The organism is Lysobacter enzymogenes (assembly GCF_017355525.1).
GTDB lineage: Bacteria > Pseudomonadota > Gammaproteobacteria > Xanthomonadales > Xanthomonadaceae > Lysobacter > Lysobacter enzymogenes_C.
Map to the genome: position 1 here is coordinate 1,027,704 of NZ_CP067395.1, position 57,671 is coordinate 1,085,374.

The 57,671-nt window shown below is 69.8% G+C and carries 46 protein-coding genes (2 of these 46 cut by a window edge); 19 read left to right on the forward strand and 27 right to left on the reverse strand.

The annotated features are described in order from the left end of the window. From JHW38_RS04150 to JHW38_RS04160, 3 genes are all read right to left on the reverse strand, one after another. Window positions 1-406, reverse strand: partial view of a hypothetical protein gene (locus JHW38_RS04150; protein WP_207524764.1) — the 5' end (the start) only. Its footprint begins 1,595 nt before the window's first position; 406 of the gene's 2,001 nt are visible here — the first part of the coding sequence; its start codon is at window positions 404-406; its stop codon lies off the left edge, out of view. Beyond that, window positions 403-7,269 carry a hypothetical protein gene (locus JHW38_RS04155; RefSeq protein ID WP_207524765.1) on the reverse strand — a complete coding sequence of 2,289 codons (6,867 nt, stop codon included), beginning with the start codon at window positions 7,267-7,269 and terminating at the stop codon, window positions 403-405. Before JHW38_RS04155 ends, JHW38_RS04150 begins: the two co-directional genes overlap by 4 nt. A gap of 571 nt (window positions 7,270-7,840) precedes the next feature. After that, window positions 7,841-9,634 (reverse strand): DUF885 domain-containing protein, encoded by a 1,794-nt coding sequence (locus JHW38_RS04160; RefSeq protein ID WP_207524766.1) that lies wholly within the window; start codon window positions 9,632-9,634, stop codon window positions 7,841-7,843. A gap of 165 nt (window positions 9,635-9,799) precedes the next feature. Here JHW38_RS04160 and JHW38_RS04165 point away from each other — a divergent pair, with 165 nt between their 5' ends. Further along, complete coding sequence (locus tag JHW38_RS04165; protein ID WP_207524767.1) at window positions 9,800-11,503, forward strand: glycosyltransferase family 39 protein; 1,704 nt, start codon at window positions 9,800-9,802, stop codon at window positions 11,501-11,503. A 118-nt stretch (window positions 11,504-11,621) separates the two neighbouring features. On the opposite strand, the gene JHW38_RS04170 is transcribed toward JHW38_RS04165, so the two are convergent. The 3 genes from JHW38_RS04170 to JHW38_RS04180 all read right to left on the reverse strand — a co-directional run bounded on the left by JHW38_RS04170 (window position 11,622) and on the right by JHW38_RS04180 (window position 13,601). Beyond that, on the reverse strand, window positions 11,622-11,960 hold the full coding sequence (locus tag JHW38_RS04170; RefSeq protein ID WP_207524768.1) for a HesB/IscA family protein: 339 nt from the start codon (window positions 11,958-11,960) through the stop codon (window positions 11,622-11,624). 206 nt (window positions 11,961-12,166) lie between these two features. Then, complete coding sequence (locus tag JHW38_RS04175; RefSeq protein ID WP_207524769.1) at window positions 12,167-13,216, reverse strand: DUF2891 domain-containing protein; 1,050 nt, start codon at window positions 13,214-13,216, stop codon at window positions 12,167-12,169. A 7-nt stretch (window positions 13,217-13,223) separates the two neighbouring features. Continuing rightward, window positions 13,224-13,601 (reverse strand): hypothetical protein, encoded by a 378-nt coding sequence (locus JHW38_RS04180; RefSeq protein WP_207524770.1) that lies wholly within the window; start codon window positions 13,599-13,601, stop codon window positions 13,224-13,226. Between the two features lie 48 nt (window positions 13,602-13,649). Here JHW38_RS04180 and asnS point away from each other — a divergent pair, with 48 nt between their 5' ends. From asnS to JHW38_RS04205, 5 genes are all read left to right on the forward strand, one after another. Next, a complete protein-coding gene (gene asnS, locus JHW38_RS04185; RefSeq protein WP_207524771.1) occupies window positions 13,650-15,050 on the forward strand; it encodes an asparagine--tRNA ligase in 1,401 nt (466 codons plus the stop codon). 175 nt (window positions 15,051-15,225) lie between these two features. Beyond that, window positions 15,226-15,531: a hypothetical protein gene (locus JHW38_RS04190; protein ID WP_207524772.1), complete on the forward strand. Its 306-nt coding sequence runs from the start codon at window positions 15,226-15,228 to the stop codon at window positions 15,529-15,531. Further along, window positions 15,531-15,842: a hypothetical protein gene (locus JHW38_RS04195; RefSeq protein WP_207524773.1), complete on the forward strand. Its 312-nt coding sequence runs from the start codon at window positions 15,531-15,533 to the stop codon at window positions 15,840-15,842. Before JHW38_RS04190 ends, JHW38_RS04195 begins: the two co-directional genes overlap by 1 nt. Before the next feature lie 10 nt (window positions 15,843-15,852). Then, window positions 15,853-16,488 (forward strand): FMN-binding negative transcriptional regulator, encoded by a 636-nt coding sequence (locus JHW38_RS04200; RefSeq protein ID WP_207524774.1) that lies wholly within the window; start codon window positions 15,853-15,855, stop codon window positions 16,486-16,488. 43 nt (window positions 16,489-16,531) lie between these two features. After that, the gene (locus tag JHW38_RS04205; RefSeq protein WP_207524775.1) at window positions 16,532-17,317 is read left to right on the forward strand and encodes an SDR family NAD(P)-dependent oxidoreductase; all 786 of its coding nucleotides are present in this window, start codon (window positions 16,532-16,534) and stop codon (window positions 17,315-17,317) included. Between the two features lie 16 nt (window positions 17,318-17,333). Here JHW38_RS04205 and JHW38_RS04210 read toward each other — a convergent pair whose 3' ends face one another. The 9 genes from JHW38_RS04210 to JHW38_RS04250 form a co-directional block, all read right to left on the reverse strand. Then, on the reverse strand, window positions 17,334-19,184 hold the full coding sequence (locus JHW38_RS04210; RefSeq protein WP_207524776.1) for a carboxypeptidase regulatory-like domain-containing protein: 1,851 nt from the start codon (window positions 19,182-19,184) through the stop codon (window positions 17,334-17,336). Further along, window positions 19,181-21,364 (reverse strand): hypothetical protein, encoded by a 2,184-nt coding sequence (locus JHW38_RS04215; RefSeq protein ID WP_207524777.1) that lies wholly within the window; start codon window positions 21,362-21,364, stop codon window positions 19,181-19,183. Before JHW38_RS04215 ends, JHW38_RS04210 begins: the two co-directional genes overlap by 4 nt. Further along, a complete protein-coding gene (locus tag JHW38_RS04220; RefSeq protein ID WP_207524778.1) occupies window positions 21,361-22,521 on the reverse strand; it encodes a BatA domain-containing protein in 1,161 nt (386 codons plus the stop codon). Before JHW38_RS04220 ends, JHW38_RS04215 begins: the two co-directional genes overlap by 4 nt. Then, window positions 22,518-23,426, reverse strand: coding sequence for a DUF58 domain-containing protein (locus JHW38_RS04225; RefSeq protein WP_207524779.1), 909 nt, complete (start codon window positions 23,424-23,426; stop codon window positions 22,518-22,520). Before JHW38_RS04225 ends, JHW38_RS04220 begins: the two co-directional genes overlap by 4 nt. Before the next feature lie 46 nt (window positions 23,427-23,472). Next, window positions 23,473-24,474 carry an AAA family ATPase gene (locus JHW38_RS04230; RefSeq protein WP_207524780.1) on the reverse strand — a complete coding sequence of 334 codons (1,002 nt, stop codon included), beginning with the start codon at window positions 24,472-24,474 and terminating at the stop codon, window positions 23,473-23,475. A gap of 52 nt (window positions 24,475-24,526) precedes the next feature. Continuing rightward, complete coding sequence (locus JHW38_RS04235) at window positions 24,527-25,201, reverse strand: DUF4159 domain-containing protein (protein WP_207526244.1); 675 nt, start codon at window positions 25,199-25,201, stop codon at window positions 24,527-24,529. 62 nt (window positions 25,202-25,263) lie between these two features. Then, a complete protein-coding gene (locus tag JHW38_RS04240) occupies window positions 25,264-26,889 on the reverse strand; it encodes a TldD/PmbA family protein (protein WP_207524781.1) in 1,626 nt (541 codons plus the stop codon). An 88-nt stretch (window positions 26,890-26,977) separates the two neighbouring features. After that, window positions 26,978-28,312 (reverse strand): TldD/PmbA family protein, encoded by a 1,335-nt coding sequence (locus JHW38_RS04245; protein WP_207524782.1) that lies wholly within the window; start codon window positions 28,310-28,312, stop codon window positions 26,978-26,980. Window positions 28,313-28,330: 18 nt separating this feature from the next. Beyond that, window positions 28,331-29,959: a TldD/PmbA family protein gene (locus tag JHW38_RS04250; protein ID WP_207524783.1), complete on the reverse strand. Its 1,629-nt coding sequence runs from the start codon at window positions 29,957-29,959 to the stop codon at window positions 28,331-28,333. A gap of 461 nt (window positions 29,960-30,420) precedes the next feature. Here JHW38_RS04250 and JHW38_RS04255 point away from each other — a divergent pair, with 461 nt between their 5' ends. From JHW38_RS04255 to JHW38_RS04315, 13 genes are all read left to right on the forward strand, one after another. Further along, a complete protein-coding gene (locus JHW38_RS04255; RefSeq protein ID WP_207524784.1) occupies window positions 30,421-31,848 on the forward strand; it encodes an aldehyde dehydrogenase in 1,428 nt (475 codons plus the stop codon). A gap of 61 nt (window positions 31,849-31,909) precedes the next feature. After that, a complete protein-coding gene (gene can / locus JHW38_RS04260) occupies window positions 31,910-32,575 on the forward strand; it encodes a carbonate dehydratase (RefSeq protein WP_207524785.1) in 666 nt (221 codons plus the stop codon). Beyond that, on the forward strand, window positions 32,572-33,009 hold the full coding sequence (locus tag JHW38_RS04265; RefSeq protein WP_207524786.1) for a RidA family protein: 438 nt from the start codon (window positions 32,572-32,574) through the stop codon (window positions 33,007-33,009). Before can ends, JHW38_RS04265 begins: the two co-directional genes overlap by 4 nt. Window positions 33,010-33,013: 4 nt before the next feature. After that, complete coding sequence (locus JHW38_RS04270; protein WP_207524787.1) at window positions 33,014-33,544, forward strand: 3-hydroxyanthranilate 3,4-dioxygenase; 531 nt, start codon at window positions 33,014-33,016, stop codon at window positions 33,542-33,544. A gap of 7 nt (window positions 33,545-33,551) precedes the next feature. Then, the gene (locus tag JHW38_RS04275; protein WP_207524788.1) at window positions 33,552-34,562 is read left to right on the forward strand and encodes an amidohydrolase family protein; all 1,011 of its coding nucleotides are present in this window, start codon (window positions 33,552-33,554) and stop codon (window positions 34,560-34,562) included. Next, on the forward strand, window positions 34,559-34,990 hold the full coding sequence (locus JHW38_RS04280) for a hypothetical protein (RefSeq protein WP_207524789.1): 432 nt from the start codon (window positions 34,559-34,561) through the stop codon (window positions 34,988-34,990). Before JHW38_RS04275 ends, JHW38_RS04280 begins: the two co-directional genes overlap by 4 nt. A gap of 61 nt (window positions 34,991-35,051) precedes the next feature. Further along, window positions 35,052-36,338: a kynureninase gene (gene kynU, locus JHW38_RS04285; protein ID WP_207524790.1), complete on the forward strand. Its 1,287-nt coding sequence runs from the start codon at window positions 35,052-35,054 to the stop codon at window positions 36,336-36,338. Window positions 36,339-36,419: 81 nt separating this feature from the next. Beyond that, a complete protein-coding gene (locus JHW38_RS04290; RefSeq protein WP_207524791.1) occupies window positions 36,420-36,716 on the forward strand; it encodes a GIY-YIG nuclease family protein in 297 nt (98 codons plus the stop codon). An 88-nt stretch (window positions 36,717-36,804) separates the two neighbouring features. Beyond that, window positions 36,805-38,172 carry an FAD-dependent oxidoreductase gene (locus JHW38_RS04295; RefSeq protein ID WP_207524792.1) on the forward strand — a complete coding sequence of 456 codons (1,368 nt, stop codon included), beginning with the start codon at window positions 36,805-36,807 and terminating at the stop codon, window positions 38,170-38,172. 2 nt (window positions 38,173-38,174) lie between these two features. Then, complete coding sequence (gene sbcB / locus JHW38_RS04300; RefSeq protein WP_207524793.1) at window positions 38,175-39,620, forward strand: exodeoxyribonuclease I; 1,446 nt, start codon at window positions 38,175-38,177, stop codon at window positions 39,618-39,620. A 252-nt stretch (window positions 39,621-39,872) separates the two neighbouring features. Then, window positions 39,873-40,322, forward strand: a complete 450-nt coding sequence (locus tag JHW38_RS04305) for a thioredoxin family protein (RefSeq protein ID WP_207524794.1) — start codon at window positions 39,873-39,875, stop codon at window positions 40,320-40,322. Further along, the gene (locus JHW38_RS04310; protein ID WP_207524795.1) at window positions 40,322-41,050 is read left to right on the forward strand and encodes a cytochrome c biogenesis CcdA family protein; all 729 of its coding nucleotides are present in this window, start codon (window positions 40,322-40,324) and stop codon (window positions 41,048-41,050) included. Before JHW38_RS04305 ends, JHW38_RS04310 begins: the two co-directional genes overlap by 1 nt. A gap of 417 nt (window positions 41,051-41,467) precedes the next feature. Further along, window positions 41,468-42,154 carry a DUF2461 domain-containing protein gene (locus JHW38_RS04315; RefSeq protein ID WP_207524796.1) on the forward strand — a complete coding sequence of 229 codons (687 nt, stop codon included), beginning with the start codon at window positions 41,468-41,470 and terminating at the stop codon, window positions 42,152-42,154. A 51-nt stretch (window positions 42,155-42,205) separates the two neighbouring features. Here JHW38_RS04315 and JHW38_RS04320 read toward each other — a convergent pair whose 3' ends face one another. The 12 genes from JHW38_RS04320 to JHW38_RS04375 form a co-directional block, all read right to left on the reverse strand. Further along, window positions 42,206-42,427, reverse strand: a complete 222-nt coding sequence (locus tag JHW38_RS04320; RefSeq protein ID WP_207524797.1) for a hypothetical protein — start codon at window positions 42,425-42,427, stop codon at window positions 42,206-42,208. Window positions 42,428-42,601: 174 nt separating this feature from the next. Further along, window positions 42,602-43,318, reverse strand: coding sequence for a 4'-phosphopantetheinyl transferase family protein (locus JHW38_RS04325; RefSeq protein WP_207524798.1), 717 nt, complete (start codon window positions 43,316-43,318; stop codon window positions 42,602-42,604). Window positions 43,319-43,337: 19 nt separating this feature from the next. After that, window positions 43,338-44,600, reverse strand: a complete 1,263-nt coding sequence (locus JHW38_RS04330; protein ID WP_207524799.1) for an efflux RND transporter periplasmic adaptor subunit — start codon at window positions 44,598-44,600, stop codon at window positions 43,338-43,340. Between the two features lie 52 nt (window positions 44,601-44,652). Continuing rightward, window positions 44,653-45,606 (reverse strand): ABC transporter six-transmembrane domain-containing protein, encoded by a 954-nt coding sequence (locus tag JHW38_RS04335; RefSeq protein ID WP_207524800.1) that lies wholly within the window; start codon window positions 45,604-45,606, stop codon window positions 44,653-44,655. 19 nt (window positions 45,607-45,625) lie between these two features. Continuing rightward, a complete protein-coding gene (locus JHW38_RS04340; RefSeq protein WP_207524801.1) occupies window positions 45,626-46,651 on the reverse strand; it encodes a TauD/TfdA family dioxygenase in 1,026 nt (341 codons plus the stop codon). An 18-nt stretch (window positions 46,652-46,669) separates the two neighbouring features. Then, the gene (locus JHW38_RS04345; protein ID WP_207524802.1) at window positions 46,670-47,689 is read right to left on the reverse strand and encodes a TauD/TfdA family dioxygenase; all 1,020 of its coding nucleotides are present in this window, start codon (window positions 47,687-47,689) and stop codon (window positions 46,670-46,672) included. Window positions 47,690-47,711: 22 nt separating this feature from the next. After that, a complete protein-coding gene (locus JHW38_RS04350) occupies window positions 47,712-50,126 on the reverse strand; it encodes an ABC transporter permease (protein WP_207524803.1) in 2,415 nt (804 codons plus the stop codon). Then, window positions 50,123-50,836, reverse strand: coding sequence for an ABC transporter ATP-binding protein (locus JHW38_RS04355; RefSeq protein WP_242691193.1), 714 nt, complete (start codon window positions 50,834-50,836; stop codon window positions 50,123-50,125). Before JHW38_RS04355 ends, JHW38_RS04350 begins: the two co-directional genes overlap by 4 nt. A gap of 20 nt (window positions 50,837-50,856) precedes the next feature. Further along, entirely contained in the window at window positions 50,857-51,168 is a 312-nt protein-coding gene (locus tag JHW38_RS04360) for a hypothetical protein (RefSeq protein ID WP_207524804.1), read from the reverse strand. Further along, window positions 51,165-51,698, reverse strand: a complete 534-nt coding sequence (locus JHW38_RS04365) for an RNA polymerase sigma factor (protein WP_207524805.1) — start codon at window positions 51,696-51,698, stop codon at window positions 51,165-51,167. The genes JHW38_RS04360 and JHW38_RS04365 overlap by 4 nt, the downstream gene beginning before the upstream one ends. 88 nt (window positions 51,699-51,786) lie before the next feature. Then, window positions 51,787-52,143 carry a DUF6249 domain-containing protein gene (locus tag JHW38_RS04370; RefSeq protein WP_207524806.1) on the reverse strand — a complete coding sequence of 119 codons (357 nt, stop codon included), beginning with the start codon at window positions 52,141-52,143 and terminating at the stop codon, window positions 51,787-51,789. A 104-nt stretch (window positions 52,144-52,247) separates the two neighbouring features. Next, window positions 52,248-57,671: the final stretch of a non-ribosomal peptide synthetase gene (locus JHW38_RS04375; RefSeq protein ID WP_207524807.1), read on the reverse strand. Its footprint extends 6,129 nt past the window's final position; 5,424 of the gene's 11,553 nt are visible here — the last part of the coding sequence; its start codon lies beyond the right edge, outside the window — the gene reads right to left on this strand; its stop codon occupies window positions 52,248-52,250.

Here is a 57,671-nt window from a genome sequence, read left to right on the forward strand (position 1 = left end):
GCGGCCGCTGCATCAAACCCGCGCCGAGGATCGACGCGACCCGTTGGCCGCAGGCCGGCACCGCGCCGGAGGCGACCGATACCTCGTGATCGAGCCAGGCGCCGACCGGCAGGTTCGACAGCGGCTGGCCGTCGGCGAGCCGGCGCAGTTCCAGCTCCAGCCGCACCGGATCGCCGGCGCGCGGCGTCGCCGCGGCCTGCGCCGAGGCCGGCTCGATGCGCAGGCGCACGCCGATGCCTTCGCGTTCGAAACTGCGTTCCAGATACGCCGGCGCGGCGGCGCGTTCGGCGCCGGCGGCAGGCGAGCCCTGCGCCGCGAACGCGAGCGGCGAAGCGGCGAACGCCAGCGCCGCCGCCCAGCCCAACGCGCAGGCCCTGCCCGCCGCGGCCTGCCGGCGCGACTTCATTGCAGGCACCACGAACGCAGCCCGACCGACTTGACCGACTGCGCGCTGCCGGTCACCCGCACGATGCCCCACAACCCGTTGCTGATGCCGAAACCGCCCATGTCGCGCCACAGGTAATCGCCGGCGACGCCGTGACGGCCGGCCGCCGGCAGCACCACGTCGTAGTGCGCCATCGCCGTCACGCTCTCCTGCCCGCCCAAGGTCATCTGCTGCGGATTGCCGCCGATGCAGCGCGACGCGATGCCCCAGTCGCCCGGCCCGCTGCCCTTGGGGTAACCCAGATCGTCGACCCGCTCGGCCAGATACGGATCGCGCGCCCACGCATGCCCGTGCAGGCTGAAGATGGTGCCGCGGCCGATGCCGGTCGGCATCAGCACGCGCAGGCGCGTCTCCAGGCCGATGCTGGTGGTCATGATCGGCACGTACGGCTCGCCGACCGTCGCGGTGGCGGTGGCGACCGAGCCGGCGTTGCCGCAGCACTGGTTGGAGAACGCCTGCCAGGCTTCGGTCGCGCCGCCGAAACCGTCGCGGCCGAACGGCGCGTCGGGGGCCAGGCCGTAGCGGAACCACAGCGGTTCGCTGCCGTAGTTGATCGCCATGTGGCCGGCGTCCTGGGCGTCCTCGGGCGCGGTCTGGGCCGGGCTCATGCGCGCGTCCTCGCGCTCGGCGGCGAGGTTGGCCGCGGCCGAGCCGTCGGCGTAGCGGAAGTTCAACCCTTTCTGGTGGACGATGGCGAAATCGCGCATCGAGCGTTGGGTCACCCGGCTGCCGGCCGCGTTGGCGACGTTGACCGGATAGCTCACCGTCGCGGTGGCGCGGGTCGCGCGCTGGTTCTGCTGGGTCGCGCCCGGCTTCTGCCGGTCGATGGCGCGGTCGTCGTGGTACTCGCTCCAGGCGGCGCGCTGCGGCTCGACGATCAGCGCGCCGACCGCGGCCTTCTGGCCCTGCTTGATTCGATCCGGCGGGGTCAGATTGCCGCCGCCGAACTCGACCGGCACGAAGCGGCAACTGGCGGCGAGCCGGATCAGCTGGGTGCTGTCGCTGTCCCGCGGCGTCAGCGACGCGGCCAGTTCGGGATAGCGGGCCTCGCGCCAGTCCAGCGCGACGCGCGGTTTGCGGCCGTCCGGCGCGGGCGAAGCGGTGACGCCGTCGTCGAGGCCGTCGAGCTCGAACAGGAAGCTGGCCGACAGCGCATCGGCAAAACGCTGCGCCTGACGTTCGTCCAGCCCGTTGCCGGCAATCGCCGCGACGAAGTCGGCATTGCGCTTGCCGTCGGTAGCGCAGCCTTGACGGCGGACGAACTCGGCCTCGCGGTCGAACACGCCGTCCACCGCCTCGTCCTCGCCGACCGGCGCGGCGTCGGCGACCGACTCGTCGTCGACCGGCCAGCCCTTGTCGGGTTCGGCGACGCTGGCCGGCACCTGCACGCAACTGCCGGCGGCGCGGTTCAATTCGCCATCGCTCTCCGAATTGATCGCCGCCGGCGCCGCCTTGCCGGTGCGGTCGTTGCCGAAGAACTGGGCGTACACCGTACTCTTGACCTCGTCGAACAAGGCTTGGTCGTAGAGCTGCGCGAGCGGCCGCAGAGTGGGGTTGAGCGGGAAGCGGTTGAGCACCGCCAGGCTGTCGTCGAGCTCGCGCTGCGAGGACAACGGACACGCGGCGCTGCCGGTCATCGTTTCCCATACGAATTGCTGGCTGCCGCTGTCGAGCACGCCGGCGTACCACTGATAGACGTAGCTGCGGCCCGGCGGCACCAACGAGTTCTTGTTGACGCCGACCACGCTGCCGTCGCCGCTGTGCACGTCGTAATGGACCATCTGCGGATGCAGGCCGATGTGGTTGGAGGCGCGGATCTGGTTGTTGTTGAACGAGGTCTGCGACGGCAGCGCGTTGGCGTAGCCATGGCGGACGATGCCCGACAGCGAGGTGTAACCGTCCAGGTCGGGCATGTCCTTGGCATTCGCGGGCAGACGGTTGTGCAGCACCACCTGGGCGCACTCGCCCGCGGCCACGCGCAGCACCAGCGGTTCCAGCGGACGGCCCTCGCGTAGCTTGTAGACGATACGCCGTCCGATCTGCACGGCCTGCACGTCGTCTTCGCGCAGCAACAGCACCGCGGTCGGATCGTGCAGCGGGCCGAAACCGTAGCGTTTGCGTTCGCCGGTCGGGTTGCCCTTGTCGTCGACCACCTGCAGGGTGAGCTCGGTCCGGCGCGGGTTGTAGACCAGGGTGCCGCCCGTGGGATCGAGCGCGGCCCCGGACGGATTGGGGATCTTCACGTCCAGCGAGTTGGTCAGCGCCTGGTTCGCCAGCACCGCGACCACGTGGTAGCTGCGCACCGGCGCGCCGCGCGGGCAGTCGTTGAGCGCGACCTTGCCCTGATGCGTCGCCAGCAAGGTCGGCCGCGGATTGCTCGGCAACGTCTGCAGACCGAGTTTGCCCAAGGGATGAAGGCGATTGCTGCTGCGCAGTACGCCCCACACCCCGCTCCACAGCCCGTCCTGGCCGCTGTCGACGGTGTACAGGCGGTCGGTCTGGTTGTTGGCGGTGGCGTAATCGACGATCCGCGCGGCGAAGGTGAACTGCTCCGACAGCCCGGTGTTCTGCGCGTTGCGCCAGCCCGAATGCGGCGCCTGCCCGTAGCCCGAGCCGCCCTGCAGCCAGGTCAGGCCGTTGATCGCGCCGTTGTGCTCGTGCTCGTGCGAGCCGGCCTGCACCTTGACCCGGATCAGGTCGCCCGAGTACGCGCGCAGGATCGGCGTGAACGGATCGCCGCGCAGCACGCCGCCGGTCAGCGGCGAATACGGCGAATCGCCGGCGACTTCGTTGAGCTGATCGATCGCGCGGTCGGTGCGGGTCTGGAAGGCGTACGCCAGATCGCCGCCGAAACCGCCGTGCTGCACGCCCTTGATGTCGTTGTAGACGCGCGCGGCCACGGGTTCGTTGCGGTAATTGACCACCATCATGCCGATGTCGTCGGCCGAGATCGCTTCCGGGCACGGCCGCGGCGGCTTCTCCCCCGCGGCATAGACCGCGCCGTGCAGCTTGTTGGCCTGCGGACCGCCGGGGCAGTGGCTGTCGTACTTGAAGATGTCCTTGGGCACGACGCCGGCGGCCGCATCGGCCGGCTTGCGCACCGACGGATGGATCGCATAACGGTAACTATCGGGCCCGGCCTTGGCCTCCGGCGCGTACTCGTACGCCACGCCCTCCTTGTTGACGCCGACGTACTTGCCCTTGAGGTAGGCGTGCTGGAAATCGCCGAACTGGAGGAAGAACTCGCGGTGCGAATCGTCGCGCTTATCGCGGTCGACGTTGATCGGCTTGCGGTCCTTGCCGGTGATGATCGCCTGCCAGGTGGTCGGGCCGCCGTCGTTGCGGCTGGCGGTGTCGTACAGCTTGGCGCCGCTTTCGTTGTGGTACCACATCGAGCCTGGCGGCTCGGTCAGCATGGTCGCGTACAGCCCCAGTTGCTGATGGGTCGACGGGCCGAGGTGGTCGTGGGTGAAGGTGATGCCGAGCCCGCGGTGCACGCCGCCGGCGTTGACCACCGGGTCGGAGAACCAGCGCTGCAAGGTGGTGCGCGCGCCGAGCCAGTCGCATACGCGCGGATAGGCGCCCCACTCCTTCTCGAACCGGTCGAAATCGCCGCCCACTTCCTTCCAGAGCTTGTCGCAGTCGTCGCGCTGGAACTGCGCCGTGCCGAAGAACGGATGCGGACGCGGGTTCAATTCCACCGCGCCGTCGAGCGTCGCGACCGGCGCGCGGCCGGCCTTGACCTCGGCCTCGTTCCAATGGTTGATCGCCGCGATGCGCTCGCGCACCGCGCCGGGCGAGAACGTGCCGTCCTCGTAGTTCCAGCCGTTGGCGCTGCCGTCGGCCGAGGTCAAATCCCACTTGGGCAGATGGATGTGCTGGCCGATCACGTCGGTCGGCGTGGTGATCTGGTAGTCGTCGGCGTAGAAATCCTTCGGCACCAGGTTGGTGTGCTGGTACATCGCGCAGTCGAAGGTGTTCATGCGCAGCACCAGCGGCTCGGGCGGGCGCTTGCCGTCGAGGGTTTCCGCCACGTCCTGCCACAGCGACAGGATGCGCTGCTGCGGATAGTGGTAGCCGAGCTTGTTGAACACCACGTCGAGCTGGATGTTGGCGCCCTTGTAGATGCGCGGATTGGTCGCGCCGAACTCGATGCCGCCGGGCAAGGCGTCCTTGACCGCGATCATCGCGTCCAGGGTCTTGCCGCCGAAGAACGCGCCGTCGCCGCCGGCGACCAGGCGCTGGCCGCGGTCGTCGATGCACGGCTCGTTGTACGGCGCGCCGGGCATCGCCGGCGCGCCGTTGACGATGAAGTCGGCCGCGCTGACGGCGCCGCCGCGGCCGTAGCGGTGCGAAGCGTGCGCGCGCTTGGCGTGGAACGCCATCGCCACCTGTTCCAGGCCGGTGCCGCGTTCGTAGAAATAGATCGGCTTGGCCTGCTTGATGTGTTTCTTGGCCGAGAGCCGGCTCAGCACCGACTCGTCCTTGCCGCCCTCGGCGTAACCGGCCAGCGCGTGCCGCGGCAGGCCGCCGTCGAAGCCGCCGGGCTTGGTGTCCTGGCCGGTGACCGGGTCGGTGAAGTTGTCGACCATGTCCAGCGGCGGCGTAGTCGGACGATGGCCGATCGCGGCGGGACCGCCGTCGTGTTCGGTCACGCCGGCGACCCAGAACGGATAACCGGGATTGAGCCATTGCTTGCTGTTGGGATAGGTCAGCACCGCCTTGGAGCCCAGGCCGGTGCTCTTGGGCTCCACGTGCACGGCGAACGGCATCGGCGCCAGCGCCTTGCCGGGCAGCGGCACCACCGCCGGGATCGGCGCGCCGGCGACGATCTCGCCGTCGGGCAAGGCGCGCGCGCCGGGCGCCGGCGTGCCGTCGCGCAAGCCGTAGGCCTCGGAGTGGTACCCGTCCTTGCCGGCTTCGCTGACTTTGAGCCGGGTGCCGGCCTCGAATACGTCGTGGTTGCGCCACATGTACCACATGCCCTGGGCGAAATGCGGATAGAAGTGGCAGTGGAAGATCGCGTCGCCGACGGTCTTGTTGCGGTTGCCCGAACCGCCGAAGGCGATCTCGTAGGTGTAGCCCGAACCCGGGCCGATGCCCTGGGCGTCGATGTAGTTGGCGTTGTCGTCGTTGGGATTGAACAGCCACTGGTGGTTGTGCAGGTGGAAGATGTGCTGTTCCTTGCCGGCGTGGACGTTGCGGAACTTGACCAGGTCGCCGATGTAGCTGTGGTGCACGTTGGCCGGGTCGTGCGGGTAGTACACCGCGGTCGCGAACGGCGGCTCGCGCTTGTCGTCGTTCCACACGCACTGTTTGCGGAAACCCTCGTAGTGCGAGTCGTTGTAGTTCTGGCCGGCTTCCTTCAGCCGGTTGGCTTCGACGAACTCGGGCTGGCAGCGGCCGACCCGCAGGTTGACCGGCTTGTCGACCAGCATCGCCGCATCGCCCACGGCGAACGCGGACAGGAAGAATTCTTCGTAGGCGCAGTCGATGCAGTCCTGCATCGGCCCGGCCTTGAGCCGGTTGGCGATGATCTCGGCGCCGACGCCGGCCGAGCCGTAGTTGATCATGAACGCGTCGCGAACCCCGTGCAGGGTGTGGCCGAGTTCGGGATGCTCGAAGAAGTACGGAAAGGCCTGGGTCGCGGCGTTTTCGTCGTGGTAGACCGAGACGAACTCGCGGAACGGCTCCAGCCGGTTGGGCACGCTGGGATTGCGCTTGCCGACGCGCTCCAGCGGATAGGTCTTGGCGGAAAAGCGGCCGTCGTCGCTGCCAGCGCCCATCACGATCGCGTTGACGTCGCCGTGGACGATGCGGTTGCCGTCGAGCATGTTGAGGATCGGCTGGCCGCCCTTGCCTTCCTCGCACCAGACCCCGCCCACGGAACACGCGGGATAGCGCGCCTCGTAGTCGATCACCGGATGCCCCGAAGGCGTCGCCGCGCCCGCGCGCGTGGCCAGGCGCAACTCCTCCTCGGTCACCTGGGCGCGATAGAACGCCGCGCCCTGCGGCTGCACCGCGACCGCGCCGAACAGGCCGACGCCGCTGTCGCCGGCGCTGCCCTCGCCGCCGAACGCGGCGCCGGGATTGCTGACCAGGAACGCGCCTTCGGCCGGCGCGTAGAAGCAGTAGTCGCGGCTCTCGCCCGGCTTGGCCAGGCTATTCGGATTGCGGCCGACGAACGAGCTGTCGCTGGCGATCGAGCCGACCAGTTCCAGCCCTTGCGGATGGAAGCCGACGCTGCGGCTGTTGACCTGATCGTCGATATGGAAGATGCGCTGGTCGCCGGACAGGCCCTGCGCGTCCTTGGCCGCCTGATTCATCGGATGCGCCGCCGCCAGCGGCAGCGCGTCGGAGTCGTAGGGGTTGCCGGTGTTGGAGCGCGGCGGCGAGTCGTAGACCGACAGCAGATTGGTCAGGCGCACGTAGAGGTGGCGGCCGGCCGGCACCCGCAGCACCAGCGGGCGCGGGCGCAGGTCCGGGCGCAGGGCGATTTCGCGGCTGGTCTTGGTCTCGCGCGCCTTCTGGAAGCGGGTCTCGCCGTCGCCGCTGTAGTCCAGCGGACGCCAGCGCACGCTGCCGTCGATCTGCTTGACCGGCGCGACCAGATCGTGGCGCAGCGCGTACATCATCCAGTTGACGTTCTGCGCGCCGAGGCGGTTGAACACCATCGGATGATCGATGGCGACCACGTCGGCGACGATCGCGTTGGCCGGGCATCCGGCCACCGCGCCCGGCCCGGGCGGCTGCGCCCGCGCCTGGATCCCGAACAACGCCAATCCCAACCCCAGCCCCGCGATGATTCCGGCTTTGCGCGTCATGCCCGTCGTCCCCCGTCCCTAGTGCGGACGCGGACCGGCGCATGCCTTGCGCGACGCCGGTCCCTGGCCGCTGTCGATTCCGTGATCGATCCTGGTCGCCTGCTCCCCGCTGTGCAGCGACGCGGCCGAGGAACTTCAGGCGCGCGGCGATGCTGGTTTCAGCATAGGCACAGGCGTCCCATCGAATGCGACAGGGCGCGGACGCGCGCGTATTCGAACCCGCAGCGCAAGCGCGCGCGGCGCGCGTGGAATCGCTTGCAGTTGAGCGCGCAAATCGCGCGGCGAAATTGCGCGCGGCGGCGCCGGAACGCGAGTCAGAAAGCGCTGGAAACTTTCATTTCAACTAATTGAAATCATTGTATTTTTAAACCAACAAAGCACGGCAAATCTACCCTGCAGCGCCGATCGGAGCTGCGAGGCCGATATGTGTTTGTTTGTGCGCTCGCACGCATCGCGCGCATACGCGATGCGCGCGATGCCTTCCCTTGGTTCCGACGAACGGTCGCAGGTCCGACCATGATTGCGGCGGCGCAGCGCGTTCGCGCGCCGCCGCGCTTTTCAGCCGCGCATCTCAGCCGCGCCGTTGCGACGCGATCCAGGCGTCGATCCGCGCTTCCAGCACGCTCAGCGGCACCGAGCCCGTCGCCAGCACCTGGTCGTTGAAATCGCGCAGATCGAAGCGCTCGCCCAGGGCCGTGCGCGCGCGCTCGCGCAGCTCGCTGATCTTGAGCTGGCCGATCTTGTACGCCAGCGCCTGGCCCGGCGTGCCGATGTAGCGGTCGATCTCGTTGACCACGTCCTGTTCGGTCTTGGGCGCGTTGTCCATGAAGAATTTGATCGCCTGCTCGCGGCTCCAGCCCTTGGCGTGCATGCCGGTGTCGACCACCAGCCGCACCGCGCGCCACATGTCGTACGACAGCTGGCCCATGCGGTCGTAAGGATCGTCGTACAGGCCCATGTCGTAACCCAGGCGCTCGGCGTACAGGCCCCAGCCTTCGCCGTAGGCGACGAAATAGCCGGTGCGGCGGAACAGCGGCGCGTCCGGCAGTTCCAGGCCACGGGCGAACTGGAAGTGGTGGCCGGGCACCGCCTCGTGCAGCGACAGCGGAATCATTTCCCACTTCGGCCGCGATTCGGGCTTGTACAGGTTGACGTAATAGAAGCCGGCGCGGCTGCCGTCGACGGCGCCGGGCTGGTAGTAGGCGGTGGTGGTGTCCGGGGCGATGTTGTCCGGGATCGGGCGCACGCCGTACGGCTGGCGCGGAATGATCTTGGAGATCTTCACCAGTTCCGGATCGATCCGCTTGGCCGTGGCCTGATAGGCCTCCAGCAGTTCGGCCGGGGTCTTGTAGAAGAACTTCGGATCGCTGCGCAGGTAATGGAAGAACTCCGGCAGCGTGCCCTTGAAGCCGACCTCGGCGCGGATCTTCTCCATCTCGGCGCGGATCCGCGCGACTTCCTTGAGGCCGGTCTGGTGGATCTGTTCGGCGCTCAGGTCGGTGGTGGTGTAGTAGCCGGCGAGGAAGTCGTAATAGGCCTTGCCGTCGGGCAGGTCGCTGGCGGCGATGCCGGTGCGCGTCTTGGGCAGGTAGTCGCGCTGGAAGAATTCGCCGAACGCGCGATAGGCCGGGACCACGGCCTGGGCGATGACCCGCTTGGCTTCGTCCTGCAGCTGCGTCCGCTCGGCCGCCGCAACGCTGTCGGGGAAACGCGCGAACGGCTTGTAGTACGGGCTGCGGGTCGGGTCGTCGACGACTTGCTTGGCGATCTGCGCCGGCACCCGCTGCATCAGCACCCGCGGCGGCGTCTGCCCGGCCTTGAGGCCTTCGCGCATCAGCGCCTGGTTCTGTTCCACCATCGCCGGCACCGCGCGCAGGCGCGCGAGCCAGTCGCGGTAATCCTTGACGGTCTCGAACGGCAGCACCTCGGCGATGCCGTCGGCGTTCTGCACCCCGCCCTGCTGGCTCAACGGCGTCAGGTATTCGCGGAAGCGCTGGCGCTGCACCGCATGCTCCAGGTTCCAGGCGAAGGTGTCGTAGTTGAGCCGGTCCTCCGGCGACAGCGCCGCGCGGTCGATCGCGCGCAGCTTCGCCAGCGCCTGGCGGTCGCCTTCCTCGCGCGCCTGGATCGCGGCCAGGCCGACGTCGGTCCAGCGGTCGTTGAAGCGCTTGTCGCCGTTGTAGCTGGCGCCCTCTGGGTTCTCGCGCAGGCCGCGTTCCCATTCCTGATCGAACAAACGATGCAAAGCCTGGGCCTGGGCGGAACGCGCGGGAGCGGCCGCAACGGCGGCGGCGGCGAACGCGGCCGGCGCAACGCAGGACAGGCCGGCGGCGATGGCCGCGGCGAGCAGAATGGGACGCAGCATGGACGGAACTCCCCGCGAAGCGGATACGGACGAATGCGCCGAGTCTAGTCGTCCCGCGCCGGCCGGCCGCGTGACGGAAGTTGGGCGCGGCCGGTTTGGTTATGATGCCGCGCTCGCCGCGCGCCGATCGCACGGCGCCCCACTCCGACCGAGTTTCCCCCGCGCATGGCGTCCGCTCCCCGCTTCTCCTCCGCCCCGTGGCATCTGTGGCTGCTCGGCGCCGGCGGCCTCGCGCTGTTGGCGGCGATGGCGCTGCGCGACCAGAATCTCTACGCGGCGCTGTTCGCCGACGAATGGCACTACAGCGCCTACAGCCGCCTGGGGCCGGTCGCGGATTCGAAGCTGCCTTCGTATCTGTACCTGTGGATCTTCCGCATCACCAACCAATGCGGCGACGAGTTCCTGGATTGCGCGCGCGCCCTCAACGCCGTGCTGTTCGTCGCCGCGCTGCCGCTGATCTACCGGGTGCTGCGCGCGTACGCGCCGCCGCTGACGGCGGCGGCGCTGGCCGTAGTCTGCGTGGCGGCGCCGGTCAACAGCTATGCGGCGTACTTCATCGCCGAGTCGATGTACTTCCTGTTGTTCTGGCTGCTCGCCGTCGCCGTGCTGCGGCCGTATGCCGGACGGCCGCTGGCCTACGGCCTGAGCGCCGGCGCGATCCTGGGAGCGATGTGTCTGGTCAAGATGCATGCGGTGTTCCTGGCGGTCGGGTTCGGCGCGTTCGTGATCGCCGATGCGCTGTGGCCGGGCCGGCGCGGCCGCATCCGTCCGGCGCTGATCGTCGCCGCCGCCAGCGCCGCCGCGTTCCTGGCGATGCGTTTCGGCTTGGGCTACCTGCTCGCCGGAGCCAACGGCTTCGACCTGCTCGGCGCTTACTACCGCGGCCAGGAACGCAGCAACTTCGGCCTGCAACCGCTGCCGCAGCTGGCCGGCAATCTGCTGTTCTCCGCGTCCGGGCACGTCCTGGCGCTGAGCCTGCTGTTCGCGCCGTTGCTGGTGCCGGCGCTGCCGCTGCTGCTGGCGCCGCGCCAGGACGAGGCGGCCGAGCGCAGGCACAGCGCCTTGTTGTTCGCGCTGGCGATCTTCGCCGCGCTGGTGGCGATCACCGCGTACTTCACCGCCAGCATGGCCGGCAACGAGGTGGTCGGGCGCCTGCACCTGCGCTACTACAATTTCTGCCTGCCGTTGCTGCTGATCACCGCGTTGGCCTGGCGCGGGCCTGCGCCCGGCGCGGCCCGGCAACGCCGCGCGCTGTGGGCATCGGCGCTGGCCTTGGCCGGGATCAGCCTGTTCGCGGGCGCGTACGGGCTGCGCTGGTTCTCGCCGGAGCCTTCCGACGCGCCGGAGCTGGCCTGGGTGCTGGGCCGGCCCTGGCTCAGCGCTGCGGTCGGCGTGCTGAGCGCGGCCGCCTGCCTGGGCTGGGTCGCGTTCAAGGACGTCAGCCGGGCGCGGCTCGCGGCGCTGGGTTGCTATGTGCTGGTCGTGGTCCTTGGCGCTGGCGCGATCGCCGCCTCGATCCGCCATGCGCGCACGATCTCGCCTTACATCGAGGCCGGCCAGTGGCTGCATGCGCAAGGCCCGCAGGCCGTCGCCCGCAGCCAGGTGTTGGCCGCCGATCTGGTCGGCTCGTTCAAGGCGCGCTTCTACGCCGATTCGCTGGAACTGGCGGTCGCATGGGTCGCGCCGGGCGAGGACGCCGTGGCGAAGATCGACTGGACCCGCGACACCGTCGTCGCGCTCGACGGCCTGACCGTGCCGGACGGACGCTACGCGCGCAGGCAGGTCCATCCGGGCTTCACTGTCTACTGGCTCAAGCCGCAGCCGTCCGAACCGGCGCTGCCGGCGCGACTGTCCGCCCCGCAGAACTGAGCGCAGCCGCGCGCGCCGCAACGGCGGCAAGGCCGGATACCCAGGACGAAACTACGCCGCCGGCCGAACCGGCGGCATCCGCAGATCGATCGCAATCAGGCGCCGACGGCGCCTTCGCTCAAGCCGCGTCGGCCGAGGTCGTGAAGCTCTCGCCGCAGCCGCACTCGGCGGTGGCGTTGGGGTTCTGGAACACGAACAGCTCGCCCAGGCCCTGCTTGAGGAAGTCGATGCGGGTGCCGTCGACCAGCGGCAGGCTGATCGGATCGACGAAGATGCGCACGCCGTCCTGTTCGAACACGGTGTCGCCCTCGCGCTGGTCGCGGGCCAGGTCGGCCACGTGCTGCCAGCCCGAGCAGCCGGTGCGGGTCACGCCGAAACGCAGGCCCAGCGCGCTCGGGGTCTCGGTCAGGAAGTGCTGAACGCGGGCAAGGGCGGCGGGGGCGAGGGTCACGGACATGGCGGTCTCAAAGCGTGGGGAGTAGCGCGAACGGCGTTGCGGCGGGCTCGGGAGGAACGCCGTCGCCGGCATGGTAACAGCCCGCGGCGGCGCCTCTGCGCTACCGGATATGGCGGCTGGGGGCGCGCATTCAAGGGGTTGCGCCGCGTCGGCCGCGCGTTGCGGCCGCCGGGACGGGGTTGCGCAAGGCCTCGACAGGCCGGGCCTCAGCGCCCCGCCGCCGCGCTGCCGCCCTCGCCCGCCGGCCCCGGCGGCGCCAGCAGGTAGGTGGCGAAACTGCCGAGCCAGTGCGAACCGGCGTAATGCGCGTCGGAGACCGCGCCGAGGCCGAGCTGGCGATGCAGCGCCGCCGCGGCGCGCAGCGCGCCGATGCGGCGGTCGCGCGGCGGCAGGCCGGCGGCGATGCCTTCCAGCATCCAGGCGCGGCTGAGGTTGAGCCCGTCGAGATGGGCCAGCTTGCCGTCGGCCGGGTCCAGCACCACGCCCGGCGCCAGCCAGTCGGCGCGGGCGCGGCGCGGGATCTGCGGCAGGAACGCGCGCAGCCAGCGCGCGAACTCGGCCGGCGCCAGCGCCCGCCGCATCAGATCGGCCTCGGCCAGGCACGGCGACAGGAAATCCTGGCCCGACGGCTCGTACGCCAGCGGGCAGTCGCGGTCGCCGAGGTAGTAGTCGCGGGTCCGCGCCAGCAGCGCCTCGCGCAGCGCGGTGTCGCCGCTGGCCTGGGTCCAGTCCAGCGCCAGCCCGAACGCGAACGCGGTCTGGCTGTGTTCGCCGACCCGGATCGGCCGGGTCAGCTTCGGCAGCCAGCGGCCCAGCCGCGCCGCCGCCTCGCGTTCCAGCGGCTCCAGCGCCTGCGCCCACTGCCGCGCCTGCGGATCGTCCCAGCCGCGCAGCTGCGCGCCCAGTTGCAGCAGCCAGGCCAGGCCGTAGGGCCGCTCGAAGCCGTCGTCGCCGGTGCGGCGCAGGTAGGCCAGTTCGCCGGCGAGATTGGCCTGGGTCAGGTGCCGCGCCAGCGCCTGGCGCGCGCGCTGGGCGAAGGGTTCGGCCGGAAAGCGCTGGGCCAGCCGCGCCAGCAGCCAATGCCCGTGCACGGCCGAGTGCCAGTCGAAGCAGCCGTAGAAGGCCGGATACAGCTGCGACGGCGCGGCCGCGTCGGCGGCGCTGTCGAGGCGGTGGGCGATCTTGTTGGGGTATTCGCGGTCGATGCAGGCCAGCGCGAGTTCGGCGAAGTGGGCGGCGCGGGCGGCGTCGAGCACGACCGGTTCAGGCGTCGCGGGCGTCGGCGTCGCTGCGGCCGGCGGCGAGGCCGCCGGCGCGGGTTCGGCCGGCGAAGATCCGGTCAGCGAAGATCCGGTCGTAGAAAGTTTGGTCGCGGAAGACTCGGCCGCTGAAGCTGCGTCCGACGAGGAGCCAGTCGGCGAAGATCCGACCGCCGCCGCGGCTCCCGTCCCGGGCGGCGCCGGCGACTGCGCGGCGGGCGCCTGCGCCGCCGCCAAAACCAGCGCCAAGGCCGCGCCCCAGCGCCGATGCCGCACGCCGCGGCCCGTGTTCGCCCTGCCCTCGCTCATGCCGCGCCCCCGTTGGCCGTGATCGTTGCCGCAGTCTACGGGCGGCGGCCGCGGCGCGCTGCGCCGGAATCATCCGTTATCATCGCCGTCCCTCACATTGCAACGCGTAAGGCGGCACGACATGACGGTGGTAAGCGTCGAACAGGCACTCGCAGGCAAGATCCCGGCGGGCGGCGAAGTCACGGTCCGCGGCTGGGTGCGTACCCGGCGCGACTCCAAGGCCGGGCTGAGCTTCGTCAATGTCAGCGACGGCTCCTGCTTCGCGCCGATCCAGGTGGTCGCGCCGAACGCGCTGGCCAACTACGACAGCGAGATCAAGCACCTCAGCACCGGCTGCTCGGTGATCGCCACCGGCACCCTGGTGGCGTCGCAGGGCCAGGGCCAGAGCTACGAGATCCAGGCGTCCAAGGTCGAGGTGGTCGGCTGGGTCGAAGACCCGCTGACCTACCCGATGCAGCCCAAGCAGCACTCGCTGGAATACCTGCGCGAGTTCGCCCACCTGCGCCCGCGCACCAACCTGTTCGGCGCGGTCGCGCGCATCCGCAACTCGCTGGCCCAGGCGGTGCACCGGTTCTTCCACGAGAACGGCTATTTCTGGATCAGCACCCCGATCATCACCACCTCCGACGCCGAAGGCGCCGGGCAGATGTTCCGGGTGTCGACCCTGGACATGGCCAACCTGCCGCGCGACAAGAGCGGCGCGGTGGATTTCTCGCGCGATTTCTTCGGCAAGGAAACCTTCCTGACCGTGTCGGGCCAGCTCAACGCCGAGGCCTACGCGCTGGCGATGAGCAAGGTCTACACCTTCGGCCCGACCTTCCGCGCCGAGAACAGCAACACCACCCGCCATCTGGCCGAGTTCTGGATGATCGAGCCGGAGGTCGCGTTCAACGACCTCGCCGCCAACGCGCAGCTGGCCGAGGATTTCCTCAAGTACCTGTTCCGCGCCGTGCTCGCCGAGCGCGCCGACGACCTGGCGTTCATCGCCGAACGGGTCGAGCCGGCCGCGGTCAAGCGCCTGGAGGCGTTCGTCAACGCGCCGTTCGAGCGCATCGACTACACCGATGCGATCTCGCTGCTGCAGAAGTCGGGCAAGAAGTTCGAGTTCCCGGTCGAATGGGGCCTGGACCTGCAGACCGAGCACGAGCGCTGGCTGACCGAGGAACACGTCGGCCGCCCGGTGGTGGTGACCAACTACCCCGAGCACTTCAAGGCCTTCTACATGCGCCTCAACGACGACGGCAAGACCGTCGCGGCGATGGACGTGCTGGCCCCGGGCATCGGCGAGATCATCGGCGGCAGCCAGCGCGAGGAACGCCTGGACGTGCTCGACGCGCGCATGGCCCAGTTCGGCCTGGACCCGGCGCACTACGGCTGGTACCGCGATTTCCGCCGCTACGGCACGGTGCCGCACGCGGGTTTCGGCCTCGGCTTCGAGCGCCTGGTGGTGTACGTGTGCGGGCTGTCGAACATCCGCGACGCGATCGCCTATCCGCGCGCGCCGGGCAGCGCGGAGTTCTGATCGCGGGTGTCTGCGGACACTCCCACCGTCGTTCCCGCGCAAGCGGGAACCCAGGGCTTCATCGCGACGACGCGCTGAAGTCTCTGGATCCCCGCTTTCGCGGGGATGACGATCGCAAACGAGCGCGGCGGACGGCGAATGCGCGACTCGCCGCGCTCCCTTCAAGAGGCAGCGGATGATCCTGTTCCTGGCCCTGACCTTCGTCGGCATCGCGGTCTCCTCCTTATGCGCGTTCGCGATCTTCTGGCCGCTGGCGCTGGTGCACCTGCGCGACCGCCATCCGGCCCTGCGCGGCGAACTCGGCGAAGCCGCGTTCGTGGCGCCGGCGGCGTGGAGCTGGCTGCTGCGCCAGCGCTACCGCGTCGCCAGCGACCGCAACCTCGACGGGCTGGCGACCCCGGCGCGGATCTCGCTGCTGATCACGTTCGCCGCACTGGCCTGCGCCGGGCTGTTGTGGCTGCTTTCCCTGCTGGTGCCCTGATGAGCGAATCCTACGAAAACGAACAATGGTGGCTGGCCACGCTCGGCCGCACCGCGATCTGGGCGCGCCTGCGCGTGCTCGAAGGCGGCACCGCGCAGGTGCTCGACAGCGACGGCAACACCCTGCCCTACGACAGCGAAGACACCGCGCGCGCGGCCTTGATGGACGCCGAGTTCGTCCAGTACGACGGCCTCGACGAGGACGACGCGGCCGCGCGCGGTTTCGCCCTGGCCGAGCTGGCGCCGCCGCAGGCCGGCAGCGACGAAGCGCTGGCCGCGGCCATGGTGCAGAAACTGCCGCCGCGCCACTGAGGCCTGCGCCATGTACCTGCCGCGCGCGTTCGACGAAACCGACCTGGCCGCGCTCGACCGCCTCGCCGCGGACGACGGCTTCGCCAGCCTGATCACCGTGCGCGACGGCGCGCCGGAAGTCAGCCACCTGCCGGTGCTGTACGCTCGCGACGGCGAGCGCATCGAGCTGCGCGGCCACTGGGCGCGGCCGAATCCGCAGGCGCGACACGCCGGTCCCGCGCTGGCGATCCTGCACGGGCCGCACGCCTACATCTCGCCGGGCTGGTATCTCGACAAGGAACCCGCCGCGCGCGTGCCGACCTGGAACTACGCGGTCGCGCACCTGCACGGCGAGTTGCGGACGTTCGACGACGAAGCCGCGCTGGCGGCGCTGGTCGACGACCTCAGCGTGCGGCACGAAGCGCGGGTCGGCGGCGACTGGCGTTTCGAAAGCGAACGCGACGACCTGCGCCGGCAGTTGCGCGGCATCGTCGGCTTCCGTTTCCAAGTCGAACGGATCGAACTGAAGTTCAAGCTCAGCCAGAACCACCCGCTCGGCAACCGCGAGAGCGTGGCCGCGCACCTGCAGGCGCAGGAGCGCGAGGACAGCCGCGCGATCGCCGCCCTGATGCGCGAGCGCATGGGCGCGGACGGCGCGCAAGACTGACCGCGGCCCGCGCCGCGGGCCGCCGCAACCACAGGAGCACGGCATGGATCTGGATCTGAGCGGCAAGCACGCGCTGGTGTGCGGCGCGTCCGAAGGCATCGGCCGCGCCGCCGCGCGCGAGCTGGCGCTGCTGGGCTGCGACGTCACGGTGCTGGCGCGCCGGCCCGAGGCGCTGGCCGCCGTCGTCGCCGAGCTGCCGCGCCAGGGCGCGCAGGCGCACGGCTGGATCGCCGCCGACGTGTCCGAACACGCCGCGCTGTCGGCGCAGGTGCAGGCCCTGGCCGCGGGCAAGCCGGTGCAGATCCTGGTCAACAACACCGGCGGCCCGCCGGGCGGCCCGGCGCATGCGGCCGAGGATGCGGCTTTCCTGGATGCGTTCAACCGCCACCTGCTGGCCAACCACACCCTGGTGCGCGCCGTGCTGCCGGGCATGCGCGCGGCGCAGTGGGGGCGCGTCGTCAACGTGATCTCGACCTCGGTCAAGGAGCCCATCGTCGGCCTCGGCGTGTCCAACACCATCCGCGGCGCGGTCGCGAGCTGGGCCAAGACCTTGTCGCGCGAACTCGGCGCGGACGGCATCACCGTCAACAACGTGCTGCCGGGCTATACCCGCACCGCGCGGATCGAGCAGATCGTCGCCGACCGCGCGCGCACCAGCGGACAATCGTCCGAAGCGGTGATCGAAGCGATGCGCAAGACCGTGCCGGCCGCGCGTTTCGCCGAGCCGGCGGAAATCGCCGCGTGCATCGCGTTTCTGTGTTCGCCGGCGGCGGGTTACGTCAACGGCGTGAGTCTGGCGGTGGATGGCGGGCGCATGCAGTCGATCTGATTGCGGCACCCGCAGGCTACGAATTCGACCCCGCGGCCACGCCGCCACGGCCCAGGCGCGAGCGTTCGAACCACCACAGCGCCGCGCACAAGGCCAGCCACGCCGCGAACCAAGGCCACGGCGAACCGCGTTCGCCGCTGAGGCCGGCCGCGCGCGGTTGCAACGCTTCGGCCGAGCGCAGCGCCAACGCGGCGGTCGCGTCGCGCAGCTCGCTCGCGCGCAAGCCCGACGCTTCGTCCGCGCCGCGCACGTAGAAGTCCTGGCGCTGTTCGCCGCGTTCCAGCACATGCCAGCCGGCGGCGACCGGCCAGTAGCCGGCGCAGGCCTGCGGGCCCGCAGCGGGATCGACCCGCAGCGCGCTGCGCGTACCGTCCGGCGCCGACACCCAGGTCGGCGCGGTCGCGCCGCACACGCTCACCCGCTCGCCGGCGCGCGCGTCGCCGTCGATGCGCAAGCGCGCGACGCTGCGCGGCCGCGCCACCGCCGACAAGGCCTGGCTCCACAACCGCGCATGCGCATCGTCGCGGCCGGCCAGCACCAGCCGGAAGCTGTCGCTCAATCCCCACAGCGCGATCCGCCCCTGCCCGGCCGCGCGCCAGGCCGCGAACGCCTTGCCGTCGGCATCCGCGCCCAACGCCTGCAAGGACGGTCCGTCCAAGGCCAAGCTGCGCCGGATCAAACCCGGCAACGCCGGCGGCGCTTGTTCGCGCGAACGCGGCGCGTCGGCGCTGCCCGGGCCCAGGCGCGCGCGCAACGCCGCTTCGTCGGCGCGTTCGGGCGGCAGGCGTACGCTGGCGGTGTCGGCGCCCGCGCCCGGTTCCAGGCCGAGTTCGCGCAGCTGCGCGCGCAGCCCCGCCGACAGCGGTCCGGTCGCGCGCAGCACCACGCCCAGGCCGGCGCGCAGCGCCGCGACCAGCGCGCCGCGTTGCGCCGGCGCCAGCGCGTCCCAGGCGCGTTCGTCGAGCACGACCGCGTCGAAGCCGGCCAGGGTCGGCGCGTCGATGCGCAGCGGCGCGTCGCCGAGTTGCAGGCCGGCGCCGGCGGCGATCTGGGTGTGCAGCTTGAGCCCGGCGTCGCTGGCCCAGCGGCGCAGGTACTTGAACTCGGGCCCGGGCGCGCCGGCCAGCAACAGCACCCGCGCCGGCGTTTCGGCTTCGACCGACAGCGGCAATTCGAGCCGTTCCAGTTCGCGCTGCTGCGCATCGACCGCGCGCAGGGCGAAACCGGCACGGCCGGCGACCCGCGCGACCGCCTGCAAGGCGAACGATCCGTCGGCCGCGAGCGCGGCGCGGTCGACCCGCTGCCCGGCCGGGTCGAGCAGTTCCACCGCGCCGCCGCCCGCGCCCTCGGCGCGGCCGTGCACGAAGAAGCTTTCGCCGGCGCCGATGCGCGCCGGCGTCCACGCGCCGACGATGCCGCGCGGCAATGGCGCCGGCGCGAACTCGAGCGCGCGGCCGCGCACCGCGTCGCGATCGCGCGCGCTCAGGCCCGCGCCGACGACGCTGATGCGCTGGAGCTGCGGATAACGCCGCAAGGCGGTGGCGAGATCGGGCACGCGTTCGCCGTCGAGGCCGGCCGGCGCTTCGGGCAGGCGCACGCGCACCTCGCCCGCGGCCTGGCGCCAGGCGGAATCGGCGCTCGCGGCGGTCGCGACCACCAGCGTGCCCGCGCGTCCCGGCAAGCGCGGCGGGAACAACGCGAAGTACAACAACGCGGCCAACACCGGCTGCGCCAGCAGCAACCCGGCCACGCGCCAGGAGCGCGAACGCGAACCCGCCTCGGCGCGATGCTGACGCCACAACGTCCGCGCTATCGCCAGCAACGCAGCGACGGCGAGCGCCGCGGCGACCGCGATCTCGAAGTTCATCGCGCCTCCCGCGGCAAGCCGTCGAAGTAGCGGCGGTCGCGCGCATCGCCGGCGTCGCGCGCGCGCACCGCAGCCGCCGGCGGCGCCAGCAGCGGCCACAGCAGGCCGCGCAGGCGCGCCCGGCAGTCGCCGCAATCGGGCCGGTCGCGCAACGCCGCCAGCGCCGCGGCGAACGCCAGCGGATCGGGCACGCGCTGCGAATTCGCGCCGAGCCAGCGTTCCAGCGCGGCGTAATCCACCGGCTGCGACGGCGGCGCTTCCAGTTCGCGCCACAACCGCGCCGGCAGCGGGTCGGCCGCGCTCGCCGGCGCCAACGCATCCTCGCGCCGCGCGATCCCTTTGCGGTCGCCGCCCAGGCGCCGGCTTTCGTCGATCGGCGGCAGTTCCGGCCCGACCCGGGCCAGATAGATCCGGCTGGCCTGCTGCACCTGCTTGATGAAGCCCAGCGCCTTGTACGCGAACGGCAGCGCCTGCTGCGGCTGGCCCTGGCGCAGATGCAGTTCGGATTGCCACATCTGGTCCAGCGCCGATTTCAGCAGGGCGCGGGTCTTCGGATCGAGCAAGGTCGCGGCCTCGGCGTGGTCGTGGGTGTGGCCGAACTCCTGCAGCACCGAGCCGGATTCGCCGAAGGCCGGCTTGGCCGCCGCTGGCGCGCCGTGATCGTGATCGTGCGCGTCGGCGGGCGCCGCAGCGGTTTCGCCCTCGTGCGCCTCGTTCTTGTGCGCCTCGCCTTCGTGCGGACGATCGTCCTCGCTGTCGCTGGTCGGCAGCTTCGGCTCGCCCTCGGCCTCCTCGCCGAGGAACTGGCCGTAGCGCAGCCGCAGCAGGCGCTGGTCGACGCCGATCGCGTCGGACTTCTTCACGAACGCGTCGCCGTCGAGCTTGCGCCGCTGCGCGATCAGCGCCTCGGCGTCGATGATGATCTGGCGCTGGCTGCGGAAGTACGCCGGCAACACGGTCTTGACCATGCCTTCGATGCCGGTCGCCTCGCTGCCGGCATCGGCCGGCCAGCGCAGGATCAGGTTCGGGCTGGCCGCGCTCTGCGGCTGCGGCGCGCGGTTGTCGGCGATGGTCAGCTGCACGATCAGGTCGTCGCCGACGGCGAAGCCGAGCGCAGCCAGGTCCAGCGCGTGGACGAAGCGCTTGGCGGTGGCGCTGCCGCTGCCGCGCAGCTCGACGCTGCGTTCGCGGAAGGTGATCTGTTCGCCGCTGCCCTGCGCCAGCACGATCCGCAGCCGCGCGTTGGCGGCGACGCCGTAGTCGTCGCTGGCTTCGAACGCCAGCGGCCAGGTCTTCTGGCCGCGCGCGAGCAGGGTCAGGCCGCGCTCGGGTTGCAGCACGCGCACCTGCGGCGCGCGGTCGGGGACGACGTCGAGGCGATACAGCCGCCGCGTCTGCGCCTGCGGCGCGCCGGCCGCTACGATCCGGTACAGGCTCGACTTGTTCAACACGCGTTGCGCGTTCCACTCCTCGCCTTCGCGCCGTAGCGGCAGGCGTTCGCCGTCGTGGAAGACCAGCTCGGCCTGCGCCGGCTGCGGGTCGAACCGCAAGCGCCAGCGCAGCGTCGCCGCTTCGGGTACGCGGCCTTCCAGGCTGGGTTCGTCGCGCGCGGGCAAGCCGGTGTAGGCCGGCGGCTGGATCCGCAGCGCTTGCGCGGTCAGGCGCGGCTGGCCTGGCGCGGCGGCGATCGGCGGCGCGGGCGAGAGCGCGGGTTCGGTCGGCATGCGCGTCGCCTGCGGCCACAGCGCGGCCACTGCGGTCAGCGCCAGAGCAAGCGCCGCGCCAATCAGCTTGGGACGCCACGGCTGCGGTTCGAGCAGACCGGTATCCGACCCGGCTTCGATCCGTCGTTCCAAACGCTGGCGTTGCAAACGTTGCAAGCCGCGCAGCGGGCCGGGACCGGCGAACAACAGATCGGCGCTGTCGTCCATGTCGGGCCGCAGCGCGTTGAGCCGGCGCACCAGCCATTCGCGATCCAGCCGCGCGACGCCGCGCCAGACCCGCCACGCGACCGCGGCCAGGCCGCAGGCCGCGATCAGGCAGGCTGCGCCGATGCCGAGCCAGCGCGCGCTCAGCGCGAACAGCGGCAGCAGCCAGACGCCCCAGGCCAGCGCCAGATGGAGCGCGCGGCCGCGGCGCGCCTGCGCTTGCCAGCGCTGGGTGCGTTGGATCGCGGTCATGGCGCCGCTCCGCGTTTGGACCGCGTCGCCAGCCAGCGTTCGAGCAAGAACAAGACCGCGGCCAGCAAGGCCAGCCACGGCCGCAGATCCAGCGGCGGCGCGGCGAACGCGGGGCCGCCGCCGGCCGGCGCATAATCGCGCGCCGCTACTCGCGAAGGCGACGGCGCTTGCGCTGCGAACAAGTCGCGCAACCCGGCGGCGAACCCCGGCTGCGTCAACGCCGGCCACGCGCGCGGCTCCATGGCGCCGGCGAAGCGCAGCGCCTGCCCGCGCCCCACCCGCGCGCCGACGACGCGCACCGCGCCTTGCGCGTCGCGCCACAACGGCGCGTCGAACTTCGCTTCGGGCCAAACCGCCTGCGCATCGAGCAACACCCGGCCGCCCTGCGCGACCCAGTCGCGCACGGCTTGCGGCACCGGCCCCGGCGCCAACCAGATCAATGCGCGCGCTTGCGGATCGAAGGCCTGCTCCAGCGGCGCCGCGTCCACCGCAGCGCCGCGTTCGTCCCACGCCGCCACCGCGGCGCGCAGATACGCCGCCGCCTGCGCGCGCTGCGGCGCGTAGCGGATCGGCGGCGGCGCCAGCGCAGGCTCGCGCGCGGGTGGCGCATCGGCCGCGTCGCCGTCGTCGACGACGCGCCACTGCACCGGCCGCGACAACCGCAAACGCGCGCCGTCGGCGCCGTCCAAGCGCGCCGGCACCGCCACGGTCAAGCCGACGCCCGGCGGCAAGGTCGCATCCAGCTCGCGCACTACGCTGGCCAGATCGGCGGGCGCAACCGGCGCCGGCGTATCCAGCCTAGGAAAGCCCGGCGCCAACCAGCGCCGTTCCAGTTTCGCGTTTTCCAGACCCGCCGCCGCGCGCGCCGGCTGCAAGCCCGGCGCCACCGCCAGCCACGCGGTCTGCGACTGCGCGCCGAACAACACCGGTTGCGCCAGCCACAGCGCCAGCAACGCCAACAGCAACAGCCGCAACAGCAACAACAGCCACTCGTCGAAACGCAGCCGGCTGCGCGGGCGCGGTTTCTCGCGCAGCCAGCGCAGCGCGGCGAACACGGTCGGGCGCTGTTCGCTGCGCCGGGCCAGATGGATCAGCAGCGGCAGCGCCAGCGCCGCCAGCGCGGCCAGCGCCATCGGCAGCAACAGCGCCGCGCTCATGCGTCCCCCGCGGCGTCGCGGCCGCCGAACAGACGCCGCAGCGGCAGGTCGACCGGCTCGTCGAGCACGTGTTCGGCGTGGCGGATGCCGGCCGCGTCCAGGCGCGCGTCGACCGCGCGGCGCGCGGCGGCGAAGCGGTCGAGGAACTCGCGCCGCAACGCATCGCCGTCGCCGAGCAGTTCCTCGCCGGTTTCCGGATCGCGGAACCGGTGACCGCCACGGAATGGGAAATCGCGCTCCTCGGCGGTCAGGATGCGCACGCTCAACACTTCGCGCCTGGCCGCGGCGAGGCGCTCCGCGACCGCCAACGCGGCTTCGTCGAAACCGTCGCCGAGCATCAGCACCAGGTCGCCGGCGCCGATGCGTTCCCACAGCGGCCGCAGCAGCGCCGCGTCCGGCCACGCGCCGCGCGCCTGCAAGCCGTGCAGCTCCAGCAGCAGCCCGTCGCGCTGGCGCACGCCGGTGGCCGGCGCGATCAGGCGCAGGCCGTCCTCGCGCAGCACGATCGCGCCGAAGCGGTCGTTCTGGCGCAGCGCCAGCTCGGCCACGCACGCGGCGATGGCCTTGGCCGCGTCCAGGCGCGAATAGTCGGGGCGGGCGCCGTCGCGCTGGTCCATCGAAGCGCTGGCATCGAGCAGCAGCCACGCCGCCAGCGGGCTTTCGCGCTCGGCTTCGCGGATGAAGAAACGGTCCGAGCGCGCGTACAGCTTCCAGTCGATCTGGCGCAGTTCGTCGCCGGGCTCGTAGGCGCGGTACTGGGCGAACTCCAGCCCGGCGCCGCGGCTGCGGCTGCGGTGCGCGCCGATGCCGTGCGCGCCGACCGCGCGGCGCGACACGAGGTTGAGGCTGCGCAGGCGCGCGCGCACGTCGGCCGGAATCAAGTCGGCGAGCCTCAGGTCGCGCATGCGCCGCCCTCGCCTGCTGCCGCGCGGTTACCGCGGTTCATGCGGGTCAGCCCGGAAACGGCACGCCGCGCAGCAGCGCGGCGATCACATCGTCGGCGCTCTTGCCCTCGGCCTCGGCCGCGAACGACAGCAGCAGGCGGTGGCGCATCACCGGCGCGGCCAGCGCCGCCACGTCCTCGCGGGTCGCGGCGAAGCGGCCGTGCAGCAGCGCGCGCGCCTTGGCCGCGAGCACCAGCGACTGGCCGGCGCGCGGGCCGGCGCCCCACTTCACCCATTGCCGCACCTCGCCGAGCGAATCGGCCGCGGGCCGGCTCGCGCGCACCAGCCGGGTCACCCAGCGCAGCACGTCCTCGCCCAGATGCACTTCGCGCACCCGCGCCTGCAACGCCAGCACCGCGTCGGCGTCCATCACCTTGGGCACCTGCGCGCTGTGGCTGCCGGTGGTCTGCTGCAAGATGTCGTGTTCTTCCTGCTCGCTCGGATAACCCACGCGGATGTGCAGCAGGAAACGGTCCAGCTGCGCCTCCGGCAAGGGATAGGTGCCGGCCTGCTCCAGCGGGTTCTGCGTGGCCAGCACGAAGAACGGCGCCGGCAGCGCATGGGTGGTGCCGGCGTAGCTCACCGTGCGTTCCTGCATCGCCTCCAGCAGCGCCGCCTGGGTCTTGGGCGGGGTGCGGTTGAGTTCGTCGGCGAGCAGCAGGCTGGTGAAGATCGGCCCGGGCTGGAAGCGGAAATGGCGATGGCCGGTGCCGTGGTCCTCCTCCAGCAGTTCGGTGCCGAGGATGTCGCTCGGCATCAGGTCCGGGGTGAACTGGATGCGGCGGAACTGCAGTTCCAACGCCTGCCCGAGCGAGCGCACCAGCAGGGTCTTGCCGAGCCCCGGCACGCCTTCGAGCAGGCAGTGGCCGCCGGCCAGCAAACCGATCAGCAACTGCTCCACCACCTCGTCCTGGCCGACGATGGCCTGGGCGATGGCGCCGCGCAGCTCGCCCAGTCGCGCCAGCTGCGCCTGCAGCCCTTCGTCGCCGTTGTTGTCGTTGCCGCTCATCGCCGCTCCCGAAACTGCTTGTTGTCGCGAATGCGAAACCGCCGCGCGCCGATCACGAGTTCAACGCGTACATGACGATATTGACCCCGAACTTGGTGTTGTCCTCGGCCAGAAACCGCTTGTTGCGCCAGTCGTAATCCCACTCGCAGCCGTAGTCCTTGTTGCTGTACAAAATGCCGAGCCGCCCGTCGATCTCGATGCCCTTGAGGTAGTCGTGGACCAGATCGTCGCCCCAGCCGTTGAGCTCGAAGCCGGTCGCCGGCGGGCCGTCGAAGACGAAGAAGCTGCGGTAGACCGGGTGGTTCTTCGGCAGTTTCTTCAGCGCCTTGGCGCCGAAGATCTTGCCCATCTGCGCCTCGAACGACTTGGCGAACAAGCCGTCGATGTCGTGGTTGCAGTCGTCGACGAAGACGAAGCCGCCGTTGCGCACGTAGCGCTCGAAGTTGCGCCGCTCGTCGGGGTTGAACTCGACCAGCTTGTGCCCGGCCAGATAGCAGAACGGCGCCGCCAGCATCTTCGGGTCGGCCAGCGCCAGCACGTGTTCCTTCGGGTCCACGCGCAGGTTGGTGTAGTCGATCAGGGACGTGATCAGGTTGGCCGGCATGCGCTGGTCCACGTCCCAGTCGCCGGAGTCGTACTTGAGCCGGGTGAACCAGAAATCGTAGTCGGCCGCCGCGCGCGCCAGCGGCGCCCGCGCAACCAGCGCGCCGGCCGCGGCGCCGAGCATCAGCCGCAGGAACTGCGCGCGGTTCACCGCGAATCCGCCGGGCCGGCCGCGCCGCGCATCGGCTACAGCGCCCGCGCGGTGTTGATGACGTTGACGCCGTCGAAGCGCGCGGTCGCGGCGCCGTGCGACACCGCCGAGACCTGGCTCGGCTGGCCCTTGCCGTCGAAAAACGAGCCGCCGAGGCGGAAATCGCGTTCGTCGCAGATCGCCGAGCACGAGGCCCAGAACTCCGGCGTGCGGATCTGGTAGGCCGCGTCCTCGACCAGCCCGGCGACCTGCCCGTTCTTGATCTCGAAGAACAGCTGCCCGCCGAACTGCGCGTTGTAGCGCTGCTGGTCGATCGAATACGAACCGCGTCCGTGGATGTACAGCCCGCGCTCGACGCCCTTGACCATCTCGGCGACGCTGAGCTTGTCCTTGCCGGGCCGCAGCGACACGTTCGGCATGCGCTGGAACTGCACGCTCGACCACGAATCGGCGTAGCTGCAACCGTGCGATTGCTTGTGCCCGAGGATATGCGCCTCGTCGCGGGTGGCCTGATAGTCGACCAGCACGCCGTCGCGGATCAGGTCCCACTCGCGCGTCTTGACCCCTTCGTCGTCGAAGCCGACCGCGCCGAGGCTGCCCGGGCGGGTCTTGTCGGCGACGAAGTTGACCCGTTCGCTGCCGTACTTGAAGCCGGCGTCGCGCTTGTCGAGGGTGGCGAAGCTGGTGCCGGCGTAGTTGGCCTCGTAGCCGAGCACGCGGTCGAGTTCGAGCGGGTGGCCGACGTTCTCGTGGATGGTCAGGAACAGATTGGACGGATCGATCACCAGATCGTACTTGCCCGGCTTCACCGACGGCGCCTTGAGCTTGGCGCGGGCGTGGCGCGCGGCGGCGGCGGCGTCTTCGAGCACGTCGTAGCTGCCGCTGTAGCCGGTCAGCCCGCCCGGCAAGGCGAACTTGCCGGCCGGGTCGGCGTCCAGGTATTCGTAGCCCATGCCCATCGGCGCCGACAGGCCGTCGCGGCTGCGGAACTTGCCGCTGGCCTTGTCGACCGCGGTCGCGGTCAGCGGCAGCCAGATCCGGTGCACGTCCTGATCGATGTAGCTGCCGTCGGTGGAGGCGAAATATTTTTGTTCGTTGATCGCGAACAGGTTGGACTGGACGAAATCGGCGCCGTTCTTCAGGGCGGCGGCGTTGACCGACATCAACAGCTCGACCTTGTCCTTGACCGGCACCGCCAGCGCGTTCTTGCGCACCGGCGTGGCCCAGCGCACTTCGCCGACGCCTTGCACCGGCGCAAGTTCGACCTTGCGCGTCTGCACGCGCGCGTTGGCCTGGGCGATGGCCAGGGCCTGTTTCGTCGCCTTGGCCACCGCATCGGGCGTCATCTGCGAAGTCGCGGCGAAACCCCAGGCGCCGTCGCGCAGCACGCGCACGCCGACCCCGACCGATTCGGCGTTGACGATGTTGCGCACCTGCGCCTCGCGGGTCAGCACCGACTGGCGCAGGTAGCGGCCCACGCGCACGTCGCAGTACTGCGCGCCGCCGTCGCGCGCGGCGCCCAGCGCGGTGTCGGCCAGGCGCTTGCGCAGCGCCGGGTCGGCCGGTTCCAGCAGGGCTTCGGCGGCGACGCTGCGGCCGAAGGGAAGCATCAGCGCGGCCAGGCCGAGGCCGGCGGAACCGAGGAAATCGCGTCGTTGCACGGCGGTGCGGCCTCTTGCGGGTAATGCGGTCGGGTCTTGCGTACGGCCAGGCGTCCGGCGCGCGCGCGGCGCGCCGGACGCGCGCGGCTCAGACCGCGTCGGACAGCGAGGTGAAGGTGAAATCGCGCAGCTTCATCGGCGGGATCATCATCGCCAGGGTCGATTCGTCGCCGGCCACGCGCACCGGCCGGCCGAGTTCCTCGATGTTGTTGAGCATGATCACCGGCGATTCGTTGAAGCGGAAGTTCTTGACCGGATGCTTGATCTGCCCGTTCTCGATGTAGAACGTGCCGTCGCGGGTCAGCCCGGTCAGCAGCACGGTCTGCGGATCGACCATGCGGATGTACCAGGTGCGGGTCACCAGGATGCCCTTCTGGGTGCCCTTGATGAGCTCGGCGGTGGTCTTGTCGCCGCCGGCCATGATCAGGTTGCCCGGCGCGCCGACCGCGCGCTTGCCCTGCTTCTGCGCCCAGTAGCGCGAATAGTTCAGCGCCACCACCTTGCCGTTCTCGACGATCGGCATCTTCTCGCGCGGCAGGCCTTCCAGGTCCCACGGCATCACCGGCGCGCGCGGGTCCCAGGGGTCGGCGCTGAAGTTCACGCGCGGGTCGTAGACCTGCTCGCCGAGCTTGTTGCCGCCGCCCTTCCTGGACAGGAAGCTGCGGCCTTCGTCGGCCTGGCGCGCGTCGAAGAAGTTCATCATGAACGAGATCAGCCCGGCGGCCGCGTGCGGCTCCAGGATCACCGTGTACTTGCCCGGCTCCAGCGCCTTGGCCTCGGCCGATTCGGTGGCCTTGCGCATGGCGATGCGCACGTCGGCATCGGTCTTGAACGAGCCGGCGTCGGTCAGGTCGCGGCCGACCCAGCCCGAACCGCGGCCGTCGTCGGTGCGCACGGTGCAGGTGTAGTTGAAGTTGGTCGCGGTCTGGTAGCCGAAGTTGCCCTTGCTGTTGGCGAAGGCGACGAAGCTCTGGCCGTCTTCGAGGAAGCCGGCGGCGGTGAGCTTGGACTCGCGGCACGGCGCGATCGAATCGGCGGCGACCTTGGCCCGGTAGGCCGGGTCGATCGCCGCGGTGGCGGCGGCGAAGGTCGGGCTGGCCTTGTAGGCCTGCTTGTCGATGATCGGCATGAACTCCGGGTTTTCCGGCGCCAGCTTGGCCAGGTCCTCGGCGCGGCGCACCACGCGTTCGAGCGCGGCGTCGTCGAACTCGTTGATGGTGGCCACGCCCACGCGCTTGCCGAACGACACCTGCACCGACAGGCTGACGTCGCTGACCACGCCGCTGGTGGAGATGTTGTTGAGGGCGAAACGGATGTTGCCGTCGATCGAACCGGTCAGCCGCGCGCTGGTCTCCTCGGCCTTCGACAACGCAATGACCTTGTCCAGGATCGCCTTGGACTGGGCTTCGGTGAAGATGCTCATAGTGTTCTCCTGCCCCGGTCAGCCGAGCTTGCGGGCGGTGTTGATGACGTTGACGCCGTTGAACCGCGCCGTGCTGGAACCGTGCGAGACCGCCGAGACCTGCCCCGGCTGGCCCTTGCCGTCGAAGAACGAGCCGCCGAGGCGGTAGTCCTTGTCGTCGCAGATCGCCGCGCACGAGTTCCAGAACTCCGGCGTGCGGATCTGGTAGGCCACGTCCTCGAGCATGCCGGTGACCTTGCCGTTCTTGATCTCGTAGAACACCTGGCCGCCGAACTGGGCGTTGTAGCGCTGCTGGTCGATCGAGAACGAACCGTCGCCGACGATGTAGATGCCGTTCTCCACGTCCTTGACCAGGTCGGCGACGCTGAGCTTGGCCTTGCCGGGCGCCAGCGACACGTTGGCCATGCGCTGGAACTGCACGCTCGACCACGAGTCGGCGTAGCAGCAGCCGTCGGATTCGGTCTTGCCGAGGATGTGGGCCTGGTCGCGGATGGTCTGGTAGTCGACCAGCACGCCGTTCTTGATCAGGTCCCAGCGCTTGGTCTTGACGCCCTCGTCGTCGTAGCCGACCGCGCCGAGGCTGCCGACCTGGGTCTTGTCGGCGAACACGTTGACCTGGTCGCTGCCGTACTTGAACGCGTTCTCGCGCTTGTCCAAGGTGGCGAAGCTGGTGCCGGCGTAGTTGGCCTCGTAGCCGAGCACGCGGTCGAGCTCGAGCGGGTGGCCGATGGATTCGTGGATGGTCAGCCAAGTGTGCGAGGGGTCGAGCACCAGGTCGTACTTGCCCGGCTTGACCGAGGTCGCGGTGAGCTTCTGCTGCGCGTGCTTGGCCGCGGCGACGGCGTCCTCGCGCATGTCGTAGGAATCGCCGTAGACGGTGACGCCGCACGGCAGCACGGTTTTGCCCGAGGCGGCGCCGTCGAGGTACTCGTAGCCCATGCCGCGCGGCGAGGACAGGCCCTGGCGGGTGCGGAACTTGCCGCTGGCCTTGTCGATCGCGGTGATCGTCATCGGCGCCCAGATCCGGTGCACGTCCTGATCGATGTAGCTGCCGTCGGTGGAGGCGAAGTACTTCTGCTCGTTGACCAGGAACAGCATCGAGTTGACGAAGCTGGCGCCGGCGCCGAGCGCGGCGGCGTTGACGCCGAGCAGCAGTTCGGCCTTGTCCTTGAGCGGCACTTCCATCGAGTTCTTGCGGATCGGCGTCTTCCAGCTGACCTCGCCGACGCCGGGCGCCTTGGCCAGCTGGACCTTGGCGGTGATGACCTTGGCGTTGGCGCGGGCGATCGCCGCAGCCTGCTGCGCGGCCTGGGCGGCGCCGTCGGTGCCGAGCTGGTTGGTCGCGGCGAAGCCCCAGGCGCCGTCGACCAGCACGCGGATGCCGATGCCGGTGGACTCGGAATTCACCACGTTCTGGACCTTGTCCTCGCGGGTGATGACGAACTGGCGCAGGTAGCGGCCGATGCGCACGTCGCAGTAGCTCGCGCCGGCGGCGCGCGCGGCGGTCAGGGCCGCGTCGGCCCAGGCCTTTTTCTTGGCCACATCCAGCGGCGCCAACAGGTCTTCGGCGGCGATGACGTTGCCGAAGGGAATCATCAGGCCGGCGATGCCGAGCCCCGACATGCTGAGGAAGTTGCGTCTGTCCACGTGATCGTTCCGCCCTGAATGGCCCCGCGCAGGCACGCCGGGCAATGAGTGAATGAACCCCGCCGGAATGTGCGCAGCGTCGAACTAATGCGTCAAGTGCGCAAAGCACGTGCCCGCCGCCGACTGCGCCGCGTTTTCCCGGGATTTCGCCGAACGTGCAGGCGATTTCGCGCGTTCTGGCTTGCGCGCATGACTAATGACCTAGACGCGGATCGCGCGGGCAGATTCGGCAAACTTCGCCGCGTCGCGGGGGATCGGCGCTATGCCGTCGCCGGCCGGAGCGCGTCGGAACCGACGCCGCTGCCGCGACGCGATCCCGGCAGCGCGCGCTTGCGGGAGGGACTTCAGTCGCGTCCCTCGATGACCCGACGCGACGGTCCTCCCAGCGGTTCTGCGAAACCCGCCGCAGCCCGCCCGGCCGCGCTATGGGCGCCACCGGGCCCACGCGTTAAGCTTGCGCCATGCACAAGTACCGGCACTGGATCGACGGGGCGCCGCGCGATGCGGCCGACGGCCGTTGGCTGGACGTGTTCGACCCCGCCAATGCGCAAGCGTATGCGCAGGTCGCCGCCGGCGGCGCGGCCGAAGTCGAAGCCGCGGTGGCCGCGGCGCAGGCCGCGTTCCCGGCCTGGTCGGCGCTGGCCCACAGCGAACGCGCGCAGTGGTTAGAGCGCCTGGCCGCGGCGCTGGAGGCGCGCAACGAAGATTTCGCCCGCGCCGAATCGCGCGACGGCGGCAAGCCGATCAAGCTGGCGCGCGAGGCCGAGATTCCGCGCGCGGTGTCGAACCTGCGCTTCTACGCCCAGGCCGCGACCCAGTTCGCCAGCGAATCCCACCACGGCCAGGCCGGGCTCAACTACACCCTGCGCCAGCCGCTGGGGCCGGTCGCGGCGATCTCGCCGTGGAACCTGCCGCTGTATCTGTTCACCTGGAAGATCGCGCCGGCGCTGGCGGCGGGCAATACCGTGGTGGCGAAGCCGTCGGAGGTGACTCCGGCTACGGCGAGCCTGCTGGGCGAGCTCTGCGCGCAGATCGGGTTCCCGCCCGGCGTGCTCAATATCGTCCATGGGCTGGGACCGGACGTCGGCGCGCCGCTGGTCGCGCACCCGTCGATCCGCGCGGTGTCGTTCACCGGCAGCACCGCGGTCGGCCGGCAGATCGCCGCGACCTGCGCGCCGCTGCTGCGCAAGGTCTCGCTGGAACTCGGCGGCAAGAACCCGACCCTGATCTTCGCCGACAGCGACTGGCGCGCGAACCTCGACATGCTGGTGCGCTCGGCGTTCCAGAACTCCGGCCAGATCTGCCTGTGCGGCTCGCGCATCCTGATCGAGCGCTCGATCTACGCCGAGGTGCGCGACGCGCTGGTCGAACGCGCCAATGCCTTGCGCGTCGGCGATCCCGGCGAGGAAACCACCGCGCTAGGCCCGCTGGTGTCGCAGGCGCACTTCGACAAAGTCACCGCCGCGCTGGAACGCGCCCGCGCCGAAGGCGGCCGGGTGCTGTGCGGCGGCGCCGCGCTGCAGCGGCCGGGCTGGTACGTGGCGCCGACCCTGATCGAAGGCCTGGGCCCGGATTGCGCGAGCAACCGCGAGGAAATCTTCGGCCCGGTCGCGACCCTGCAACCCTTCGACGACGACACCCACGCGCTGGCCCTGGCCAACGCCAGCGACTACGGCCTCAGCGCCAGCCTGTGGACGCGCGACCTCGCCCGCGCCCATCGCCTGGCCGCGCGCCTGGACGTCGGCATGGTCTGGATCAACACCTGGCTGCAACGCGACCTGCGCACGCCGTTCGGCGGCGCCGGCGCGTCCGGCCTCGGCCGCGAAGGCGGCGTCGAGGCCCTGCGTTTCTTCACCGAGGCCAAGAACGTCGGCCTCCATCTCGGATGACCTGCATGATTTCGCTTTCCCCCTCGCCCGCCCTCCCGCTTCCGCACGCGCAGGTCCGCGCATGAGCCCGCTGGACGATCTGCTCGAACGCAATCGCGAGTGGTCCGAACGCATCAACGCCGAGGACCCGGAGTTCTTCGCCCGCCTGTCCAAGCAGCAGGCGCCCGAATACCTGTGGATCGGCTGTTCCGACTCGCGCGTGCCGGCCAACCAGATCATCGACATGGCCCCGGGCGAGGTGTTCGTCCACCGCAACATCGCCAACGTGGTCGTGCACACCGACCTCAACTGCCTGTCGGTGATCCAGTACGCGGTCGACGTGCTCAAGGTCAAGCACATCCTGGTGGTCGGCCACTACGGCTGCGGCGGCGTGCACGCGGCGCTGCACGGCACCCGCGTCGGCCTCGCCGACAACTGGCTGCGCCACGTCAGCGACGTGGCCGACAAACATTCCGAATGCATGCACCACGCCCACGAAAGCGAACGCCACGACCGCCTGTGCGAGCTCAACGCGATCGAGCAGGTGCAGAACGTGTGCATGACCACGATCGTGCGCGACGCCTGGACCCGCGGCCAGCCGCTCAGCGTGCACGGCTGGGTCTACAGCCTGCGCAACGGCCGCGTCCACGACACCGGCATGAACGTGCACTCGTTCCAGTCGCTGCAACCGGCCTACGAGCGCGCCCTGGCGCGCGTGCACGCCACCCACGGCGGTTCGCCGCGATGAGCGACGCGGTGCGCACCGGCAACGCGCCCAAGCCCGTGGGCCTGTATCCGCATGCGCGCCGGGTCGGCGAGCTGCTGTTCCTGTCCGGGGTCGGCCCGCGCGATGCGGCCAGCAACGCGGTGCCCGGCAACGTCCACGACGCGCAGGGCCGGCTGATCGCCTACGACATCGAGCTGCAGACGCGCTCGGTGTTCGCCAACGTGCGCGCGGTGCTGGAGGCCAGCGGCGCGGGCTGGGACGACCTGGTCGACGTGACCGTCTACCTGACCGACATGGCCCGCGATTTCGCCGCCTACAACGCGCTGTGGGCCGAGTACTTCCCCGACATCGAGCGCGCGCCGTGCCGGACCACGCTCGGCATCACCGCGCTGCCGACGCCGATCGCGATCGAACTCAAGTGCGTCGCGCGGCTGCGCGGCGCGACCACGGAGTAAGGCCATGCTGCCCGGACCGCTGAACCTGCAAGCCTGGATCGAGGAACACCGCCACCTGCTGAAGCCGCCGGTCGGCAACAAGACCATCTACGTCGGCGATTTCATCGTCATGGTGGTCGGCGGCCCGAACCAGCGCACCGACTACCACTGGGACGAAGGCCCGGAGTGGTTCTACCAGCTCGAAGGCGAGATGGTGCTGCGCATCCAGGAGGACGGCGCCGTGCGCGACATCCCGATCCGCGCCGGCGAGATCTTCCTGCTGCCGGCGCGCGTGCCGCATTCGCCGCAGCGCATGCCCGACTCGGTCGGGCTGGTGATCGAGCGCAAGCGCCTGGAGCACGAAGACGACGGCCTGATGTGGTTCTGCGAACGCTGCAACCACAAGCTGTACGAGGAATTCTTCAAGCTGCGCAACATCGAGACCGACTTCCCGCCGGTGTTCGAACGCTTCTATTCCTCGCGCGAGCACCGCAGCTGCGGGCAGTGCGGCCATTTGAACCCGGCGCCGGCGCGCTACGCGATGCCCGACACCTGAGGCGGCGATGCTCAAGATCGACACCCACGCCCATTACCTGCCGCGCAATTGGCCCGACCTTGCGCGCAAGTACGGCGACGACCGCTTTCCGGTGATCCACCACACCGACGACGGGCGCCACCGCATCTACAAGGACGGCAAGTTCTTCCGCGAGATCTGGTCGAAGACCTGGGACCCGCAGGAGCGCATCGACGACTACGCGCGCTTCGGCGTGCAGGTGCAGGTCATCAGCACCGTGCCGGTGATGTTCAGCTACTGGGCCAAGGCCAATCAGGCGCTGGAGCTGCACCAGGCTCTCAACGACCACATGGCCCAGGCCTGCCGCGATTACCCGCGCCATTACGCCGGCATCGGCACCGTGCCGCTGCAGTCGCCGCGGCTGGCGGTGCAGGAGCTGGAACGCTGCATGGACCAGCTCGGCCTGCAGGGCGTGCAGATCGGCAGCCACATCGGCGACTGGAACCTCGACGCGCCGGAGCTGTTCGAGTTCTTCCAGGCCGCCAGCGAACTCGGCGCGGCGATCCTGGTGCATCCCTGGGACATGATGGGGACGCCGAGCATGCCCAAGTACTGGCTGCCGTGGCTGGTCGGCATGCCGGCCGAGCAATCGCGCGCGGCCTGCTGCCTGGTGTTCGGCGGCGTGCTGGAGCGGCTGCCGAAGCTGAAGATCTGCATGGCCCACGGCGGCGGCAGCTTCCCCTACACCATCGGCCGGATCGAACACGGCTTCAACATGCGGCCGGATCTGGTCGCCACCGACAACCCGCGCAATCCGCGCGATTACCTGTCGCAGTTGTACTTCGACTCGTGGGTGGCCGATCCGCGCGCGCTGCGTTACCTGCTCGACACCTGCGGCGTGTCGCGGGTGATGCTGGGCACCGACTATCCGTTCCCGCTCGGCGAGCAGACGCCCGGCGCCGGCATCGCCTCGCTGGAACTGCCCGAAGCCGAGCAGGCGCGGCTGTACCACGGCACCGCGCTGGAATGGCTGGGCCTGCCGTTGTCGCGGTTCGCATGAATCCGGCTGCGCAGGACGCTCCGCCGCCGCAGCCGCAACTGTCGCTCGCGACCCTGCGCGAGGAACTGGGCGATTGGGCCGAGCGCGTCGCCGAGCGCGGCGACAAGGCTATCGACGCCTATTTGGACCAACGCGACCGCGCGCCGTTCGACGGCCAATGGACCCGCGCCGACGCCGCGCTGCAAAACCACAAGCGCGGCCTGGAGCCCGGATTCGTGCAGCGCGTCCAAGCCGAATCCGCGCAACTGCGCCAGGCGGTGTTCGTCGCGGCGATGCAGGCCGGCGGCCACGCCGAACTGGCCGCCTACCTGTCCGACGACGCCGCGCTGATCTACGAAAGCCGGATCCTGCAACTGCATTCGGACTGGATCGAAGCGCTGCACCGCAGCTACCGGTCCGCCCTTCCCTCGCCGCAGCCGCCGCCCTGAGCGTCGAACCGCTCAACGCCGCCGCAGCGCCCTCTTACGCACCGCTCAACGTCCCGACCTCATGACCGATCCGTACAACCTCGCCCACGCCGCCGCGCTCGACGCCGCCGATCCGCTGCCGACCCTGCGCCACGAGTTCCTGATCCCGCGCCACGGCGACGCCGAGCAGGCCTATTTCGTCGGCAACTCGCTCGGCCTGCAGCCGCGCGGCGCGCGCGCATACGTCGACGAGGTCATGGACAAGTGGGCGACCGAGGCGGTCGAAGGCCACTTCACCGGGCATGCGCAGTGGCTGTCGTACCACGAGTTGGTGCGCGAGCCGCTGGCGCGGCTGGTCGGCGCGTTGCCGCACGAGGTGGTGGCGATGAATTCGCTGACCGCCAACCTGCACTTCATGCTGGTCAGCTTCTACCGGCCCACGCGCGAGCGGCCGGCGATCCTGATGGAAGCCGGCGCGTTCCCGTCCGACCGCTACGCGCTGGCCTCGCAGGTCCGCTTCCACGGCTTCGACCCGGACGTGGATCTGATCGAACTGCAACCCGAAGGCCCCGGCGGCCTGTTCTCGATGGAGCAGATCGAACGCGCCATCGCCGAACACGGCCCGCGTCTGGCGCTGGTGCTGTGGCCGGGCGTGCAGTACCGGACCGGGCAGGCCTTCGATCTCGACCGCATCGCCGCGCTGGCGCACGCGCAGGGCGCGCTGTGCGGCTTCGACCTCGCCCACGGCGTCGGCAATCTGGAACTGAACCTGCACGGCAGCGGCGTCGACTTCGCGGTGTGGTGCCACTACAAGTACCTCAACGCCGGTCCCGGCGCGGTCGCGGGCTGCTTCGTGCACGAACGCCACGCGCGCACCGACCGGCCGCGCTTCGCCGGTTGGTGGGGCCACGAAAGCGCCACCCGCTTCCGCATGGGCCCCGAGTTCGTGCCCACGCCCGGCGCCGACGGCTGGCAGCTCAGCAACCCGCCGATCCTCGGCCTGGCGCCGCTGCGCGCCTCGCTGGCGCTGTTCGACCGCGTCGGCCTGCCGGCCCTGTGCGCCAAATCGCGGCGCCTGACCGGCTACCTGGAGTCGGCGATCCGCACGCGCCTGCACGAAACCCTGGACATCCTGACCCCGGCCGACCCGGCCCAACGCGGCTGCCAGCTGTCGCTGCGGGTGATCGGCGGCCGCGGCCTGACCGGCCGCGCGGCCGGCCGCGCCTTGTTCGAAGACCTCGCCGCCCGCGGCGTGCTCGGCGACTGGCGCGAACCCGACGTGATCCGGATTTCGCCGGCGCCGCTGTACAACACGCATGGCGATATCGTGCGGTTCGTCGAGGCGGTGGAAGCGTGGCGGGACGGTTGAGGCTTGCTTCCTGGACCGAGTTGCCGCGACCTTAGCTACCGTCATTCCCGCGAAGGCGGGAATCCAAAGCGAGGCCGCCGCATGAAGTCTCCCGCTGTCTACCTCCTCGCCAGCGCCAAAAACGGCACTTTGTACCTCGGCGTCACCTCGAACTTGATCCAGCGCATATGGCAACATCGGGAACACTTGACCGAAGGATTCAGCGATCGCTACAGCGTGACCAGGCTGGTCTGGTACGAACAGCACGAGACCATGGAAAGCGCCATCCTGCGCGAGAAACGACTGAAGAAATGGCAGCGCGAATGGAAAATCCGCCTGATTGAAGAAAACAATCCCGACTGGCGGGATTTATGGCAAGACATCGCCGCTACCGGCTGAAGTCTCTGGATTCCCGCCTTCGCGGGAATGACGGCCTGGGAGCTTCCGGCTCTCCGGCTTTTTCGCGTCAGACCGCAGGACACACGCATTGAACGCCACCGCCCCGCAACACATCACCATCATCGGCGCCGGCCTCGCCGGCGCCCTGCTCGCGACCCTGCTCGCCCGCCAGGGCTGGCAGGTCGACGTGTACGAGAAACGCGGCGATCCGCGCCTGAAGGGCTATCAGGGCGGGCGTTCGATCAACCTCGCCCTGGCCGAGCGCGGCCGCCACGCGCTGCGCCTGGCCGGCGCCGACGAGGCGGTGATGGCGCAGGCGGTGATGATGCGCGGACGCATGGTCCACTTCCTCGACGGCCGCACCGACCTGCAACGCTACGGCCGCGACGACAGCGAGGTGATCTGGTCGGTGCACCGCGGCGAGTTGAACCTGATCCTGCTGCAGATCGCCGAACAGGCCGGCGCCCGCCTGCATTTCCACCGCGGCCTGGCCGAGGTCGACTTCGACGCGCGCATCGCCCGCTTCGACGACGAGCGCGACGGCAGCCGCCACGAAACCGGGTTCGACAGCCTGGTCGGCGCCGACGGCGCCGGTTCGGCGCTGCGCGCGGCGATGGGCCGGGTCGCCGACCTGGGCGAGCGCACCGAGTTCCTCGGCCATTCCTACAAAGAACTGGAAATCCCGCCCGCGCCCGACGGCGGCTTCAGCATCGAGCCCAACGCCCTGCACATCTGGCCGCGCGGGCGCTACATGTGCATCGCCCTGCCGAACGACGAACGCACCTTCACCGTCACCTTGTTCCTGCCGAACCAGGGCGACCCGAGCTTCGAAACCGTGCGCGACGGCAGCGACGCGCGCGCGCTGTTCGAACGCGATTTCGCCGACGCGCTGCCGCTGATTCCGGAACTGGAGCGCGACTTCGAACGCAACCCGGCCGGCCTGCTGGCGACGCTGTACCTGGAGCGCTGGCAGCTCGACGACCGCGCCGTGCTGCTCGGCGACGCCGCGCACGCGATGGTGCCGTTCCACGGCCAGGGCATGAACTGCGCGTTCGAGGACTGCGTGGCGCTGGCCGAGCGCCTGCTCGCCGGCGGCGACCGCGACGCGGCGTTCGCCGCGTTCCAGCGCGAGCGCCTGCCGAGCGCGCGCGCGATCCAGGCGATGGCGCTGGAGAACTACCTGGAAATGCGCGACCGCGTCGACGACGACGATTACCTGCTGCAACGCGCGCTGGAACGCGAGCTGGCCCAGCGCCACCCCGAGCGCTTCATGCCGCGCTACGCGATGGTGACCTTCCACCGCATGCCGTACCAAGTCGCGTTCGAACGCGGCCAGCGCCAGCGCGAGCTGCTGGTCGAGCTGACCCGCGGCCACGAGTCGCTCGACAGCCTGGACTGGGACGCGGTCGACGCGGCGGTGCGCGCGCGCCTGAGCCCGTTGCCGGCGGACGCCTGACCATGCCGGCGAGCTTCCTGTTCTACGATCTGGAGACCTTCGGCGCCGACCCGCGCACCACCCGCATCGCCCAGTTCGCGGCGATGCGCACCGACGCCGAACTCAACGAGGTCGAGGCGCCGATCAGCGTGTTCGTCAAGCCCGCCGCCGATCTGCTGCCCTCGCCGATGGCGACCCTGATCACCGGCATCGCCCCGCAGGACGCGCTGCGCGACGGGGTCAACGAGGCCGAGATCTTCGCCCTGATCTTCGAGGAAATGGCCCGGCCGGAGACCTGCACCGCCGGCTACAACTCGCTGCGCTTCGACGACGAGTTCGTGCGCTACGGACTGTTCCGCAATTTCTACGACGCCTACGAGCGCGAATGGCGCAACGGCAATTCGCGCTGGGACCTGCTCGACGTGCTGCGGCTGGCGCGCGCGCTGCGCCCGGACGGCGTGGTCTGGCCGCAGCGCGAGGACGGCTTCACCTCGTTCAAGCTCGAACACCTGGCCACCGCCAACGACGTGCGCGTCGGCGACGCGCACGAGGCGCTGTCGGACGTGCGCGCGCTGATCGGCATCGCGCGCAAGTTCAAGCGCGCCCAGCCGCGCCTGTGGGAGTACGCACTGCGCCTGCGCGACAAGCGCTTCGCCGCCGGCCTGATCGATCCGATCGCGATGCAGCCGGCGCTGCACGTGTCCTCGCGCTACCCGGCCGCGCGGCTGTGCGCGGCGCCGGTGATTCCGCTGGCGCGGCATCCGCGCATCGACAGCCGCATCGTCGTGTTCGACCTGGAACAGGACCCGCAGGCGCTGCTGACGATGGCGCCGGACGAGATCGCCGACCGCCTGTACACGCCGACCGCCGACTTGCCCGAGGGCGAGGAGCGCGTCGCGCTGAAGGAAGTGCACCTCAACCGCTGTCCGGCGCTGATCGCCTGGAACCATCTGCGTCCCGACGATTTCGAGCGCCTCAGCATCGATCCGGTGCGCGCGGAGAATCGCGCCGCGCAGTTGCGCGAAGCCGGCCCCGAACTGGTCGAGAAGGTGCGCCGGGTCTACGCCAACGACGCCGCGCGCGCGCCGTCGGACGCCGACGCCTCGCTCTACGACGCCTTCATCGGCGACGGCGACAAGCGCCTGTTCCGCAACGTGCGCGCCACCGCGCCCGAGGAACTGGCGCGGGCCGCGTTCGATTTCCGCGACGCGCGCCTGCCCGAACTGCTGTTCCGCTACCGCGCGCGCAACTGGCCGCAGACGCTGAGCGCGGACGAGCGCGAGCGTTGGGATCAGTACCGCCGCCACCGCCTGGACGGCGAATCGGGCCTGTCCGAATACAGCTTCCCGCGCTTCGCCGAGGAACTGCGGCAGGTGCGCGCGGCGGCCGGCGAGGACGGCGCCAAGCAGGCGCTGCTGGACCGGCTCGAAGATTGGGGCCGCGGTTTGTGGCGCGAGTTGCACGGCTAAGGATCGGGCCGCTTGAAGCGGCGCGGACGCAGCGCGGGACGACAAGACGAACTCGCGCGCCGGATATTCCATCGAAGCAATAGCGCAGCGTCCGCAGCGCGGCCCTGCGTGCCCACGACGCTGACTGAAAACTGACTCGCGCCATCGCGCCGCGACTCCATCGCCCACCCTCCCCCCTCTGGTTGTGTGCACGCACGCGCCGGCCGTCGAACCGCGCGCGGCGTCCGCCACAACGCCGAAGGAGGCGACCCGATGAAGATCCGTTTGGGCAAGACCGCTGACAACCACCGCCGTTTCAACCGACTCGCCGGCGCCGCGCTGGCGCTCGCGCTGGCCCTGGGCGCGGCTGCGCCGGCGCTGGCCGCGCAGGCCTGGCCCGCGTATTCGCCGCAGCAGTCGCAGGCGCTGCAGACGCAAGGCAAGACCGTGCTGGTCGATGTGTACGCGCCGTGGTGCCCGACCTGCCGCGCGCAGGAACCGGTGCTGGAGAAACTGCTCAAGGAACCCGAGTTCGCCGGCATCGCCACGCTGCGCGTGGACTGGGACGGGCAGCGCGAACAGGCGCGCGCGCTCGGCGCGCCGCGCCAGAGCACGCTGCTGTTGTACCGCGGCGGCAAGCGCGTCGGCCTGTCGGTCGCGGAAACCAACGAATCGCGGCTGCGCGCGTTCCTGCGCGGCCAGCTCGGACGGGCCGCCGACTGATGGACCCGAACCTCACCACGTTGGGTCTGGCCGCGCTGGCCGGGCTGCTGACCACCTTGTCGCCGTGCGTGCTGCCGGTGCTGCCGATGGTCGCCGCCTCGGCCAGCGGCCGCAGCCGCTGGGGCCTGTTCGCCCTGGCGCTGGGCATGGCCGCCTCGTTCACCGTCATCGGCGTCGCCCTCAGCAGCAGCGGCCAGTGGCTGGGGCTGGACGAATACCGCCTGCGCCAACTCGCCGGCGGCCTGATGCTCGTCATCGGCCTGGTCCTGCTGATACCGGCGTTGCAGCGCGGCATGGAGCGCCTTACCGCGGGTATCGGCCAGGCCGGCGGCCAGGCGATGCAGCGCATCCGCGGCGACGGCCCGCTGGCGCAGCTCGGCGTCGGCGCATTGATGGGCGCGGCCTGGAGCCCCTGCGTCGGCCCGACCCTCGGCGCGGCCATCGCCCTGGCCGCGCAAGGCGGCGGCGCCGGCCCGGCGGCCGTGGTCATGGCGGTGTTCAGCGCCGCCGCGGTGTTGCCGTTGATCGCGGTCGGCGCGGCTTCGCGCGCGCTGTTGCAGCGTCATCAGCAGCGATTGCTGCAGGCCGGCCGCTGGGGCCGGCGGATCATGGGCGCGAGCCTGCTGCTGATCGGCGCGCTGGTGCTCAGCAGCCTCGACAAGGTGCTGGAAGCGTGGCTGCTGGGACTTACGCCGGCCTGGCTGACGGAGTTGACCACGCGCTTCTGATCGGGGCGCGCGAATGCGGCTTCGAGCTTGCGTCGCGAACCGAAACCCCGCAGTCGCGACTCGCGTCGCTCCTACAGCGGCTGGCGGCAACCCGCCAGGCTACCTGTAGGAGCGGCGCAAGCCGCGACCGCGACACCGCGCCTGCGACGCAGGCCGAAACCCCGCAGTCGCGACTCGCGTCGCTCCTACAGCGGCTGGCGGCAACCCGCCGGGCTACCTGTAGGAGCGGCGCAAGCCGCGACCGCGACACCGCGCCTGCGACGCAAGCCGAAACCCCGCGGTCGCGACTCGCGTCGCTCCTGCAAGGGGTTTTCTGAACGAGTCAGCGAACGCCCCTGTTTTGCCCGCCCTGCGCTTTCGCACCGCCCCGGCGCTGCGGCACCGACCGCGCCGCAGCGCTTGCGCTAATCTTCGGCCATGGCCACCTACTTCTCCGAAGCCAGCTTCAAGTTCCTGCGCTCGCTGGCGCGCAACAACAATCGCGAGTGGTTCCACGCCCACAAGGACGCCTACGACGAGCACGTGCGCGGGCCGTTCCTGCGCCTGCTCGGCGACCTGCAGCCGGCGCTGGCCGAAGTCAGCGAGCATTACCGCAGCGAACCCAAGAACGTCGGCGGCTCGCTGTTCCGGATCCAGCGCGACACCCGTTTCGCCAACGACAAGGCGCCGTACAAGAGCTGGCAGGGCGCGCGCCTGTTCCACGCGCGCGGGCGCCAGGTCGAGGCGCCGTCGTTCTACATCCACCTCGGCATCGACGAATGCTTCGTCGCCGCCGGCGTCTGGCATCCGGCGCCCGAGACCCTGCGCAAGATCCGCCACTTCGTCTTCGACAACCCCGGCAGCTGGAAGGCCGCCGCGCACGATCCCAAGTTCCGCAAGCGCTTCGACCTCGACGACAGCGAAATGCTGACCCGCGCCCCGCGCGGTTTCCCGCCGGAGTTCGAATTCGCCGACGACCTCAAGCGCAAGAATTTCGTCGCCTTCCGCGACATCGAGCACGCGACCATGACCGGCCCGCGCCTGCTGTCGACGCTGCAAAAGGACTTGAACGGGCTGGCGCCGTTCGCCGATTACCTGTGCGCGGCGCTGGACCTGGAATTCTGAGCGCCCGCGGCGCCGAAAACGGCGGGCGCGCGCAGCGCCCGCCGCGGCCTTTCAGCCGGCGCAGACCAGATAGGTGATGTAGACCTCCTCGGTCACGCTGCCGCCCTGGGTCAGCTTGCCCCGGCAATCGCGCTGGGCCCAGCCGACCACCTGGCCGTTCTGGTAGTACTCGTGCAGCTCGCCCACGTAGACCGGCGGGACCGCCCAGGCGGCGGTGGCGGCGGCGCACAGGCTCAGGGCCAGGGCGGCGACCAGCTTCTTGTTGCTACGCATCTTGCGTCTCCTTTCGGCGCCGACTCCTTGTCGGCGGCTACAGGCTGCCACGTCCTTGTCGCGCGGTTCAAGCTCCGCGCGGATCGCACGAACGTGCGGTAGCGGCGATTCGGCAGCGCGGCGGCGCTTGCCGCCTGCGCCCGGACGTCGCGCCTGCGCGTTGCCGCTACGGACTCAGAACGACGCGGCGGCCTCGCCGGCCACCACCAAGGTCGCCACCAGCCCGGCCGCGGGATGGCAATAGTCGGCCGAAAAGCGCGCCCCTCGCGGCCAGCGCGACCCCGGCAACGGCGCGTTCAACACCAGACCGACGCGCTGCCGCTCGTGGTCGAGCGCGGTCACGCCGACCGCTTCGAAGCCGAAGTATTCGCCGACGCTGGGATACAGCGCCTTGAACAGGCTTTCCTTGGCCGAAAACATCAGCGTCAGCGCCGCCTGCGGCGACAGCCGCGGATGTTCGAGCCAGCGTTCGTCGTCGCCGCCGAGCACCTGCGGCCGCAACTCGCTGGCGGTGACCGGATCGAGTTCGGCCTCGATGTCGACGCCGAGCCCGAGCACGCCCGGCGCGCGCGTGGCCACGGCGATGGCGCGGTCGGCGGTGTGGCTGATCGAACCCACGACCGGCGCCGGCCACGCCGGCGCGCGGTGCCGGCCGATGCCGACCGCGGTGTTCGCCTGCAAACGTTCGAGCACGCGCGCGGCGCAGTAGCGCCCGGCCAGGAACTCCGCGCGGCGCTTGGGCACGGCCTCGCGCAGCGCCGGCGGATGCTCGATGCGGTGGCGGTCGAACAGTTCGTCGCGGTAGCGCCCGAGCGCGTAGCCGGCGCTATGCTGCACCAGCCCCGGCGCCGGCCACCACGGCGCCGCGCTTTCGTCTTCGAGAAAGTCCAAGCCGCTTCCCCGCCGCCGCTCAGCGCGACTGCACGCTCAGCGATTCGCCGTTGAGCTTGAGCTTGGACAGGTCGGACACGATCAGGCGCTCGCCCGTGTCCAGCCCCGACAGCACCTCGATGTACTGGCCGGCCTGACGGCCGAACTTCACTTCCTTCGGCTTGGCCTTGCTCGAACCCGCCGCCATCGCATACACCTGGGCGGTGCTGTTGGGATTCACCCCGGCCGGCCGGCGCACGTAGCGCACCTTGTCGAGATGGTCGCCGATGATGCTGCCGTCGACGCTGAGGTTCGGCCGCGCGCTGGTGCCGGCGATGCTCGGCAGGCTGACTTCGATCTCGACCGTGTTGTTGGCGACGATCGGCACGATCCGCGCGACCTTGCCCTTGAGCTTCTCGCGCCGCGTATCGACGACGACCTCGTTGCCGATGTGCACCGACTGGGCCTGACCCTGCGGCACCCGGATCAGCGCGATCAGTTCGGTGGCGCTGCCGACCAGGGCGACCTGCTCGCCCGGCGGCAGGCTCTGGCCCATCTCGACCGGCAGCTTCTGCAGCACCCCGTTCATGCCGGCCTTGACCGTCAGGCGGTCGAGCTGGTCCTGCGCCAACGCCAGATTGGCCTGCATCTGCTGGACCTGGTCCTGCTGCACTTCCAGCGATTCGCGCTGCAACTGGTCGAGCTGGGCCATGCCGGCCTTGCCCAGGGCGATGCGCTCCTTGAGCTGGCGTTCGTTCTGCACGGTCTTCTCGAAGGTCATGCGCGAGACGATGCCGCTGGACACCAGCTTCTCCTCGGCCTGGCGCTGCACCGTGGCGGTGGCCAGATCCGCGCCGAGTTCGGCCTGGTCGCTCTGCTCCTTGAGCTTCTCGCGCTGGTTGGTCAGGCGCAGCTGGCGTAGGGTCGACTCGGCCTCGTTCAAGGACTGCTTGGCGGTCTGGTAGGTCTTCAGCAGTTCCGGATCCTCCAGCCGCACGATCACGCTGTCGGCAGTGACTTCGGCGCCGGGCTTGAGCACGATTTCGCGCACCGTCGCCTGCGAGGGCGAGGTCAGCAACTGCTGCTTGGCCGACACCAGCTCGCCGTAGCCTTCGACGGTGACGTCGAGGCTGCCCTGCTGCACGGTGTCGATCAACAGGTCGCCTTCGCTGACCGCGACCGCGTTGCCCGACATCAGCGCCACCGCCACCGCGGTCGCCAGCACGGCGGCGCCGCCGACGCCGATCAGCTTGTTGCGCGAACGCCAGAACGGCGTTTCCACTTTCGACTTTTGCACGTCCATCGTGTAGTTCCCGGATCCTGTTGCTGTGTACGGCGGGTGTGGCTGGCTGCGGTCAGGCTTCGTTGTTGCTCGGCACGGCGTTCGGCGCGATCGCTTGCGCGGCGCTCGGGTGCGCGGCCATCGCCGCGCCCTTGTGGGCCATCTTCTGCAGGCGCGCGCCGATCTCGTTGACGCCGACGATGGCGTGGAAGATGTTCGGCAGGCGCGTGGTGGCGTTGTTCAACGACTTCACGTAGCCGAAGCAGGCGATCAGCATGCCGGCGGTGACGTGGTCGATGGTGGTGGACACGAACGCGGCGAAGCAGAACACCGCCACGCCCATCAGCTCGAACGCGCCGGAGCTGAACGCCTCGTAGTCCGACAGCTTGACCTTGATCTTGGCGATGTTGCCGAAGTGGGTGACGATGCGCTGGTAGTCGCCCGATTCGATCTCCTGCACCTTCTTCTCGCGCTGGTTGTTGCGCTGGGTGAACAGCGCCTTGACCCGCGAGCGGGTGCTGATCCAGATCATCTGGCTGATGCCCATCGAGCAGAACGCCACCAGGCAGATGCGCCAGTCGAAGTAGGCCAGCATCGCCATCGCGCCGACGATCTCGACGATCGACTTGACGATCACGAACAGGCCGCTTTCGAAGAAGCCGAGGATTTCGTCGCACAAGGCGGTGCGCTCGGAGGTTTCCGACAGCGAGCTCTTGGCGCGCTGCTGGTGCACCACCGTCTCGATCGACAGCTGCGCGCGGATCTTCGAATAGGTGCGGTCGTCGTAGCTCATGCGCGCGGTGGTCACGCACACGTAACCCAGCGCCACCGCGATGTAGACCTTGAGGTTGGCGTAGTCGCCGGCGATGAGGCCGTCGACGGTGCGGCCGATCAGGTACGGCTGGGCGATGAAGATCAGGTTCTCCATCACCACCAGGCCGAAGGTGCCCAGGATCGACCATTTGAACCGGGCGAAGATGCCCCACAGCGAGTAATCGGTATCGTGACGCGCGACGTGATGATCCATTGCGATTCCCTTCGCTCCCTCAGGCGGCCGGCTTGGCGGCCACGTCCGCCCAGTGGGTGATGTCGCTCATGCCGCACAGGATCGAGCGCTCGCCCTGATAGCTGCGCCGGCCGTGGGTGACCAGGATGTTGTCGATCATCAGCACGTCGCCGGGCTGCCACTGGAACTCGGTGCGCTCCTCGGCGTACGCGCGTTGCAGCTCCTGGATGACGTCCGCGGCGATGCCCTGGCCGTCGCCGTAGAAGGTCTGGTTCGGCAGCTCGTCCGGCTCGAACGACTCGCTGAGGATCTCCTGGGTTTCCGCGTCCAGCGACAGCAGGTTGAAGAAGGTGCAGTGGTTGAACCAGCAGGCCTCGCCGCTGAGCGGGTGGTAGGCCGTGGTCGGGCGGACCTGGTAGGTCTTGAGCACCTCGCCGGGATGCCATTCGAAGTGGATGTCGTTGCGCTGGCAGTACGCTTCCACCTGCTCCTTGTGCTCGGTCTGGAACGCGGTCTGCCAGGTCGTGCCCATCACCTGCCAGAAGCAGCGCGAGTAGCGGTAATGCTTGGACTCGAAGGTGGCGACGATCTGCTCGGGCAGGCGCCGGTAGATCTTGCGCGCGTCGGCCAACGGAGTGGCGCCGCCGACCGGCGAGGCCTTCTCGCAGTAGAAGAAGATCTTGCGCGGGAACGACTTGTTGTACGACTGCTCCGAGTGCTGGACGATTTCCTTGTCCTGCGGATGGTCGGTGGAGGTGTAGATGTTCTTGTACACCGCATGCCGCGGCGAGGAGCGCTCGCTGTAGAACAGCGCGTCCGACGAGACCCGGGTGATGAACTCGTCGAAGGTCGCCGGCGCGGCGACCTCGAAGTCGCGGAACAGGATCGCGCCGTGCCGGGTCAGCAACTGCTCGATCGCGTCCTTCTGCTCGGCGGCCAGCGCCAGCAGGTCGCCGCCCTGCCCGGCCGCCGGCCGCACCACCAGCGGCAGCGGCCGCGCTTCGTCGAAGGTGCCCAGCTCGCAGCCTTTCAGTCGGATTCCGTCGATATGGTCCAAGGCGAACATGCTCGTCTTCCCTGCCTGTCAAAGATCGTGGTTGGTGTAGAGCTGGGCCATCGCCACGCAGACCTTGCGCGGCCCCTTGAACGGCGAGCGGCCGTGGGTCAGCAGGAAGTTGTCGACGAACAATACGTCGCCCTGTTCCCACGGGAAGCGAACGGAATGCTCGTCGTAGATGCCGCGGATGGTCTGCACCACCGAGTCCTCGATCGGCGTGCCGTCGCCGTAGTAGGCGTTGCGCGGCATGCCTTCCTCGCCGAACTCCTCGACCAGGAACTCGCGCACGTCGGCCGGCATGTTGGAGCTGTGGAACAGGTGGGCGTGGTTGAACCACACCGTATCGCCGGTGACCGGATGGGTGGCGATCGCCTGGCGCCGCGCGCGCGTGCGCAGCACGTCGCCGGGCAGCCATTCGAAGCCGGTCCCGCTCTGGGCCAGGTATTCCTCGGCCTGGGCGCGGGTCTCGACCTGCAGGGCCTCGCGCCAGTCCATGTCCACGCCGAGCCCGTAGTTGCGCACGTACATGACTTTCTTTTCGATGAAGCGGCGCTTGATGTCTTCCGGGATCGCGCGGATGACCTTGCGGTCGTCGGCCAGCGGCGTATAGCCGCCCTCCTGCGCGACCAATTGGCTGCAGAAGTACAGCTTGCTCGGCCAATGGTGGGAGTACGACATCTCGTGGTGCATCGGGATCGATTCTTCGGCGGCGTACTCGGTCGATGAGTACACCTTGTCGCCGAGCTGGACCCGCGGCGCGCCGCGTTCGATGTAGCCCAGCAGCTCGCCGGCGTGGGCCACGGCCACGCGGTTGAGCTTGTCCGCCGAGTCGATGTCGAAGCCTTTGAACAGCACCGCGCCGTAGCGGTGCAGCGCGCGGTCGACGTCGTCGCGATGGGCGCCGACCCACGCCTCCAGCGACTGCCCCGGCGCGCGCGCATGCACGCGCAAGGGCAGCGTCTCCTCGCCGTAGTCCACGCCCGCGGGCATGGACTCCAGGAAGGCCTCGGTTTCCTGCGGTAACGCGATACTGGCGATCTGGTTCATTGAGCGGTCCTTACCCGTTGACCTATTCGTTGCGCAGGATGAAGGCCGGCGGCTGGGCGAACAGCGCCCGCAGCGGCAGGTAGCAGGCGTTCAGCGCGATGGCCAGCACGATCGCCAGGTTCGCCGCGAACACCGCCAGCAGCTCGCTGCTGACGTACGGCGCCACCAGTTCCTTCTTGTAGACGTACACCGCCGCCAGCAGCGCCAGCTGCACCGCCACGCCGACCGCGATCGGCAGCAGGTTCTGGCGCGCGATCAGCCGCACCAACTGGTTCTTCTTCGCGCCGATGGCGATGCGGGTGCCGAGCTCGAAGCGGCGCTGGCGCACCGAGTTGTTGACGATGCCGTAGATGCCCAGGCCCGACAGCAGCACGATCAGCACGGTCAGCGCGGCCGAGATCGACAGCGTGGCGAACTGCTTGAACAGGGCCAGGCGGTAGGTCGTGCGCAGCGGTTCGTACTCGTTGACGATCAGCGCGCCGGTGGTTTCCTTGAGCCGGGCGACGATGGTCTCGCGGCTGATCTCGGCGCTGGTCTTGACCAGGAAGTAGCTCGCGTCCAGGCCGATCGGCGTGTAGGTGCGGGCCACGCCGGGCTCCTCGTTCGGCAGGGCGATGCCCGCGACCACGCCGATCACCTCGTAAGGCTCGCCGTCGCCGGTCGAGAGCCGGGTCTTGAGCGGATCGCCGCCCATCTCCTTGGCGAAGGCCTCGTCGACGATCATCACCCGGCTCTTGGCGCGGACGTCCTGGGCGGTGAAGTTGCGGCCCGACACCAGGCGCTGCTGGATCATCTTGAAGTAGTCCTGGTCGATCGCCTTGCGCAGCGGCGCGAACGGCTTGCCGCTGGTGGCGTCGGTCAGGGCCATCTTGGAGAAGCTGGCCAGCGGCGAACCCGACTGGCTGACCCCTTCCACGCCCGGCAGCGACAGCAGCGAGGCGCGCACCGCTTCCAGCGTCGCCACTTCCTGCTCCGGCGTGGCTTCGGTCTGGCTGGCGTCGTCGAGCAGCAGGCGCGACACGCCGTCGACCTTGAAGCCCATGTCGGTGTCGATGATGCGCTTGGAATTGAGGAACAGCGCGATGTTGCAGAAGATCAGGAACGAGGCGATCGCGACCTGGGTGCCGATCAGGATCTGCTGCTTGCGCTTGGACAGCTGCAGGCCGCCGCCCTTGCTGCCGCTCTGGACCATGCCGGCCAGGCCCTTGTAGTTGATGGTGCTGATGCTGAGCCAGGTGAACACCAGCGACAGGGTCACGCAGATCGCCACCGCGGCCAGCACGGTCACGCCGTTGAGGTGCAGTTCGTCGACGCGCGGCAGCACCGTGGCCATGTTGGTCTGCAACACGTGGAAGCCGAACGCGGCGATGGCGAAGGCGATCAGGGTCGAGGCGACGATCAGCAGTCCGATCTCGGCCAGCTTGCCGGCGAACAGCTGGCGCATGCGCGCGCCGACCGAGGCCTGGATCGCCATCGACTTCTGCTGCTCGGCGGCGCGCGACATCATCAGGCAGGAGATGTTGACGCAGCTGATCAGGGTCAGGCCGATCACGCCGATCAGCAGCAGCACCGCCATGCGGGTGCTGTCGCCGGTGATGGCGTCGCGCATCGAAGCCATCTTGGCCTTGACCGTCCAGCCGGCGAAGAACGGCTTGCCGGCCACTTCCTGGCGCCAGCGCGGGTCGATCAGGCCGCTGAGCAGCTGTTCGGCCTGCTGCGGGGTGGTGCCGCTCTTGAGCCGGCCCATCCAGTAGATCGCGCCGCTGATGCTGCTCCAGCTGGTGCGGCGGTCCTCGTCGCTGGGATTGAAGTCCCACGGCAGCCACACGTCGGTGTTGCGGCCGACTTCCGACAGCTGCGGCTCGTAGAACGACGGCGCGGTGACGCCGACGATGCTGTAGGCCTTGCCGGCGATGTCGAGCTTGCGCTTGAGGATGTCCGGATCGCTGCCGAACTGGTCGCGCCAGGCCTCGTAGCTGATGACCGCGCTCGGCGCGAAGCTGTTGAGCTTCTCGCGCTCGTCGAGCTGGCGGCCCAGGTGCATCGGCACGCCGAGCAGCTTGAACAGGCCGGGGCTGGCGAAGGTGCTGTTGACCGCCGGCTGGCTCGGCAGCGAGGTGATCACGTCCTGCGAGTAGTACATCGTCGCGGTGTCGCTGAACACGTTCTGCTTGTCGTCCTGGTACAGCACGCCCGGGTAGGTGTAGGCCTCGCCCTTGACCTCGCCGTCCTTGTCGATGAACTGGTTGCTGACCACGTACAGCTCGTCGGAGCGCTGGTACGGCAGCGGCTGGACGATCAGCAGGTAGCACAGGGTCAGGATGCACAGCAACGCGCCGATGCTGATGCCCATGCTGGCGACGATCGAGCCCGACAGCAGCGGTTTGCGCAATACGTTGTGGACCGCGTAACGCAGGAAGAAGGCGAGCCGGTTCATACGGCGATGTCCAGGGCGCGCGGCTGGGCGATGGCGCCGTCCTGCAGCTTCAGCTTGACCTTGGCGGCGTTGGCGTAGTGCGGGTCGTGGGTGACCATGCAGATGGTCGCGCCCTTGGCGTTGAGCGCCTTCAGCAGCTCCATGACCGCGTCGCCGCTCTTGGAATCCAGGTTGCCGGTCGGCTCGTCGACCAGCAGGATGCTGGGCTGGTGGACGATGGCGCGGGCAATCGCCACGCGCTGCTGCTGGCCGCCGGACAGCTGGTTCGGGAAATGCTGCTTGCGGTGCGCCATGTCGACCGTTTCCAGGCTGGCGCCGACCAGGTCCTCGATCTGCTTGGCGGTGTAGGACTTGCTGCTGTAGCGCAGCGGCAGGGCCACGTTGTCGAACACGCTGAGCTCGTCGATCAGGTTGAACGACTGGAACACGAAGCCGATCTTCTCGTTGCGGATCGCCGCGCTGCCGTTGTAGTCCAGCGAGGACACGTCGACGCCGTCGATGAAGTACTGGCCCGAGCTCGGCCGGTCGAGCAGGCCCAGGATCGACAGCAGGGTCGACTTGCCGCAGCCCGACGGGCCGGAGATCGAGACGAAATCGCCCTTGGCGATCTCCAGGCTGATCTCGCTGAGCGCGTGGGTCTCGACGAACTTGGTGTCGTACACCTTGGACACCTTGCTCAGGCGGATCGGGAAGGTTTGCATGAGTTCCATGTGCGGCTGGGTCCTTGAGGTCAGATGCTGTCGACGGTCTTGCTGATGCCCACCACGAGCAGCGATACCAGCAACATCGCCAGCAGCCCTGAGACGGGCAGCGCGGCCACGGATTCGCTTACGCCCTGCGGCAGTTCGATGTTGCTCAGAAACGTGAATTTTTCGGGCTTGAGGGCCAGCGTCGCCGCCGCCGCGACCGCCGCCGATCCGAGCAGGATCCAGCGGCGCGAGCGGCGCCGTTGGGCCGCGGCGGCCAGCACGTTGCGGGTGAAGGCTTCGCCCTCCAGGTGCCGCTCGTAGCCGAGCAGCTGGTCCAGGCCGGGTCGGTTCATCGGTCGTTCTCCTCGACGTTGAGCAGCGCGGCGAGCTTTTTCTTGCCCCGGTTGATGTGCGACTTGATCGTTCCCAGCGGCATGCCGGTGACCTCGGCGATTTCCGAGTGGCTCATGCCGGCCGAGAACGTCAGGGTGACGGTGAGTCGTTCGTTGAGGCTCAGGTGTTTCATCATCTGTTCCACCAGGATGTCGTTCATCGCCGTCGGCGCGACCGCCGCCGATTCGGGGATCTGGTCGTCGTCGACGAATTGCAGGCGCGAGTTGTTGGCCACGTGGCGCAGGAAATTGCGGTAGGCCACGGTATGCAGCCAGGTGCCGAGGCTGGAATCGCCGCGGAACGTGGTCAGCCCGGTCAGCATGCGGATGAAGGTTTCCTGGGCGATGTCGTCGGCGAGGGCGTGATCGCCCGCGGTCAGACGGCGCAGGAACTGACGGATGGCCGACTGATAGCGCTTCACCAGCTCCCCGGCCGCGGCTCGTTCGCCGGCCAGGTAGCGCGCTATCAGTTCGTTATCGCTCTTGGGCATCAACATCCTGGTCATCGCTCGTCGTGGTGCGTCGCGTCCGCGACGAGGTGGCGGGCGGCCGGACGCGGCAGTCGCCGCGTCCGCCGGCTCAGGCGGCGCTGTCGTTCTGGTCCAGCTTCCACACCAGCAGGAAGCCCAGGCCCATGCAGATCGGGAACGCCGCCACGGTCGCGAACTCGGTCATCGAACCGGTGATCACGCCGGCCAGCGCCGCGGCCACGCCGATCGAGATGATGATGATTCCGCGGCGCAGATCGGTGCGGCGCGAGGGGCGATTGGTGTTCATCTGCGCCACCAGCTCGGCGGTCAGCGGCGTGCCCTTCTCCAGCGCGGTGCGCAGCGTGCGCTGCACTTCGGTCTGGTTGCGGGAGTTGAGGATGGAGAAGGTGATGAACATCGCGGCGATGCTCAGCACGGCGATGATGGGGATGTAGATGCCGTCCATAGGTGCGGGTCTCTCGTTCGCTGGCCGGATTGGCCTGGTACTGATTGGAGACGCCCCGGGGGCGGTTCGGATGCAGCGGATGCGAAATATTTTTCATCGCGGCCTCAGACCCGGTCCAGCTCGGCCAGCGCCCGCGGCGCGGGGCTCGCGGCCGCGCCGAGCCAGGCCGCGACCGCGGCCACGTGCGGCGCCTGCAGCACCTGGGCGTGGCCGCAGTCCAGCGCCGCGGCCTGCTCGCAGCGGGCCAGGCGCTCCCAGCCGCGTTCGGGCCACGGCATGGTGTCGCGGGTGGAGCCGATGAAGCGCACCGGGCCCGCGTAGGCGTTGCCGGCGTAGCGGCGGCTGGCGTCCCAGTGGCTGCGGTAGATCTGGAAACGCTCGCGCAGCGTGTCCAGGCTCAGGGTCGGCGGCAGCGCGCCGGCGCGGGTGCCCTGCTCCAGCACCTGCTGCAGCACCCGCTCGATCCCGTAGATCCGGTACACCGAGCCGACGTCGGTCCACAGGCCCGGATCGGGCCCGAGTTCCTGCAGCATCACCGCCAGGGCCAGGAAGTCGACGTCGTCGTTGCCGAACATGGCGTGGGTCAGGGTCGAGTCGATCAGGCTCACCGAGCCGACCGTCGCGCCCGACGCCGCCAGCTGGCGCGCCATTTCGTAAGCGACCGTGCCGCCGAACGAATAGCCGGCCAGATGGTAGGCGCCGCCGGGCTGGACGCTGCGCAGCAAGGCGATATGGCGCTGCGCCAGCTCCTCGACGGTGCAACGGTGCGGCTGGGTCATCTGCACGCCGTACACGTCCCAGCGCGGGTCGAGGCGCGCGGCCAGGTCGGCGTAGCACAGCACGTCGCCGCCGATCGGATGGATCAGGAACACCCGCTCGCCGCCGCGCGCGCCGGGCCGCAGCTGGACCAGACCGCCGCCGGCGCTCGGGGCGCTGGCGGCGGCCGCAGCGGCGCCGGCGTTGCCGGCCGTCACCCGCGGCATCAGCTCCTTGATGGTCGGGTACTTGAACACGTCGACCATCGACAGGCGGCAGCCGTACTGCTTGTTGATCGCGTTGACCACCTGCAAGGCCAGCAGCGACTTGCCGCCGAGGGCGAAGAAGTTGTCGTTGATGCCGACCCGCTCGAGCTTGAGCAGGCGCTGCCACAGTTCCACCACCCACTGCTCGTCGGCGCCGCGCGCCGCTTCGGCGTCGCCGGCCGCGACCGGCGCGACGGCTTGATCGGCGTAGCGCGCGCGCACGGCCTTGCGGTCGATCTTGCCGTTGGCGCTGAGCGGCATGGTTTCGACCGCGACCCACTCCTGCGGCAGCATGAAGCCCGGCAGGTTCGCGCGCAGGTACTCGCGCGCCTGCGCCTCCTGCGCGGCGCGCCGGCTCGGCGGCGCCGGCAGGTATTCGACGAACGCGCCCAGGCGCTGGCCGCGCTCGTCTTCGAGCTTGAGCACCGCGCTGCTCTTGACCACGCCGCTGGCCGACAGCGCCGATTCGATCTCGCCGAGCTCGATGCGGAAGCCGTTGAGCTTGACCTGCTGGTCGAGGCGGCCGATGAATTCGAGCACGCCATGCTCGTTCCAACGCACCAGATCGCCGGTGCGGTACAGCCGCGGCAAGGCCACGCCGACGGTGTCGCCGGCCACGAACTTCTCCGCGGTCAGCTCGGCGCGCTGCCAGTAGCCGCGCGACAGGCCGGTGCCGCCGATGAACAGCTCGCCGGCGACGCCGCGCGGCGCGACCAGGCCTTGACGGTCGATCACGAACGCCTGGCAGCCGCGGATCGGAATGCCGATGTCCGGCGCACGGGTCGCGTCGCGCGCGCACAGCGAGTACGTCGAATACGTCGTGTCTTCCGAGGGGCCGTACAGGTTGTAGACCGCCTGCACATGGGTCTGCGAATACACCCGCTCGACCACCCGGCCCAGCAGCGCCTCGCCTGCGAGGTTCACGACCTGCACCGAATCGGGCACCGAGCCCGATTCGAGCAATTGCATGATCGCCGACGGCACGGTGTTGATCAGGGTCACGCCGCTGTGGCGAACCGCCGGAACCTCATGCACGTCGAGGATGTGCTTGACCAGCAGGCAGCTGCCGCCGCAGCTCAGCGGCACGAACATCTCGAACACCGACAGGTCGAAGCACATCGACGTCGCCGCGAGCACGATCGACAACTGTTCGCGCGAATAGGTCTCTTGCGCCCAGGCGATCATCTCGGCCGCGTTGCGGTGTTCGATCATCACCCCCTTCGGGTTGCCGGTCGTGCCCGAGGTGTAGATCAGGTAGGCCAGCCCGGCGGGATCCAGGTCCAATCCCGGATCGGCCGCGCTGTGCGCGACGAACGCAGCCGGCTCGGACACATCGAGCATCTGCGCGTCGATGCCGTCGAGGCAGCCGCGGGTCTCGGGCGAACCCAGCACCCAGGCCAGTTGCGCGTCGGCGGCGATGTAGCGCAGGCGTTCGGCCGGGTAATCCGGATCCATCGGCACGTAGGCCGCGCCGGCCTTGAGGATCGCCAGCAGCGACACCACCAGCGCCGGGCTGCGCGGCAGGCACACGCCGACCAGCGCGCCGGGACGCACGCCGCGTTCGATCAACGCGTGCGACAGGCGATTGGCGCGCGCATTGAGCTCGGCATAGCTCAACGCGCTGTCGCCGAAGCGCAGCGCGACCGCGTCGGGCGTGCGCTGCGCCTGGCGCTCGACCAGGGCATGCATGCACTGCGGCGCATCGCCGGCGGCGACGCCGTCGCCCGGCAGCGCGGCCGCGGCCTGCGGCTCCGAGCCGGACAGCACGAAGTCCTTGAGCCGCTGCGCCGAGCCGTGCGCCAGCTGCTCGAAGATGCGGGTGAAATCGTCGGCCATCTGCACGATCAGCCAGCGCGGGAACAAGGCCTTGCGGTAGTTCAGGCAGATCGCGAAGCCGCTGTCCTTGGGCGAGACGTGGCAGGCCAGATCGACCTTTTCCTGCGAGTCCTCGATGAAGCTCGGCTCCGGACCCGCGCTGCCCGAACCGGTGCCGGCGTCGGTGGTCAGCATGATCTGGAACAGCGGCGAGAACGACTCGCTGCGCTGCGGATTGAGCAGTTCCACCACCTGTTCGAACGGAATGCGCTGGTGTTCGAACGCCTCCAGATTCACCTGGCGCACCTGTTCCAGGTATTGCGCGACGCTCTGGCGGGCGTCGCAGTCCACGCGCATGACCAGAGTGTTGGTGAACAGCCCGACCAGCGGCTCGAACTCGGCGAGCATGCGGTTCGCGGTCGGCGTGCCGATCACCACGTCGCCGCTGCCGGCATAGCGCGACACCAGCAGGCTCAGGCAGGCGTGGATCAGCATGAACACGCTGACGCCGTTGCGCGCGGCGACGCCGTGCAGCTGCCGGCCGATCTCCGCCGGCAGGCGCCACTGATAGCCCTCGCCTTCCAGGCCGGTGTGCTGCAGGCCTTCTTCCAGGATCGGCAATCCGTGCCGCGGCGGCAGCTCGGCCAGCTGGCCGCGCCAGTAGGCGCGGCTGTCCTCGGCTTCGTCGCTGGCCAGGAAGCGTTCCTGCCAGTCGGTGTAGTCGATGTAGCGCATCGGCAGCGGCGGCAGGTCGGGCTGGCGGCCGGCGGCGAACGCCGGATAGGCGCGCAGGTATTCCTGCCAGAACACCTCGATCGACCAACCGTCGATGGCGATGTGGTGCACGTTGAACAGCAGCCAGCCGCGCCCCTGGTTGGCGATGTGGACCGCGCGCAGCATGGTGTCGCGGGCCAGATCGAAGGTCTGCACGCTCTGCTCGTCGACCACCGCCATCACGTCGGCGCGCCATTGGCGGTCGTCTGTGGCGGTCGAAATGCGGCGCTCGAGCCTGAAGTCCACTTGCTCCATCGGCCGCACCTGCTGATGCAGCGGCCCGGCGTCGTCGCTGAAGGTGGTGCGCAGCGGCTCGTGGCGTTCGATCAGCCAGCGCAGCGTGCGTTCGGCGACGTCGGCGTCGAAGCTGGCGTCGGTGGAACGCGTGAACGGCACGTTGTACTGGCTGGCGCCGCCGGCGATGCGGTCGACCAGCCACAGCGCGGTCTGCGCCGGCGAAGCGCGATGCTCGTCCAGGCCGGTCGGCGAACGCTCGGCCGGCGGCGGTTCGGCCGCGCCGGCCAGCAACGGGCCGGCCTTGGCGATCAGTTCGCGGATGGTCGGGAACTTGAACAGATCGACCATCGACAGCTGGCAGCCGAACTGCTTGTTGATCGCGTTGACCACCTGCAAGGCCAGCAGCGACTTGCCGCCGAGGGTGAAGAAGTTGTCGTCGATCCCGACCTGTTCGACCCGCAACAGGCGCTGCCACAGCTGCGCCACCCATTGCTCCGGCGCGCTGCGCGCGGCTTCGACCGGCTTGCCGGCGGCGGCCGGCGACGGCCGGCCGCTGGCGTAACGCGCACGCACCGCCTTGCGGTCGATCTTGCCGTTGGCGCTCAGCGGCATGGTTTCGACCGCGACCCACTCCTGCGGCAGCATGAAACCCGGCAGGTTCGCGCGCAGATGCTCGCGCGCACGCGCTTCCAGCGCGGCGCGGTCGTTGCCGGCGTCCGGCAGGTATTCGACGAACGCGCCCAGGCGCTGGCCGCGCTCGTCTTCGAGCTTGAGCACCGCGCTGCTCTTGACCACGCCGCTGGCCGACAGCGCCGATTCGATCTCGCCGAGCTCGATGCGGAAGCCGTTGAGCTTGACCTGCTGGTCGAGGCGGCCGATGAATTCGAGCACGCCATGCTCGTTCCAGCGCACCAGGTCGCCGGTGCGGTACAGCCGCGGCAAGGCCACGCCGACGGTGTCGCCGGCCACGAACTTCTCCGCGGTCAGCTCGGCGCGCTGCCAGTAGCCGCGCGACAGGCCGGTGCCGCCGATGAACAGCTCGCCGGCGACGCCGCGCGGCGCGACCAGGCCCTGGCGGTCGATCACGAAGGCCTGGCAGCCGCGGATCGGGACGCCGATGTCCGGGGCACGTTCCGCGTCGCGGGCGCACAACGAATAGGTCGAGTACGTCGTGTCTTCCGACGGCCCGTACAGGTTGTAGACCGCCTGCACCTGGGTCTGCGAGTAAACGCGTTCGACCACCCGGCCCAGCAACGCTTCGCCGGCGAGGTTCACCACCTGCACCGAATCGGGCACCGAGCCCGATTCGAGCAACTGCATGATCGCCGACGGCACGGTGTTGATCAGGGTCACGCCGCTGTGGCGAACCGCCGGAACCTCGTGCACATCGAGGATGTGCTTGACCAGCAGGCAACTGCCGCCGCAGCTCAGCGGCACGAACATCTCGAACACCGACAGGTCGAAGCACATCGACGTCGCCGCAAGCACGATCGCCAGCTGCTCGCGCGAATAGGTCTCGTGCGCCCAGGCGATCATCTCGGCCGCGTTGCGGTGTTCGATCATCACCCCCTTCGGGTTGCCGGTCGTGCCCGAGGTGTAGATCAGATAAGCCAACCCGGCCGGATCGAGTTCCAGCGCGGGATCGACCGGGCTGTGCCCGGCGAACGCGGACGGCTCGGA

Coding starts and splice junctions, on each gene's coding strand:
- JHW38_RS04215 (WP_207524777.1), bottom strand. CDS start 21,364: ATGACCGCGATCCAACGCACCCAGCGCTGGCAAGCGCAGGCGCGCCGC.
- JHW38_RS04245 (WP_207524782.1), bottom strand. CDS start 28,312: ATGAGCATCTTCACCGAAGCCCAGTCCAAGGCGATCCTGGACAAGGTC.
- kynU (WP_207524790.1), top strand. CDS start 35,052: ATGACCGATCCGTACAACCTCGCCCACGCCGCCGCGCTCGACGCCGCC.
- JHW38_RS04290 (WP_207524791.1), top strand. CDS start 36,420: ATGAAGTCTCCCGCTGTCTACCTCCTCGCCAGCGCCAAAAACGGCACT.
- JHW38_RS04330 (WP_207524799.1), bottom strand. CDS start 44,600: ATGGACGTGCAAAAGTCGAAAGTGGAAACGCCGTTCTGGCGTTCGCGC.
- JHW38_RS04220 (WP_207524778.1), bottom strand. CDS start 22,521: ATGAGCGCGGCGCTGTTGCTGCCGATGGCGCTGGCCGCGCTGGCGGCG.
- JHW38_RS04350 (WP_207524803.1), bottom strand. CDS start 50,126: ATGAACCGGCTCGCCTTCTTCCTGCGTTACGCGGTCCACAACGTATTG.
- JHW38_RS04310 (WP_207524795.1), top strand. CDS start 40,322: ATGGACCCGAACCTCACCACGTTGGGTCTGGCCGCGCTGGCCGGGCTG.
- JHW38_RS04200 (WP_207524774.1), top strand. CDS start 15,853: ATGTACCTGCCGCGCGCGTTCGACGAAACCGACCTGGCCGCGCTCGAC.
- JHW38_RS04360 (WP_207524804.1), bottom strand. CDS start 51,168: ATGAACCGACCCGGCCTGGACCAGCTGCTCGGCTACGAGCGGCACCTG.
- JHW38_RS04265 (WP_207524786.1), top strand. CDS start 32,572: ATGAGCGACGCGGTGCGCACCGGCAACGCGCCCAAGCCCGTGGGCCTG.
- JHW38_RS04230 (WP_207524780.1), bottom strand. CDS start 24,474: ATGAGCGGCAACGACAACAACGGCGACGAAGGGCTGCAGGCGCAGCTG.
- JHW38_RS04160 (WP_207524766.1), bottom strand. CDS start 9,634: ATGCTGCGTCCCATTCTGCTCGCCGCGGCCATCGCCGCCGGCCTGTCC.
- JHW38_RS04305 (WP_207524794.1), top strand. CDS start 39,873: ATGAAGATCCGTTTGGGCAAGACCGCTGACAACCACCGCCGTTTCAAC.
- JHW38_RS04355 (WP_242691193.1), bottom strand. CDS start 50,836: ATGGAACTCATGCAAACCTTCCCGATCCGCCTGAGCAAGGTGTCCAAG.
- asnS (WP_207524771.1), top strand. CDS start 13,650: ATGACGGTGGTAAGCGTCGAACAGGCACTCGCAGGCAAGATCCCGGCG.
- JHW38_RS04225 (WP_207524779.1), bottom strand. CDS start 23,426: ATGCGCGACCTGAGGCTCGCCGACTTGATTCCGGCCGACGTGCGCGCG.
- JHW38_RS04315 (WP_207524796.1), top strand. CDS start 41,468: ATGGCCACCTACTTCTCCGAAGCCAGCTTCAAGTTCCTGCGCTCGCTG.
- JHW38_RS04235 (WP_207526244.1), bottom strand. CDS start 25,201: ATGCTCGGCGCCGCGGCCGGCGCGCTGGTTGCGCGGGCGCCGCTGGCG.
- sbcB (WP_207524793.1), top strand. CDS start 38,175: ATGCCGGCGAGCTTCCTGTTCTACGATCTGGAGACCTTCGGCGCCGAC.
- can (WP_207524785.1), top strand. CDS start 31,910: ATGAGCCCGCTGGACGATCTGCTCGAACGCAATCGCGAGTGGTCCGAA.
- JHW38_RS04270 (WP_207524787.1), top strand. CDS start 33,014: ATGCTGCCCGGACCGCTGAACCTGCAAGCCTGGATCGAGGAACACCGC.
- JHW38_RS04280 (WP_207524789.1), top strand. CDS start 34,559: ATGAATCCGGCTGCGCAGGACGCTCCGCCGCCGCAGCCGCAACTGTCG.
- JHW38_RS04340 (WP_207524801.1), bottom strand. CDS start 46,651: ATGTTCGCCTTGGACCATATCGACGGAATCCGACTGAAAGGCTGCGAG.
- JHW38_RS04195 (WP_207524773.1), top strand. CDS start 15,531: ATGAGCGAATCCTACGAAAACGAACAATGGTGGCTGGCCACGCTCGGC.
- JHW38_RS04205 (WP_207524775.1), top strand. CDS start 16,532: ATGGATCTGGATCTGAGCGGCAAGCACGCGCTGGTGTGCGGCGCGTCC.
- JHW38_RS04180 (WP_207524770.1), bottom strand. CDS start 13,601: ATGATTCCGGCGCAGCGCGCCGCGGCCGCCGCCCGTAGACTGCGGCAA.
- JHW38_RS04370 (WP_207524806.1), bottom strand. CDS start 52,143: ATGGACGGCATCTACATCCCCATCATCGCCGTGCTGAGCATCGCCGCG.
- JHW38_RS04165 (WP_207524767.1), top strand. CDS start 9,800: ATGGCGTCCGCTCCCCGCTTCTCCTCCGCCCCGTGGCATCTGTGGCTG.
- JHW38_RS04255 (WP_207524784.1), top strand. CDS start 30,421: ATGCACAAGTACCGGCACTGGATCGACGGGGCGCCGCGCGATGCGGCC.
- JHW38_RS04365 (WP_207524805.1), bottom strand. CDS start 51,698: ATGCCCAAGAGCGATAACGAACTGATAGCGCGCTACCTGGCCGGCGAA.
- JHW38_RS04190 (WP_207524772.1), top strand. CDS start 15,226: ATGATCCTGTTCCTGGCCCTGACCTTCGTCGGCATCGCGGTCTCCTCC.
- JHW38_RS04345 (WP_207524802.1), bottom strand. CDS start 47,689: ATGAACCAGATCGCCAGTATCGCGTTACCGCAGGAAACCGAGGCCTTC.
- JHW38_RS04335 (WP_207524800.1), bottom strand. CDS start 45,606: ATGGATCATCACGTCGCGCGTCACGATACCGATTACTCGCTGTGGGGC.
- JHW38_RS04170 (WP_207524768.1), bottom strand. CDS start 11,960: ATGTCCGTGACCCTCGCCCCCGCCGCCCTTGCCCGCGTTCAGCACTTC.
- JHW38_RS04155 (WP_207524765.1), bottom strand. CDS start 7,269: ATGACGCGCAAAGCCGGAATCATCGCGGGGCTGGGGTTGGGATTGGCG.
- JHW38_RS04210 (WP_207524776.1), bottom strand. CDS start 19,184: ATGAACTTCGAGATCGCGGTCGCCGCGGCGCTCGCCGTCGCTGCGTTG.
- JHW38_RS04275 (WP_207524788.1), top strand. CDS start 33,552: ATGCTCAAGATCGACACCCACGCCCATTACCTGCCGCGCAATTGGCCC.
- JHW38_RS04320 (WP_207524797.1), bottom strand. CDS start 42,427: ATGCGTAGCAACAAGAAGCTGGTCGCCGCCCTGGCCCTGAGCCTGTGC.